Raw genomic sequence first — 57671 nt, forward strand, 5'->3', positions numbered from 1 at the left:
CCCCAGACCTCACGCCCCTCGTAGGAGCGCACCCGGGCGCGACGGGCGTTGCCGGGAAAGCCCCGTCGCGCCCAGGTGCGCTCCTACATCGGTCCGTTCCGCGCCGGACCCGGCGGCAACCGCCCGCCGCTGGCCCTTATCCTTTGGTCGTACACCGGCAGCGCCCGCTGCGCCGGATCCTCGCCCCCGCCGGCATCGATACCTCACCCACGCACGACACCGTCCCATTCCATACGCCCCCGTAGCGAGGAATGGCAACAGGTGCGTGCGGTACACTTGGGGGTTCACGAATTCACGATGTCGACACACCCGCGGGGTGTGTCCCCCCGGGAGCGCTAATGAACTGGTTGAACGAAGTGCTGCACAACGATCCGAACCCGCTTGAGACGCAGGAGTGGCTCGAATCGATCAAGGCCGTCATCGACGTCGAAGGCCCGGAGCGCGCCCATCAGCTGCTGGAAGGCATGGTCGAACAGACCCGCCGCGCCGGCGCTTACCTGCCGTTCTCGCCCACCACCGAGTACGTCAACACCATCGCACCGGCCAACGAGGCCAAGAACCCCGGCGACTCCGCGCTGGAGTGGAAGATCCGCTCGATCATCCGCTGGAACGCCATGGCCACCGTCGTGCGGGCCAACCGCAAGCCGGGCGACCTGGGTGGCCACATTGCCTCGTTCGCCTCCAGCGCCACGCTGTACGACGTGGGCTTCAACCACTTCTGGCGCGCGCCCAGCGACCAGCACCCGGGCGATCTGCTGTTCATCCAGGGCCACAGCGCCCCGGGCATCTACGCCCGCGCCTTCCTGGAAGGCCGCATCAGCGAAGCCCAGCTGGACAACTTCCGCATGGAAGTGGACGGCCAGGGCATCTCCTCCTACCCGCACCCGTGGCTGATGCCCGAGTTCTGGCAGACCCCCACCGTGTCGATGGGCCTGGGCCCGCTGGCCGCCATCTACCAGGCGCAGTTCATGCGCTACCTGGAAAACCGCGGCCTGATCGAGAAGTCCGACCGCAAGGTGTGGTGCTTCATCGGCGACGGTGAGTCTGATGAGCCGGAAACCCTCGGCGCCATCGCGCTGGCCGGACGCGAAGGCCTGGACAACCTGATCTTCGTGGTCAACTGCAACCTGCAGCGCCTGGACGGCCCGGTGCGCGGCAACGGCAAGATCATCCAGGAGCTGGAAGGCGTGTTCCGTGGCGGCGGCTGGAACGTCATCAAGCTGCTCTGGGGCGGCTACTGGGACGCCCTGCTGGCCAAGGACACCGACGGTGTGCTGCGCAAGCTGATGATGGAAACCGTCGACGGCGAATACCAGAACTGCAAGGCCTTCGGCGGCGCCTACACGCGCGCCAACTTCTTCGGCAAGTACCCGGAGACCGCGGCCATGGTCGCCGGCCTGTCCGACGACGACATCTGGCGCCTGAACCGTGGCGGCCACGACCCGCACAAGGTGTACGCCGCCTACCACCAGGCCGTGAACACCACCGGCATGCCCACCGTGATCCTGGCCAAGACGGTCAAGGGCTACGGCATGGGTTCGGCCGGTGAGGCGCTCAACCCCACCCACCAGACCAAGAAGCTGGACGACGCGGCGGTCAAGCACTTCCGCGACCGCTTCAACATCCCGGTGACCGACGCCCAGCTGGAAGACGGCCAGGTGCCGTTCTACCACCCCGGCGAAGATTCCCCGGAAGTGCAGTACCTGAAAGAACGCCGCAACGTGCTGGGCGGCTTCCTGCCGTCGCGCCGTCCCAAGGCCAGCAAGTCCTTCGTCGCGCCCACGCTCGACAAGTTCGAGCGCCTGCTCAAGGACAGCGGCGAGCGCAGCTATTCCACCACCATGTCCTTCGTGCAGAGCCTCAACATCGCCCTGCGCGACAAGGAACTGGGCCCGCGCATCGTGCCGATCGTGGCCGATGAGGCGCGCACCTTCGGTATGGAAGGCATGTTCCGCCAGATCGGCATCTATGCCCCGTTCGGCCAGAAGTACAAGCCGGTCGATGCCGACCAGCTGATGTACTACCGCGAAGACCAGACCGGCCAGGTGCTGCAGCAGGGCATCAGCGAGCCGGGCGCCATCGCCTCGTGGATGGCCGCCGGCACCAGCTACTCGGTGTCCGACGTGCCGATGCTGCCGTTCTACATCTACTACTCCATGTTCGGCTTCCAGCGCGTGGGCGACATCGCCTGGCAGGCAGCGGACATGCGCACGCGTGGCTTCCTGCTCGGCGGCACCGCCGGCCGCACCACGCTCAACGGCGAAGGCCTGCAGCACGAAGACGGCTTCAGCCAGGTCATCGCCGGCTCCATCCCGAACGTGCGTAGCTACGACCCGACCTTCGGCTTCGAAGTCACCGTCATCATGCAGCACGGCATGAAGGCGATGATGGAAGACCAGATCGACGAGTACTACTACATCACCCTGATGAACGAGAACTACGCCCACCCCGGCATGCCGGACGGCGCAGCCGAGGGCATCATCAAGGGCATGTACCTGCTCAAGGACGCTGGCAAGCCCAAGAAGGGCGAGCTGCGCGTGCAGCTGCTGGGCAGCGGCACCATCCTGCGCGAAGCCATTGCCGCGGCCGAGCTGCTGGACAAGGACTTCGGCGTCACCGCCGACATCTGGTCCTGCCCCAGCCTCAACGAAGTGCGCCGCGACGGCTACGCCGTAGAGCGCTGGAACCGCCTGCACCCGGAGGCCGAACAGCGCAAACCCTACGTTACCCAGCTGCTGGAAGGCCGCCAGGGCCCGGCCATCGCCGCAACCGACTACGTACGCGCCTTTGCCGACCAGATCCGCGCCTTCGTCCCGATGACCTACACCGTGCTCGGCACGGATGGGTTCGGTCGTTCTGATACGCGTGCCAACCTGCGCCGGTTCTTCGAGGTCGACCGTTACTACATCGCGCATGCGGCCATTGCCGCGCTGGCGAAGGATGGCAAGATGACCGGCAAGGATGTGGCCCGCGCGATCAAGCAGTACAAGATCGATCCTGAGAAGGCGAATCCTGTAGGGGTTTGATTTTTGAGCTAGCAAAAAGGCGGCCTGAAGGCCGCCTTTCTTTTAAGAGAAGATGGCATGGAAACTATCAGTCAACAGCTCGTACATATTTTTCAATCTCGTCAGTCGGGGCCCTTTCTATTCATTGGGTCTGGCTTCTCACGACGATACCTCGGCCTTGAGGATTGGAAGGGGCTGTTGCAGAGATTTTGCTCGGCTGAGCGTCCTTTCGAATACTTCCTTGCTTCTGCAAATGGAAGCTATCCCCACGCGGCGAAGCTTCTTGCAAGAGACTTCAATGAGCGTTGGTGGGCCCTGCCGGAGTTTGCAGCTAGTCGCGCAAAGCACGGCCAAGTTGTGAATCACGAGTCATCCGCTCTGCGCATTGAGATATGTGAGTACATGCGTACTTTGGATCAGAGCGTCGCACTTCATTCGCAATACGCTCATGAGGTGGAACTCCTTTCTGGCTTGAACGTTGATGGCGTAATCACGACAAACTGGGATATGTTTTTGGAGCAGGTTTTTCCTGACTACAGGGTGTACGTTGGTCAGAATGAACTGCTTTTTGCAAATCCCCAGGAGATTGGGGAAATATACAAGATACACGGCGGATGCAACGACGCTAAGTCATTAGTCCTTACGTCCGAGGATTACGACCTTTTTGCGGAAAGGAATGTCTACCTTGCCGCAAAGCTGATAACAGTATTTGTTGAGCATCCCGTTGTGTTCATTGGGTACTCTTTGTCAGACGAGAATATCAAGGGCCTCCTGAAGTCTATTTCACTTTGTATCGGAAAGGAACAGGTTGAGAAACTTCGCCGAAACTTGATATTTGTTCAGCGCAATTCTGGTGAAGCGGCGGACTCCATATCGGATACTTATTTCACAGTCGATGGTGTTCAGATTCCCATTGTATTGGTAACCACTGATGATTTTACGGAAATATATCGGGCGCTAGACTCAACAAAGAGAAAGATTCCCGCTCGAGTACTGCGTCTCTGCAAAGAGCAGATGTATGAGATTGTGAAGTCCGGAAATCCTGAGAAAAAATTGTGTGTGGTAGGGATGGACGAACTAACCAAATCAAAGGACATAGAGTTTCTGGTGGGGGTTGGTGTTGCATCAAAGGAATTATCAGAAGTTGGCTATTCGACTATTGATGCACAAGACCTAATCACGGATTTGCTCGATAACGGGAAGGTATACGACTCGAAGCAAATTCTTGCTCAAGTTATTCGCGTAGCTGGCAGGAATAGTAAAAACATTCCTGTTTTTAAATATTTAAATGATTCTGGTATTCGTAATCTGGCTGATTACAAAAAGAGCGGGTACGATCTGGATAAATGGGTCATTCGACCTGTGAAGGATTTCAGGTCGTCTAATTACGCCGCCTCATACAGAAGAAATTTCAAGTCTTCATCTATCGATGAGATATTGGACGGGGCAACCCCCGAGAATGCGGCAGCTTACATTCCATTCCTTCCTGCTGATAAAGTTGAGCTTGAGAAGTTAAGGGGCTTCTTAATATCCAACCGAGCAAAAATGGACTACTCGATCTCTAGCTATGCCAGTAGCTTTAGGAAGCTTGCTGCACTTTATGATCGGCTTAAGTGGGGATGGTGAAAGTAAGTAAATAAGTGGGTTGACTTGTTTAGAATGGGGTCAGGTTCAGTTATCAATCGACGGCGCTCGGCTTGCGTGGCCGATGCGCGGGCCTAACGCCCGCAAAGCGGCGGGTCTTGGCTTCGACCACCGCGCGGAAGGCGTCGTGGCCCAGGGCTCGCTGCTGCTGTAAATATGCTGGCGAACAGATCGTCCGACAGGGCTTCATCGAGCAGAGCGCGGTAGGCGTTGGATCGCTCAGTCGGGTCGTTGCCAAGCGCAAGCCAGCAGGGATGTGGCGTCAACGCGGAGTGCCCGCGCTGGCCTAGATTGGCCGGACAGCTAGACCAACGATATGACGCCGGATCGTCGGTCAGGCTAGCGCGCACCGGTTGAGCTCGATGTAGCGGTAGCAGCGAAGCACGTAGTCATCACTGTCCACGAGGCAGGCTTTGTAGCGTCCCTCCCATAGCGTACCGGTGCGCCCGTGGCGGCCATTGAGCAGCGAGACGTAGTTGCGCCCAAGCCGTTGCATCAATTGCCCGATCCGTCCCGCTGCAGGTGGCAAGATTAGCAAGTGCTCATAGTTGTCCATCAATACATAGGCATGCAGCTGGCAGCCCATGGCCTGTAGGGCCTCATGCAGCAGGTGCAGATAGCGCAATCGGTCGTCATCATCCAGAAAGCACGGCAGGCGGGCTGTTAGCCCGCTGCGCGATGTGCTGCGGGACGCCGACGAGGTCGATGCGTGCAAGTCTGGCCATGGCACAAGACTCGCAGCCGGGTGTTTGGTGCTGCTATCGAGGGAGGCCTCACGAGAGCTGATGCCGTAGCCTGCAATTTACTTAGGAAGTAAACCTGACCCCGTTAGCGCCCAATTATTAATAGATTTCACGCTTTATGCGAAGTGGTTGTTTAGTCAATGGCCCTCTGCAGTACATATGGTTTATCCTCTGCCATTCGAACCATATCTATTTGAGCCACAGCACAGGAAGTTGGCAGCGTATGGAGATGCACTTTTGCAAAATCGCCAAAGACTTATACAATCCATCAGGTATGAGGTCGTGCTTTACCCTCAGAGAGGATAACTGGGACGATTATTCATACAAGACAATGTTTCATCTTGTCTACCATGATCAAGAAGGTAAAAAAACCGAGATTGGGGAAGTAAAGATTGGCTTTGCCGGTCAGCAGTCTGGACGGACTGCCGACAGTATTCCTCAGAAATTTACGACTCTTCCTGTCGAATACTTCTCTATCGGTCAGAGTACCGAGTACTACAGTAATCTTATAGCTATCCAAGGGTATGAGAGAGCATGGCTAGAGAGCTTGGGCGACTTGGCGGTCATGCCTGCAAGGCGTTCAGTTGCATATGGTGAGAAGGTTTTCATTGACTCATTGACACGAACGGTCAGCGAATCCGTGATCGAACAACAATTCGCTAGAATTGCCAGGGGTCTTCCTGCGCTGACATCTTTTGACTTCGAGTTTTCCCGGGAATTAAGTGATCAGCTCTCTGAAGTTCGTCTTAGGTTCAAAGTCTCTCCTGAATCAAAGCCTCCATCGAACATTCATGTGCTAATCGGAAGGAATGGTGTCGGCAAGACCAAAATTCTCAATGGAATGATTGGGGCTGCCTTAAGAGGCGCCGAGAACGTACCTGCTACAGGTTGCTTTATTGAGCATCGAGATTATTATCAGCCGCAGATAATTGGTGAGAAATACTTTAGTGGCGTTATCTCTGTATCGTTTAGTGCATTCGACCCTTTCAATCCGCCGCCCAATAGAACCGATCGGGAAGGAGGGGTGCGTTATTCTTATATCGGTCTAAAAGACAACTCTGTGCCCGGGGTTAGCGCGCCGCCTAAAGGAATGCAGGTCCTCGCTAGTGATTTTCACCGAAGCCTCCTCGTTTGTTCAAGTCAGAGTAAAAAGAGGTCTCAATGGTTAGAGTGTATATCAATTTTAGAGTCGGACCCGAACTTTGCCGAGATGGGACTTTCTCGACTGTTTGAAGCAAGAAACCAGACTCCTGAAGCGATTACATCGCTCTTCATGTATTTAATGAGTTCCGGTCACGCCATCGTGTTGCTCACACTGACAAAGCTAATTGAATCAGTGGAAGAAAAGACGCTCGTTCTAATCGACGAGCCAGAGAGCCACCTTCATCCTCCCTTGCTGTCAGCCTTCGTGCGAGCGCTTTCTCATTTACTTACGACGGAGAACGCGGTAGCCATCGTTGCCACCCACTCCCCAGTACTGCTTCAAGAAGTGCCACAAAACTGCGCATGGATATTGTCGCGTTCGAGACTGGTGAGCTCTGCCGATCGACCAGCAATCGAGACGTTTGGTGGAAATTTAGGTGTTCTCACGAGAGAAGTATTCAAGTTCGAGGTATCGAAGTCTGGCTTCCACTCGATGCTCGCAACTTCAGTCGCAAGCGGCAAAGGGTTTGATGAGCTGATGGCTGAGTACGACGGCAAGGTCGCTATAGAAGGTCAGGCCATTTTGATGTCGATGATTAGCTCTAGGGATGGAGGTAATGTGTAATGCGTCAAGTCCAAATGTATAGCGAGTCATTCACAACCGTGTACGCTAGCTGCGTGGGTGGTGTGGGAAATCCTGTGAAACTGGCGGACTATAATTCGGCTATGTCAATGATGCAGGGCGAGGCTATCATTTATGAGCATCTTGCGAGGCGGTCGGCGATCTATCAGATTCAAGGCCAAAAAACGAAATTGGATGATATTGTAAGGGGGGCTTTGACAAGAAGAGATCTTAAGGATCTTTATGAGGTTCAGATGGTAGGCTTGGCAAAGCAGGCCCGCTTTCATTATGACAGAATATTGCTCTCTCCCCCGCACAAGAAGTGCCCGTACTGCAGCCTTGGCCAAGCTACTACCTTAGATCACTATCTTCCAAAATCCAGGTTTCCTCAGTTCTCTGTTGCTGTATGTAACTTGGTTCCTTGTTGCAAGGACTGTCAATCCAGGAAGGGTAAAGAGTATGCTGCGACTAAGTTCAGCCAAACGCTTCACCCGTACTTTGATGATCCCACATATTTTCAGGTTAACTGGGTTTATGGCCATGTTGTTCGGTCAAAAGCAATTACAGTAGAATTCTACGTAAAGCCGCCTTCAAGCTGGCCAATGAATATGCAGCAGCGAGTGGGTGCGCACTTTAGTTCGCACCGACTCGCGGAGCGCTATGGAATTGAGGCCGCAAGTGAACTGGCATCTGTTCGCGAGATATACGCAGATTTGAGAGCATCTGGTGATTTTAACCAGATTAGGATATTGCTGCAGCGGCAGGCGAAAGGATATACGGCTAACTGCCCCAATTCGTGGCAGGCAGCGCTCTATACTGCTCTTGCGGCAGACAACTGGTACTGCAACTCTCCGGTCGTTTAGTTGATTGACGGCTAGTAAATGAATCAGGTTCGAAGGTCTACCGAAGTTTAGATCCGCAAGCACCATCCAAGCAACGGGGGCAGATTCAGTTGTCAATCGACGGCGCTCGGTCGCGTGGCCAATGAGCGGTCCTAACTCTCGTAAAAATCGGCAAGGTTCACTTGCCCTGAATAGCAGTTGGGTTTAGATTCCGGGGGTGGGTGGAGGCCTTTATTACGCTGCAGCTCATTAGTTGTAAGCGATGGAATATGGATAATTAAAAATGAGATATACATCAAATTTTAAACTAATTGTAATTCTTCTTGTTATGTGGGGAGCCATATGCCGTTATGGCATACGATACGCCTGAAGGGAATCAGATGAGAACGGAATTAGCTTACAGCGAAGAATTTAACGACATCATCAACGCGGAACGGGCTTACGAGCTCTATTGGGCGGATATCATCACTGATAAGCGAGCATTTTGCTGCCCAGGCGAGGCCTGTTCAGCACGCTACACCTGCGCGAATTTAGACACGCCTGAGCTGGAACTCAAACAACAGCCGCACTATCGTGTCCAGCGTGGCTACGATACTCACACAGCTGGCTGCCCATTTGAGGGGGATGTCGAAAAAATTGTGGGGTCGGGAGTTGGGAAGGGACGAAAAGCGGACGCGGGTTCGCCGGCACCGGACCGATTTCTCATGAGTCGTCCTGCAGATCACTTTAAAGCCAAAACTGCAATTTCTGGTGGAACCGGCGGACTACGAGGTCATGGTGTTGGGGGCGGAAGTGGTGGACTTCGCAGTAGACGTACAGATTTCTACTCAGTGGCAGCGCTTGTCTCACGATGGAATAAAGCAAGGACCGCCGGAGTAGACGCAGACCAGACGATCCGGGTCGGTGCTAATCAAGCTATCACCTACAAGGAGATGTTCGAGTGTATTTTTTCTAAGCGTCCCCAGCTTAGTGGAAAGGACCGAGTTTATTGGGGGGGCGCTTCTATCGCGGAAGAAGAGAAGGGGTTTAGAATTAAATTTCGTGACGCAATTGAGTCCGTTCTGCCTGGGACTAAATTGCCACGAAAAGTTCGTCCTTCGCTAATGATTTGGAGGAGTGATTTACAGGCTTCAGAGATGAAAAAGTTACACGCAAAGCGTCTGATGCGATTCGCGTCAAGCGGTGAACCTTGTGTAGTCTTTGTGTACGGTGTTCCGTTGGTAACAAAGGGGAAGGATGAGAGTGGTCTCTACGTAGGTTTTAAGGTGAAAAATCTGGATCTTATTGATGTTGAATCAATGGATATATACGAGAGAATTAAGCGCCCGCCTGCCAAGTAGGGTTTTTATAATGTGTGACGGGATTTCTTGTTGGGAGCGTCAGATGACTGTTTAGCGTAAAGTGCTCACGGGCTTCTTCGTGATGGGGGATACAGCTGGATCCTTGATAGGGGTTTTGAGGAAATGGATGCAGTAATCAAGCAATTAATACAGGCTGGTGGTCTATCGTTAGCCGTTCCGATTATAATCATTGTGCTAGGAAGCATCCTAGTGAAGGGTGGGTTCAGTCTGCACCGATCGCGGAGCGCAGACCGAAAAGATTTTCTCGATGCGTTCAAGGATATAGAGGGGCGCAGCGACCTATGGCTATGTGTAAGTGTTCGTCATCTGTTCGGGAAATATCTGCCTACAATTTTGATTCGTAAGCTGATGGTTAGTCAGAATCCTGGTAGAGCACTACTTGACGTCTCGGACGGATGGGGCCTTTTTACGTTCGACGTGGCGACATCGCAGGTACATTGGCGTAATCCAAAGAATATCAGTGCGATCACTCGAAAGCGCAAGGTGCTGATGCTGAATGTGGGGTATTTCTTGCTGGGCTGCCCAGGACTTTTTCTGGCCTACTGGATTGTGACTGGAAAATTGGCTCAGCAGTTCGCAGTCGTAGCTTGGGTCTACGTTGCATTGGCTGCCATCGGCGCAATTACCTGTTTGATCAACGGCGATCAGCTGAAAGATGCTGGTCGAGCTGCAGAGTGGTTGGAAATTGGGGGCTAGAAATTTCGGCCAATATCTATCGATTTCCGCCGACTGCAGGGAATACAGTCCCTCGGAGATCCCTAGACTTTGAAGCGATTTTGCCTGTGCCACTCCAGGTAGGCCTGGTGCGGGCGCAGTTCTGAAACCTTGGGAAGGATGAGGCGACGATCCCTAACGATCAGCCTGTCCAGTTCATCGGGAACTCCGTGTGGCGATACGAGGATGTCGTAGGTTGGAGAGATGGAAATCAAGCCACGGTCGAAGAGCCAGTGGGCAGTTCCTGTGAGCGCGATGCCGTTACGCACCGTGTCCGGGCCATTCGCTTCCACAGGGCGAATATGTGCAGCCTGCACTTCTGGCCTGCCGCCTCCGTTGATTAGCCTCAGGCCGGTGACCGAGCAAGTGTTCTCGTAGGCAATCCTGACATGTCTGCGAAAGGCCACATCTCGGAATGTTCTGTTTGTCAGTCGTTGCACAACGCTTCTCTCTGCATAGATAGGGGCTTCGTGCTCACTGATCCGGTGCCCTATGGAGTCGATAGCAGAGTTCTGACGCTCCCACGATTCGATCGGGGCGGACATGCCTAGCCTGACAATTGCATCGAACTCTTCGGGGCTGATGCCGCGTACGGACCTTCCGAATGCCCCCTTGTTTGTTGACCCATCTTCCTTCTTCAGCATCGCTTCGTAGTAGTGGCCGTTCTGAGAGAATGGAACTGCACGATCAAATTCTATGAACTCCCCCAGCCGCGCATAGAAGTAATCTTGGTGCATCGGGTCTGGATCGACTGAGAGCAACCGTGCGCAAGCAAAATACGCGCTGCGTCCAGTGGCTCTGTGAGGGCCAGAGGTCCGTCTCGGTTCGTAGTAAATAATCAGATCGCCAAGCGCTGCGTTGACCGCGCGAAGGTAGGTTGAAGGGAAGTGATAGCGCTCCTCAATCCTGTCGTCATATGCAGAACTCTCGGACGCAGTGAAAACGGCATGGGTCATGGTCATCCTCGCTGCGCACCAGGTTAGCAAGTTGATGCTCGAAGATGTGGAGCCAGTTCAAAGCTTCTTTCTTGGCCGCTTGTTTTAGTAGTTGACAAGCTTTCTTTGCCAGATGCAAGCTCTCCAACAAGGAGCGTCGAAACTCCTCACACAGCGGTACCCACCTCCGTCAAACCGGTGGGTTTTTTGTGCCTGCATCCTGCAGGTACAAGCCGACGCGATGCCTGCGTCGGGAGGGCGGCTAATACAACACCCGCAAGGGAAATACGCCCGCCGGCTGTGTGCGGTTTCGAACCTCCCGACATCCCGTCGCCGTTGGCGGCGGTTCTTGGGTTGTTCCAGGAGGGCGTTGCCATGTCTACCGCACCATCCACGCCGGCATTTGTGCCGGTTGATCTGTCGCCAGCTTCCGCTCACCGCCTGCGTTGGGATGTAGGCGAGGTACTGCGCCGGCGCGTCGCACTCGCAGGTGTTGAGCAGGCGAGCGCCCATCCCGCGCATCCGCTGAGTCGCCAGCTCGATGTGTTACCGCACACCTCGCGCCGCCGGTTCGCACGCAAGGCCGTGGCGTTGCAGCAGCGCGTCGCCGCATCCACCAACCACCACCCGGAGGCGCCATGACACGCCGCCGTCCACCCACGGCATCTGCCAGCACACGGCCCACCCGCACGCGTGCGCGCCCCACGCCGCCCAAGCGCGTGCAGTGGGTCGTTGTGGAACCCGACCGCACCAAGCTGCCACCGATGCTGCCGCCCGACCCGGACGCCTCCCCGCAAGGACCCGGCACGCTACGCGCACCCCGCCGCGCCCGCCGCCCACGCCAATGCACCGTCAGCTACACCCATTACCCCGGCGCCCATGACCATGCCGGCGACCAGCACGTGCCCCATGTCCGCCTCAGCGGCCTATGGCTGGAACAACTGGGCTTTGCCATCGGCACCAAGCTGCGCATCACCGCCAGCGCGGGGCAGCTGTTGATGGAGGTGTTGCCGCCGGTGGGAACGCCGGCAAAGTGACCTATCGCGTGTCGCTTAGGGCCGCCTGCCGCATTCATGTTCAGTCGGTGCGCGGTTCGTCAATCGTGCGGTCCAAGAACGACTTGCGGTGATTGCTGCCTATGCCTGATCCAAGATCATTGACGTGTTAGATTTCAGCGACACTCTTAGCGCAGGACCAGAGAGATGGCCCTTCACCTTGGGGAATCGCTTGGCAGGCAAGGCAACAACGGACGTAGTGACTCACCCCGGGCAACGTTGTTAGCGAGTGCGCTGCTGGCACTATGCACCCTTCATGCGGGATGTGCCCCGAGCACTCCACGCGATCAGTTAGCCATAGCGGCTGCAAAGCCCTCCGCTGAAACCAGGAGCAAAGACGTGACGGAGCGCCTTAAACAAGACGTCGATCGTTTGATCGCAACAGACTTCCAGGATGTCGCCGCCGTCAGTACTCAGCTCCAAGCTCAATTTGGACCACGGCACTTAGACGGAGAAAGAGAGCTTCGGGTAAGCGAGCAAGGCGTGCTGGCAGGTGAAAAGGTGCAGCATGTTGAGTTCATTAGTGCAACAGATGATCCATCGCGTGGGAAGTTGGTTATCGATTTCTCGCCACCTGGTCCGGGTTTTATGGAGTCTCCCTGGGTAGACGCTATTCCTTACCCACCTCGTCCAGATGCGCGAGATTCCAGGGCCTATTGGGAGATGACAGTTAAAGGCACTAAGGTCATCTTTGGTCTGACGGAAGACCAGTCACACCTAAGTTATATCTCGATCAGCAAACTTTGAGATAAAGTTTGATGAATCAAGCAAGGGAAATGCGTGATGGAAAGTAATGAAGAACAAAAATTTCCACAGCCGAAACAGGTAGGTGCACCATCCAATGGCGCGCTGCCGGCTTCTCCGCTGAAGGATCCAGCATTAGCGCCTCTAATTAGCTCTTCGCCTACACTCCAAGCAGGCCTCTCTCAGTTCAAACGCGATGGCATAGGCGTTGATTGGGGCAGCGCGGGTGGAGGTACTTACCTGGATCCAGGTAAAAAAGTAGTGATTGACCAGGACGCAGCTGGCAAAGGCGAACGGATCGCCAGATCACTATCGCATGAGATTGGACACCATGGTTTCGCTGAGCCTAAAGATTATTCTTCCAAGCAAGCTTATGTGAACAACATGCTGCGCGGCGAAGCAGCTGCAACGCTCAGTAACGCACTAGTCCGACGTGAGATTCTGAATCATCAGGGGCCGGATATCGGTATTTCTGGAAGCGGCACGAGGCCGCAGCAGTACGAGGCAATTGCAGATCAGCAAATGGCAGGTCGCATCACACGCGATGCTGCATTGAACCAGATTGCCCAAGTCTTCAAGACGGAACAACCTTCGGTCGCTCCAAGTAAGACCTACGAACAATATTATGGCGACTACTACGACAAACACATCGTCCCCTGGAAGCTTAAACAGGGGCGGCCGGAGCCCGGAGCCGTTGGCGACATCACTACTTCTGATGTAAAGCAGGGTGGACTTGGACCCGAATCACATCCGGCATCACCGAAGACCGCGTTGTTGCCCTCACAGCCAGGCCATGCGGACCACGCGCTTTACCAGCAGATCAAGGGTGGCGTGACGCAGCTCGACGCCCAGCACGGCAAAGAGTGGGACGGGGCAAGTCAGCGCATGACTGCCAGCCTGCTTGCGCTGGCAAAAGAGGAAGGGTTGTCGCGGGTGGATCATGTAGTGCTCAACAACCCAACAGGTCAGCTGGCCGGCGGCGAGAAGGTCTTTGTCGTCCAGGGCGCCCTCAACGACCCAGCACACCAGCGCGCGCACATGCCGACGGTGGACGCCGTGCAGGCACCAGAGAACCAGTCGTTCGATCGCCTGCAGGCAATCAACCAGACTCAGGCCCAGGCACGCGAACAGCAGCAGGCGCTGGAGCAGTCGCAGCAAGCTGTTACTCAGACAGGACCATCAATAGCGCGCTGAGACATTCCATGTCGTTGGTATTGCTGTCACTGTGTGCGACTGACTTGTTTATTGTGTCGTTGATCCACCTTCACAGAGCTGTAATCAGATGGGCGACTCCTCAAAATCCAATGTAGTTGTCTGATCGAAATCTCCAGGACTTCCTCGGCAGGCGTGGGCCAGAATTCGTTAGATGGGGGCGTCGCTATTCCTGTAAGGATGCGTGCGCTTTGTGCTTCTGGTAAAACATCGCTCTACCGCAGGAAGGAGCCGCGCCGTATGTCATTCGCTATCTTCCGTTCTTACGTTTCGGCATCGGCCGCAGTGGTCGTTGCCACCTTTGCAGGATGCGCCATGACCGAGCCGCCAATCTCAAAAAAACAGTTCTCCGAGCATGTTGTGACGCTGCTGGCCGGCAAGGACTCGGCTGTAATCGAAGCCGGCAAGCTGACCGATTTCCCTTGGAAGACGCTGTGCTTCGAGCGCGATGACAGTCTGTTGCTGAAGTTCGATCGCGACGGAGAGATATCCGTCCTGCCGTTGCCTTATGAAGAGTTCTTCGTGGATGAGGGACATGTTGCCAATTCACTGGAGGACAGCTGCGTCTCGCCATCAGACCACATCCTGATAAAGAAGAAGTATCCGGGCTATCAAGGGCCTATCGAGTTTCAGAAGGCAGCGCAGGGAGGCTAAGCCATGGTCGATATCACCGATCCGAAGGGTGCCAAGCGTGAGATTGAGCAGGAAGCCTATCGGCACTACGAACAGCTGAGCGGCATCACCTTGGCAAAGCGTCCCGATGGCAGTTTCCAATCGCAGGGGCACAACGATGAGCTCGATGCCTTTCGACATGCGTATACCAGCGGCCGTGTCACCCAGCTTGCGTTAGGTCAGCAGTGGATCGCACGCAGGTTCGGAGATGATGCCGAGATTGGGCCAGCCCATCCAAATGATCCCTACGAACATCGCATGGATCTATGGAACAACGAAGCCGGTCGCCGGCTCGGCGATCAGACCTCCGGGCAGGATGAGCTGGCGCGACAGGCCTACACTGCCCTGCGCCAGGGCGATCTGGCGACCGGTTTGAACGATCCGCGGCTCAGGCAGCTGTTTCCCGACGATCCACGCTTGGCGCGGCCCCAGGGAGATCCTCAGCGTGATCTTGTGACCAGCGGCGATGTTGACCGGATCAACAAGGATGTATCGCGTTTGCAGGACCAGGCGCGTGACAAGTTCCCAGACACGCATCCGGATCGTGCGTATTTCCAGACGTTGCGTGGGCAGCTGCCGGCATCCGTTTCCGATACCAAGGTTGCCGAGGTCATGATTGCCGCAAAGCAGGCCGGCATGGAATGGGTCGACCAACTTGCCGGCGCCGTGTTACGTGACGATCACATCTTCGTGGCTGGAAAGACGCCGGGATTTCGTGCGCAGGTGGACGCAACAACTCCGGCACCCGATATGCGCCAGAGCCTCTACACGGCCGACCAGCAGAATGCTGTCCACGCCTATGACCAAGCGCAGTCGCAAGCTGCACCACAAGCCCCTGCACCTGCACGTTAGCCGGCCCACGGGGGCCTAGCGGGCGGTTGGAGATTGTCGCGTGCTACCCGATGTCTTTCGTATCCCAGCCTGTCGGTCACGACTAGCCCTTCTTTTGCCTGGCAAGCCCTTTTTTGCATAACCCAATATTGGTTCTAGCTGCGCGAACGATTGCCAGATAGCGATCGGCAAGGGCCGGCGGCCAGTTGTCTGTCACCGCATCATCTGGTGACGCTGCATCGTCAGCGTAGTCGTGCAGCGTTTCCAGGCATTGCGTGTACTGGGAAGTCTTGTATTGAGTGATTGCCAGGTCGTTGCGCATCTCTCCCTTCTCGTCCATTCCAGTGTCTGCCCGCACTGGGTTAGGATGGGAGACAGTGTAGAGAGCGCTGCTTGATAGTCCTTGCGATCGTAGTGCTGCTGAAACACCGCGCGCGTGCGGGTAATGGCGTTGCGGTTGCAGCCTGTCGTGGCACGAAGGTAGCGCGCCTCAAAACCGCCGTTATAGCCGCACAAGGTTTTGCATTCCATTGGGGTGGGCGTTGTGACGTCGATGCCTTCGGCGACTGGTGAGAACTGAACCTTGCAGCCTGTAGCACCAGTTTCATCCTCTGCGTTGCCTTGCGTGCCGCGGACGGTGCCCTGCAGTGAACACATGGATTGGCCGGTGGTGCTTTCCACGGAGAATCGGAGCGCGCCATTGTCTTTGGTCAGCAGCAACCGGCCCCATCCCGCGTCTGTATTGTATTCACCTGGCTCAAGCGGCCTGGCTTCCACATGCTGCGCAGCGGCAGATGTATGGGGAGCTGCCGTCAATGCGGTTGGCCCACGCTTGCCGATGGTTGACTGCACAGCAATTGGCGCGGCGATGAGGGCGCCGGCAAGCCCTGCGAACATCCAGGCGGTACGCATGAGGTAGTCCATTACGTTGGGTTTCCTTTGCTTTTATGCGTGTGGCGTAAGCTGGTTGCATCGGTCTACGCGGTGTCTGAATCCGGATAGCAGCGTGCCCTGATCCGTCATCAGCACTGCAGACGATAGTCTGCCCGTTTCGCTTTGCCTCTGCCGTATGTATGTGCGTACTGACGGCAATGTGCGGGCTCATTTTCCCTCGGCCACATGCAGTGGCCTAGTGCCCGCTTCGTAGCAAGCGGCGTATCCATTGTTCGCGACTGCTGCAGTATTCCGCCTTACTGTTTGCGTGGGGTGTTTGAGGAAAACGTGGCAACCGTGCGATGCCGCGGGCAGGACTGCGCTTGCAGCGACCAGGCGTGGAGTGCGTGGTGATCTCGACGGAGGCTGACTAACGCGCAAGACGTAGGGGGTTAGCATCGCTTGCCGTCATAGAGGAAGAGGTGGGGCTGCGGTTCGGGGTGCGGTGCCCACCACCCACTCTCCACCTTTTGGCTGCACTGCTCATGTTCAGATCCACTTGCACGGCCCTTGCGCGCGCATGGCGCTGGTGTGTTGTGTCGCAAGATGCGTGGGGGCGTTGGTGGGCAGCGGCACTTGGCCGAAGGCGCGGCGATCACGATGAGCTCGCGTGACGGGCCGCCTGCGGCGCGCGGCCAGCTGTCGCTTGGGGAAAGGGAGCGCCTGCGTGCCGAGTTCGACCAGGCGCTGGCCGCACTGCATCCTGAGCTGTTGGTGTACCTGCGCCGCCGTACGCGCGATGCCGAGACGGCTGCAGACCTGGCGCAGGAGACCTTCTCGCGGATGATGGTGTACCGCGATGCGCCCAACATCGGCGACCGCCGGCTGCTGATGTATCGCATTGCGCACAATCTGGTGATCGAACTGCGGCGCTCGCGTCAGCGGCGGCTGGCGGCGCAGCATGTATCGCTGGATCAGGTGGCGCCGATCAGGGCCGACGAGGCCGGCGTGGACGAGATTGCCGAGGCGCGCCAGACGCTCGATGTGCTGCTCAAGCGCACCTTGCTCGAGCTGCCGCCGAAGTGCCGGCTTGCGTTCAAGCTGAGTCGGTTCGACGGGCTCACCTATCCGCAGATTGCCGCGAAAATGGGCATCTCCATCAAGATGGTGGAGAAGCACATCAGCCGTGCGCTGCTGGCGTGTCGTGCGGCCGTGGGGGAGTTGCCGCAGTAACCGGCCTGCGAGGCGGCTGGCTGGCGCCGCCGGAAGTTGCTGGTAGCATCGTGCACGAGGGCGCAGGGAGACCGCCCGCCAGGAGTCACCAGCCATGCGTGCAGAGTCCGAGCGCATCCATGCGCAGGCGGCCGCCTATCTCGTGCGACACGGGCGCGAGAACGCGGCCGAGCGCGCCGCACGTGAGGCATGGCTGGCTGCCGACCCGCGTCACCATGCGGCCTACCAGCAGCTGCTCGAGGTGGACGCACACGCGTCGGCGGTGCTGGATGATCCCGAGTTGCAGGCCGCCACTGCACGCGATCTGGAGCTGCTGACGCCACCCTCCGGTCGGCGTCGTCGCTGGCCCTGGCTGGTGCTGGCAGCGATGCTGGTTGCTGCGATCGGCTATGCGGTGCATCACCTGCTGAGGCAGTAGCGCGCACTCGGCACTCTGCACTCAGCACGTAGCACACAGCACACAGCACACAGCACACAGCACACAGCACACAGCACACAGCACTCTGCACTGCGTGTCGCATAGACCGTTGAATGTGCGCTCTGCTGCAGCGCTGCCTGCCTCTTGCAGACGTTGCTGGTAGGGCATTGCGCTTGCGCAGCATCACTTGTTGTCGGGGGACGCAATGGCGATGGTGCCGCGCCCAGGACGCGAAGGATGCACATGCACGCACGACGGGCAGTAACGGGGAGCGGTGTCGGTTTTGATCATGCACGCAGCAGGCTGGCAGTGGCGGGGATGGCGCTGCTGTCGCTGCACGGCCACGGGGCGCAGCAACACGCTTCCGCCCAAACGCGTGCAGGTACCTGCGGTGGAAGCCGACACGCAGCGCGTTGATGCGCCTGCCAACGTAGCCGTTGCAAGGCGTGTACTGGCGATGGCGATGCGTGCATAGCGCGTCGAACGCGCAGCAGGTGGTGGGGGAGGGCAATAGCGCACACAGCGATTGACGTGTCGGGGCCCGGATGGGTGCCGAGGCACTGTGCGTGCGCGATGCTTGCTCGCAAGCAAAACAGTTAGCGATTCTGATCACTGTTCGCCGCGTTGCGGGGTCGGTGTTTCAGCAGTCAGGTGCAGGACCGATCTTGCTCAGCTGGCGATGCGCACCGGGCCGACCGGAGTGCGCCGTCGGCGGGCCAACCCAGGCAAGCCAAAGGACGCAGCATGAAGACACGTACGTTACGTAACGCCATTTCCGTCGCCCTGTTCGCCATAGCGAGCGGGGCGGCAGGTGCGGTGGGGGCACAGGCGGCGACGGCGCGGGTGGCGACGGGACCTCAGGCAGCAGCGCAGAAAACGCCGGCAGCCGTGGCAACGAACGCAGGCGAGCCGGCCAGGCCCGGCTCGCCGGGGCCTGCGATTGCGGCGGCACCGCCGGCGCAAACCGCCGCGACCGAGTTGGAGTCCATCGAAGTCACCGGCACGCGCATCAAGGGCGGTGCAGTTCCGTCGCCGGTGATTTCGATCAGCGCGGCGCGGATCCAGGAAGAGGATTTCAGCGATCTGGGCGAGGTGATCCGCAGCGTGCCGCAGAACTTCTCCGGTGGGCAGAACCCCGGCGTGCTGAGCGGCAACCTGGCCGGGGCCGGCAATGCGAACCAGAACATGACCGGTGGCGCGAGCCTCAACCTGCGCGGCCTGGGCGCCGATGCCACGCTCACCCTGCTCAATGGGCGCCGGCTTGCCTATGGCGGATTCACCCAGGCGGTGGACCTCAGCGCGATCCCGGTGGAGGCAGTGGAGCGGCTGGAGATCGTGGCCGACGGTGCGTCGGCAATCTATGGGTCGGACGCGGTGGGTGGCGTGGGCAACGTGATCCTCAAGCGCGACTACGACGGCGTGAACGTCGGTACGCGCTTCGGGCGGGCGACGCAGGGCGGGCTCACCTCGCGGCAATACAGCGTCACCGCCGGCACCACCTGGCGCAGCGGTGGCGTGATCGCAACCTACCAGGACGTCTCGGCAGACCCGATCTACAGCCGTCAGCGCAGTTACACCACACAGCTGGTGGACCCGTCCACGCTGTATCCGGGCAGCGACCTGCGCAGCGGGCTGCTGAGTGCCTACCAGGCGCTGGGCGACAACGCCGAGCTGCGCCTGGATGCGTTACGCACTGAACGCGACCAGCTGCACTTTTATGCTGTCAGTGGCCGCAACAGCCGGGTCACGCCGACCACCACCAGCCTGCTGCTGTCGCCGAGCCTTGCGGTGTGGTTGCCCAACGATTGGACGCTGACGCTGGGCGCCACCGACGGCAACAGCAAGCACGATCAATACCGCCAGGAAACGGCGCTGGCCAGCGGGGCGGTGAGCGTGACCGACCTGTGCTACTGCAACGACAGCCGCAGCTACGAGCTGGGTGCCGAGGGGCCGCTGTTCGCATTGCCGGCAGGCGATGCGCGCCTTGCCGCCGGGGTGGGGTATCGCAGCAACACGTTCCGCAACGTCAACCACGTCAATGGCGTGGAGACGATCGAGGGCAGCGAAAGCGCGCGCTTTGCCTATGCGGAGGTGAGCCTGCCAGTGGTGGACCCGGCGCAGGGCGTGCCCGGTGTGCAGCGACTGACGCTGACCGCGGCGGTGCGCGGGGAGGACTACAGCAGCTTTGGCGGGGTAACAACGCCCAAGTTCGGTGTGCTGTATGCGCCTGGCAGCGATGTGACGCTCAAGGCCTCGTGGGGCAAGTCGTTCAAGGCGCCGACGCTGTTCGAGCGCAACTACGCGCAGGAGGCGTGGCTGTTCCAGCCGGGTGCGTTCGGCGGGGTGGGCTCTCCCGCCGGGACGACGGTGCTGGTGGCCGATGGCGGCAACCAGGATCTGCAGCCGGAGCGCGCCATCACCCGCTCGGTCTCGCTGGCCTGGCACCCCGAGGCGCTGGATGGCCTGGAGGCGGAGCTGACCTGGTTCGGGGTGGACTACAGCAACCGCGTGCTGCAGCCGATCGCCAATGCCAGCCAGGCCTTGCGCAATCCGATCTACGCGCCCTTCGTGGACCGTATGCCGACGCCGCAGGCGCAGGCCGATGTGATTGCGCTCGCCAGCCGGTTCTCCAACTTCGCCGGCGTCGCCTACGACCCGAGCCGGGTGGCGGCAATCATCTACACGCAATACGCCAACGTGGCGCAGCAGGATATCGAGGGTCTGGACCTGAGCGGTAGCTACCAGGTGGCGTTGGCGCGCGGCACGCTGACCTTGCGCGGGGCGGCGAGCTGGCTGGACAGCACGCAGCAGACGTTGCCCGCGCAACCTGCGTTCGATCTGGCCGGCACGCTGTTCAACCCGCCCAGGCTGAGTAGCCGCGTGGGCGCGGTATGGAAGCAGGGCGGGCTCACTGCCTCGCTGTTCGGCAACTACCGCGGCGGGGTGCGCAACCGCGCCGATGGAGTGGAGTCGGCATCGTTCACCACATTCGACATGGCGTTGCGCTACGCCACCGGCGCACGCCGCGATGCATGGGCGGGGCTGGAGTTCGGGGTATCGGTGGACAACGCCTTCGATCGCGATCCGCCGTTGTACCGGGTGACCTCGCCGCTGTACGTGGCCCCGTACGACTCCACCAACTATTCGGCGATCGGCCGCTTCGTGAGCGTGTCGGTGTCCAAGCGCTGGTGATGCGTCGGCTGCCTGCTGCAGCCGAGGTACAGGCATGGCTCTTGAGTGTTGCTGAGAGGAGTGTGTGCGTGAGGAATCAAGAAACCTGGCGCCTGCTGCTTGCAGGCGTGCTGATGACGGCAGGTGCGTGCGTGTGCCACGCGCAAGCGGTGTCGCCCCAGCGCTTGCTGGAGGTGGTGGATATCGGTAGCCCCACGCTGTCGCCGGACGGCCGCAGTGTGGCCTTTCGCACCGAGCAGGCAGCGGTGCAGCGCAATACCTATGACAGCGTCTGGTATGTGCAGGGCCTGCAGGATGCCGCGCCCAGACGAATTGCCGATGGCGGCGTGCCGTTGCGCGATTCGGCTGGCGGGTCCTTGCCTGCAAAGGTGCTGTGGTCGCCGGATGGCCGTTGGCTGTACTACCGCGCGTTGATCGATGGCGTGATCGCGGTCTGGCGGGCGGCGGCGGACGGTTCCGGGGCGGAGCCGGTGACGCACGATGCGGCGGATGTGCAGGAGTTCGCGCTGCCTGCGGACGGGCGCATTCTGCGTTACCGCATCGGTGCGACGCGCGAGCAGGTGCTGTCGGCAGAGCAGGACGAGTATGCGCAGGGCATCCGGATCGACGAGACGGTGCCGCTCGGGCAGGGCCTGTTCCGTTCGGGCAATGTCGACGGGCGCCTGGCCACGCAGCGCTTTGGCTCGGTGTGGTTCGATCGTACCGGGCTGTCGGCCGGGGTGCCGGCGCGGTGGATGGCACTGGACCTGGCGACTGGGGCCACACAGGTGCTCGCCGATGCACAGCGACCTGACGCAGAGCCCGACGTCAGCGCGCTGCGCGGCCTGGTCGGCGATGTGTGGAAATCTGCGCGCGCGCCACAAGGCGGTGCGGTAGCGGTGTTGTCGCGCGTGGGTGACGGCAGTGGGCAGCTGTCCCGGCCGGACGTGGCGCTGTCAGTATTGCCCGGTGCACATGCGCGCAAGGCCGTGCGCTGTACGGCAGCGGCCTGCGTGGGAAAGGCAATCACTGCAGTGCAGTGGCGCCCGGGGAGTGCGGAGGTGTTGTTCACCATCACCGATCCCGCCTTGGGGCTTGCGCAATCCATCCACCGCTGGGACCCGGCCAGCGGCCAGGTGCAGCTGGTAGTGCAGGGCGGCGGGTTGATCAATGGCGGGCGCGATCCATCGGCACACTGTGGCGCATCGGCCACGGCACTGGTCTGCGTGACGGCCGATGCCGACCGCCCGCCACGTCTGGAACGCATCGCGCTGGACGGCGGCACGCGCGGCGTCCTGTTCGACCCCAATGCGGCGTTGGCGGTGGACATGGCAAACGCGACGCCCGCGCGCCTGTTGCAGTGGACCGATACCCGCGGGCGGCACTACAGCGGCCAGTTCTTCGCGGCACACGGCCACGGCGACGGCCAGGTGCCGATGTTTGTCACCTACTACAGCTGCCCGGGCTTCGTGCGCGGTGGCGTGGGCGATGAGTGGCCGCTGGCCACGTTGGCGCAGGTGGGCATCGCAGCGCTGTGCATCAATCAATTGCCCGGCTACACCATGGATGCGGTGGAACGCCACGGCGAAGGACTGGCGGCGGTGGAAAGCGCGGTGGCCTTGCTGTCGTCGCAGGCGGGCATCGATCGCAGGCGGGTGGGCATGGGCGGGCTGAGCTTCGGCGGTGCGGTGACTCTGTGGACGGCGACCGAGTCGAACCTGCTGGCTGCCGCTTCGGTGGCCAACCCGGTGGTGTCGCCGTCGTACTACCTGTTCGGCAGCATGAAGGGCGAGCCCTTCCTCAAGGGGCTGCGCGAGATGTGGGGCCTGGGTGCACCGGAGCAGACGCCCGAGCGGTGGAAGGCACTGTCGCCGGTGTTCAAGCTGGAGCGGATTCGCGCTCCCATCCTGTTCCAGCATTCCGAGCAGGAGTATCTGTACGCGCTGGATTACCTGATTCCATTGCTGCGTACGCAACGCGCCGAGTTGTACGTGTTTGCGAACGAGCCGCATCAGAAGTTCCAGCCGCAGCACAAGTTGGCCGTGTATGCGCGCAACGTCGACTGGTTCCGCTTCTGGTTGCAGGATTACCAGGACGCTGCACCGGAAAAGGCCGCGCAGTACGCCCGCTGGCGTGCAATCAAGGCGGCACTGCCGGCGCGTGACGACTAGTGTGGGTGGTGCGGCTGACGCGTGGCACGTTGGCATGCGGGCGGCACGCACCTACGCAGCGCAGGCAATGTCAGCGCTGATGACGGACCCAGTTCTCGACCTCACACAGGTCGAAGATGCGCATGACGCTGTGGTCGCCGTCGGCCAATGTGTGGTCGAAATGGTGGCGCAGGGCATCGGCATCCAGCAGGCCCTGGCCTGCAAGCCGACCCTGCAGCAGATAATCGCGGATCTGCTGCCTGCCCCGACGATAGACCGCGCCGGAGTAGTTCATGAAGGTGCCTTTGCTGCGGCGGTGCAGGATCTGTGCAGGCAGCACATCCGCAAACGCATCGCGTGCCACGGCGCGATTGCGGCCACTAGCGATCCACATCCAGCTCGGCACTGTCAGGCAGGCTTCCACCACCGGTTGCGACAGCAGCGGCATGCGCAGGTGCCACGACGCACTGCGCGCCAGTCCATCGCGGAACACCTGGGTGCCGGCCAGATCAAAGATACGCTCGCGGTCGCCGGGCAGGCTGTCGGGTGGGGCATCGAACCAGGGATGTGATTGCAATGGAACCGCAGCCTGCGTGCCTGGCAGGAACGATCGCTCCGGCGTGCGCGGCGGTCCGGCCTTGGCGCGGAGTTTCTTGATCGTCAGCCTACCTGCTTTCCAGAGCGTGCACTGGTGCAGCTCGGCAAGCGCATGGACTGCGCTGACACCGGCGCGCAGGCCGCCTGCACGGAAGGCATCTGCGGCGGGTGCGGCGGTTCTGGTGTTGCAGAACACGGTGTCGCCACCGCCGCCGGAAAAGAAACTGGTGATGGCCAGCTGCGTGCCGATCGCTTCTTTCAGCGCATTGGAGGCATGCTGCAGAAACCAGGTGCTGGGCGCGACCGCGTGTGCCGGCGGTGCGAAATCGACCGGTGCAGCGTCAAATCCCAGGGTGCGCACGATCAGCTCGGTGCCCAACAGATCGCTCATCTGCCGGGCATAGTGCCGCTCGTCGGCGCCAGGCACCGGCGTGACCAGATTGCAGCATGCCACGCGCGCGGCGGTGTCTTTCAGGCATGCGGCGAGGATGGACGAGTCCAGGCCGCCAGAGAGTTCCAGCAGCACGGACGCATCGGTCTGCGCCCAACAGGTGACGCTGGAGGCCACCGCCTGACGCACCTGCGCCTGTGCGTCGAGTGGGTCGTGCCGGCGCCGAGAGGCAGCGACGAAATCCCAGGGGTTCCAGACGTGTTCGACACTGCTGCGGTTGGGCTGCAGACATAGCTGGCTGCCCGGCAGCAATTCGCGTACGCCGACAAGCCCTGTGCGCTCGGTCTTGAGGTGTGGGTAGTGCAGATGATGGGCGATGGCGTCCCAGTCGATCTCACGCGTGTACACACCCGCATGCGTGGCGATCGAGATATCTGAAGTGATGAAGCCATGCTGTAGCGCGTAAACGCATGCCACGCCGCCGGAAGGCTCGCGCATGACGGTGATGGCGCTCGGGTCCGCGTGCGGTGCATGCAACAGCAGGTACTCGCCCCAGTGCGTCTCGATCAGGTGCCGCGTCCGCTGTGCTGCGGACAACGCATGCAGCGATGCGCCGTCCAGCAAGGGGGCATTGTTGCGCTGCGAAAAGACATGGCCGATCAGTGCGCCACCACCAGGCAGGTCGAGCACGGGCGTGTCGTGTGATGCATACAGGTCGATATGCCCAGCGCGTTGCCGTAGCTGTAACCCGATCTGTCGCAACGACGCATCGACAGCGGCGCGGTCGCCATCGCGGTGTGCCTGCGCATGGTTGAACAAGGCGATGTAGCGGTACATCACACCACCCGGATGGGGGTATGCGCGTGGACGTTGCCGACCGTGTCGTTCAGGACGAGATCGCCTGTCTGGACCCAGCAATGGGCCGAAAACGGATCGAGTGCGACGCCGAAGACAACCTGGGCGTCGAGCTGGCGCCGACGCAGGAATCTTGCCAGTGCGACTGAATCGAGCAGGCAGCGCATCTCGACCGGCACCCACACGCGTGCGCGCCGGAAGACGGATGCCGCGTCGGTGAGCCGTTGCTCGAGTTCGGCGAGCGGGCGTTGCTGCATCCCCCGACCCTGTGCTGCAGCGGAGAGGCTGCCAAGGACCCTGCCAAGCGGGTTGCGCTTCAATGCCAGGCGCGTGGACAGCACAAGTGCCAGTACCTCGAGTTTTTCAAGCAGCTGTGGTCGTCGCGCCGGCACGGGCATTTCCATCGCGCTACGCGCAACAGGTATGACGGAAGGCTGCGGGCCTACGGTCGCTTGCGACTGTTCCACCAGCAGTCCCCGTTCGATAAGGTCGTTGATCTCCAGGTCCGACACCGGGTCTTGCGCCAGATAGGTGAGCAGGGAGTGCTCCAGTGCCTCGGGCAGGCGGAAGTAGCGGTCGTTGCCGATATCCAGGAACACCAGGCGCTCGCCAATGCGGCAGAACGCTAGGTCGTCGCGCAATGTGTAGCGTTGCATGGCGCTGTCCTTGAGAGAGAGAAGGGGCGCACCGTTGCAGTGCGCCCCGTGGCCTGGGAAGTTGCCCACCGGCATGTACGGCCGAGTGGCGACTGCCGCGCGTTGGCAGTGCCTAGTCCTGGCTGATGCCCAGCGTGGTGATGCCACCCATTTCTTCGCCTGCGAGTGGCCCGCCCTGCGTGTCTAGGCTTGCGATGCCAAGCACGATGAGATCCTGGCCAGACGTCGTGGTATGCGCGTCGTTGTTGCTGGTATCCATGGTCTCTACTCCTGGTGGGAGGGGCGTGCGCTCAGGCACGCCTCGGGTTCACTCTTCGGAAATGCCCGGCACATTGAAGCCGCCGATTTCTTCGCCGGCGAGCGGGCCGCCCTTGGTGTCGGTGCTGGCAACGCCAAGCACCGTGATCTCGCTGGATGCATCGCTGCGGGTGGTGTCATTGATGTTCATCGCTGTCTCCTGGTTGTGCCATGGGGATCCATGACACAGACACGTTAGGAAACGGGTGTATTGATTTTCAAATGATTAAGTCGTAACACCGTCATGATTAAATGCACTGTGTGACCGCCATCGAAGATGACCGTGCAAGCCTGGCCGGTGGCGTCGCATCGCGCCATTCATGCCACATCAGGCGCACGCTGCCGGCGGTGCGCCTGCACAGAATGTGGATCTTGCGAGGCGTAGCGCTGGCGACAGTCAGTGGCCGAGCTTTCAAACCCGACGGCCGCGCTCACGCATGACCGCCACGATGCGCGGCACGGCCTGGATGCGACGCGCACGGTAGGCATGCAGCGCAACACTTAGCGCCGCAGGGTCACGCTGCACTGGCAGCAGCGTGGCCGACCTGTCAAACCTGACGGCTGCGCTCATGCATGACCGCCACGATGCGCGGCACGGCCTGGATGCGGCGTACGTGATAGGCATGCAACGCTGTTTGCAGCGCCGCAAGGTCGCGCTGCTGCCAGTGCAGCGTGAGCTCTGCCAGTTCTTCATCGAGCCCGTCGAGCAGGCCGTGTTTGGCACGTCGCACCGGGGCCAACCTGTCATTGGTCTGCCTGACTGCGTGGTGCAGCGACCAGTGCGCGGTGGCACGGGCGATGGCGTCGAAGAGCTTCCAGGTCTGCTTGACCACGTCTGTCGCTGCACTGGTGGATTCCAGCTCGGCAGGGGCATGCGGCACCAATGCAACGCCGATATCGCAGGCCATCCGCAACAGGCGCTCCATCCAGTCGTACAGGTCCCGCAACGCGACCTCGGTGAGCAGCGGTACCTGAAAGCCATAGCGTGCGTGATCGATGAGCAGGCCTTCGCCGACCAGGCGATACAGCGCAAAGCGAACTGGCGTGGAGCTGATCTTCAACTCGGTGGCCAGCTTTGCCGGGTCGATGCGCTGACCGGGCGGATACCGCCCGGACTGCAGTGCGCGCCTGACCTGCGCATAGGCAACTGCACGTTTGGAGTGGATTTCACTCATGACGAACTCCTTGTCTGACCGCGACGCCTCCCCTGGCTGGATCGTACATGCAATGGCTGCGGCAGGAGTTGCTGCGGTAGTCCTTTTGGTCCCGGGCTTGTCACATCGTGCCGCGTACGAGTCAGGCTGCGAGCCAATACGCTGCCCCGACAGTAAGAGTCTTTATAACGCCCAAACTGAGGCCACTAAAAGAGGGCCGCCTGGTTTGCCAGGGCGGCCCTCGTTTGAACATTATCTGTTCCTGCTGTCGCGTGGCACGACCAGCGTGCCAAACACCGTGGCTTGCTTAGCGAAACGACTCACGCAGCCGCTTGCCCGCATATTCTTGCGCAGCCTTTGCCTTGGCAACGACTGCGGCACACCCGAAGAACTCGTGTGTCACGCCGGTGTAGACCTCGCGCTCGACCGGTACATTGGCCTCCTTGAGGGCGTCTTCCAGCTTGGCGCCGTCGCTGCGCAGCGGGTCGATGGTGGCGTTGATGATCGTTACCGGTGCCAGGCCGCGCAGGTTGGCGTTGACCAGGTCCAGGCGCGTGTCTGCCTTGTCCGCATCGCTACGGATCAGGTGCCCCACGAACCATTCGATCATGGCCTTGTTCAAGGGCTTGGCGATGGCGTTTTCGATGTAGGACTCGGTGTGCAGGCTGCCGGTCTGGCCGACCGGGTACACCGCCAGGATATGCGTAGGTGCCTGCAGCCCCTTGTCGCGTGCGGCCACGGCCGTGGCGATGGCCAGGTTGCCGCCGGCGCTTTCGCCTGCAAGGGCTACACGCTGCGGGTTGCCGCCGATGCTGGCCGCGTTTGCCAGCACCCATTCGTAGGCGGCGAGTGCGTCGTCCCAGGCAGCGGGGAACTTGTGTTCGGGCGCCTGGCGATAGTCGACCGAGACCACGATGGCGCCGGTTTCCTTGGCCAGCCCGCGCGCGCCGCCGTCATAGACCTCGGCATTGGCGATCACCCAGCCACCACCGTGGAAATAGACGATGACCGGCAGTGCGGTGCCGCCCTGCGGGGTGTAGACGAAGGCAGGAAGATTGCCGGCAGGCGTTTCCAGGGTGTGGGAGGTGCGCTTGACGCCGGGTACCAGCACCTCGGGATCGGCGGTCTTGCCCTGGTCCTGCAGCAGCTTCTTGACCGCATCGGCGATGGTTGGCTGCTGCCGGGCTTCGGCCGGCGTGAGCTTTTCGATGGCCTTGGGTTCGAGCGCATCGTGGGCCTGGGCCAGGTCGTGCATGTCGTCGTCGGCACGGATGGCGCCGATGACGTTGGAAAGGGTGTCGATGATCGGGTTGGGCTTGCCGTGCTCTGTCATGTGTGCGTCTCGGTTGGTTGACCCTGACGCTAGCGGTGGCACAGTCAATGGGGTGAAAAGGGAGCTCGGCCGTTATGCACATGGCCGCAACATCTGCGGCGGACGCCGCTTGCAATCGCTGTTGCATGATCGCAGCGGCGCGCGCTTCGTGCCGCTGGCGGCATCACGCGAAGCCCCGGCTGCAGGCAGCGCTCACCAATCGGTGGGCGCATAGTCCTTGAGGAACTGTCCCCACACATGCTCGCCGGTGTTGGCGCCGTGGATGATGGGGTCGACGATGCGCGCGGCGCCGTCGACGATGTCCAGCGGCGGGTGAAAGCGTTCCTGCTGGACCTTGAGCGCGGCGATGTCGGCCGGATCCTCGTCGGTGACCCAGCCGGTGTCGACGCTGTTCATGTGGATGCCGTCGTTCTGGTAATCGGCCGCCGAGGTGCGCGTCATCATGTTCAACGCGGCCTTGGCCATGTTGGTATGCGGATGCCGGGTGGTCTTGAAGTTGCGGTAGAACTGCCCTTCCATCGCCGAGACGTTGACGATGTGCTTGTCGCGCTCGGGCGTGCGCAGCATCAGCGGCTTCAGCCGCGCATTGATGATGAAGGGCGCGATGGCGTTGACCAGCTGGGTCTCCAGCAGCTCCACCGAGGGCACTTCGTCCATCAGCAGGCGCCAGGAGTTGCGCCCGCGCAGGTCCACCTGCTGCAGGTCCTGGTCCAGCCGTCCTTCCGGGAACAGGTGCTGCTGGCCAACCAGTTCGTCGTCCAGCAACGCCACCTGCGACAGCTCGGCGGCGCGGGTGAGGCCGTCGGCGCCGTCCAGGCCGCGGCCATGCACCGCCGGCAGCGCCATCGCCGAGGCATCGCGCAGTGGTTCGGGCGTGCGCAGGCCTTCGTAATGGCCGACCAGGTTGCGCACGGTGTCCGGCAACTCATGCAGCGCGGCGGTTTCGCCGGCCATCATGTGCGCGTAGAACTGCGGCGGGCGGCGCACGGTCTGGCAGGCATTGTTGATGATGAAGTCCAGGCGGTCGCGGGTGGCCAGCAGCTGGCTGCAGAACGCTTCCACGCTGGGGGTGTGGCGCAGATCCAGGCCGAACACCTGCAGGCGATGGCCCCACTCGTTGAAGTCCGGCTCCTGCGCATAGCGGGCGGCCGAATCGCGCGGGAAACGCGTGGTCACGATCAGTTCCGCACCGGCGCGCAGCAGTTTCAGGCCGGCCTGGTATCCGATCTTGACCCGGCCGCCGGTCAGCAGCGCCACGCGTCCGCGCAGGTCGGCGGTTTCGGTGCGCTTGAAGTAGTTCAGCTCGGCGCAGGCCGGGCACATCTGGTCGTAGAAGTGATGCAGCTGGGTGAACTTCTGCTTGCACACGTAGCAGTGGCGCAGCTCCGGCGAATGCGTGGGCTCCGGTGCGGCAGTGGCGTTTTCGCCGTTGTGCGCATCGTGCAGGCCGGCGGCATGCGGCGGGAAGAAGTTCGGCGTGCTGAATACCGGTTTGCGCCGCAGTGCGCGGATGCCGCGCTGCTCCAGCAGCGCCTCGGCCTTGCGCACCTTCTCCTGGTGCCGCTCGCGCTCGCGCTGCTTGAGCAGCTGCCGCCGCGCCTTGGGCTCGGGGTGATAGACCCTGGCCACCACCTGGTGCAGGCGCACGCGGTCGGCCTCGGGCAGGGTATCGAGCACGCTGCGGTCGGCCTCGATGGCCTCCAGCAGGTCCAGCGCCGCGCGCAGGCGGTCGGTCAGGGGCAGGTCGTCGGCGGGCGGGAGTGGGGCGTTGGTGTTCAAGATGGATCCGGGAGTGAGCGGCAGCAAGCCGTGACGAGTGCGGCGGGCAGCCGACAGGAGAGCGCAATGGACGGTGAGCCTTTGTACAGCGGACGAGGACGGCACGCCGCTGGCCGGTGGTGCGGCCGTCCGCTATTTTCGCCGATTGTGATGGGTTGGCGCCAATGGAGAGGGGTGGAGGGGAGGGCGGCCAAGGGACGTTTTGATCGGGACTTGGGTGCGCTGTTGTGTCGCAGCTGGATCGGCCGCTCGCGGCAGGTGGCGAGGGAACCGTCGCAGTCATGGCAGGCAGTTGGCGTTCTGCCAGTGGTTGAAGCCTCGAGCGAGGGCGGCCCCGGTGCCAATGCGCGGGAGTTTAGGTAACCTTCGCAACACACCGGAACGGCAGTGACGCCCGACCGCTCAAGGGGGAAATCGATGAAGACGTCCGTGCTGGCCGCTGCGCTGGCCAGCTTGCTCTGTGCCTGTACCGTTGTCTCGCCCGATCCTGGCCAGAAGGCCGTGTTGGTGGATAAACCGATGTTCTTCGGCAAGGGTGGCGTTCGCCTGGACGATGTGCGTGAGCCAGGTCGGACGTATGCGTGGTTGACCACGTCGGTCACCTATGTGGATGTGACGCCGCAGACGGTGCAGGTGGCTTTCGACGATTTCTCGTCCAGCGACAATATCCTGTTGGACTTCTCGACCCAGATCCAGTACCGGATCACCGCCCCGGCCTTGCTGCTGTCCGGGTTTGGGCAGGACTGGTTCAAGAACAATGTCGCCAGCCAGTACGCCTCGATCGTGCGCGATCAGGTCAAGCGCTACGACATGACCAAGATGATGAGCGACCCGGATACCGCCAGGAAAATCGACGGTTCGGTCACCCAGAACGTCAGCGCGCTGGTCAAGCAACAAGGCTTGCCGATCCAGATCCAGAACATCACGCTCGGACGCGCGCGCCCTAATCCGGACGTGTTGCAGCAGATGAACCTCACCGCTGCGCAGCAACAGCGTGTCAAGACGCTGGTCGAGGCGACGACCGCAGAGCGGCAACGCGAGCAGGAACAGGTCGCCAAGGCCGATGCCGACAATGCATACCGCAACCGCATGGGCCTGACGCCCGAGCAGTACCTGGCCAGCCAGATCGCCGAGCTCAATGCCGATGCCTGCAAGAAGGCGCAGGCCTGCTACATGGTGCCTTCCGGCACGTCGGTGATTGCCAGGTAGCGTGCGCTGCTGGCCGACGGCAACGCGGCGCTCCTGTTGCCTTGCAGCGGTGGGTCTTCGGTCTGCAGGCGCTGCTGGCTACTCGCGTCTGCTCACGCCGCCACGGCCGCTCACGCACTCGCCAGACCGGCTGGGCTAGGGTTGCGGCCTATTGTGGTAGCGGAGAAGGCAGCATGGGCCTGTTGGTCGATGGCAAGTGGCAGGACAGTTGGTACGACACCGACAGGAGCGGCGGGCGTTTCGAGCGCTCGCAATCGCAGTTCCGCAATTGGGTGACGCGCGATGGCAGCCCTGGTCCGCACGGGAAGGGCGGTTTTCAGGCTGCTCCCGGCCGCTATCACCTGTACGTGTCGCTGGCCTGCCCGTGGGCGCATCGCACGCTGATCTTCCGGCGCCTGAAAGGGCTGGAGTCGCTGATCGACGTGTCGGTGGTGAACTGGTTGATGCGCGACCAGGGTTGGACCTTCGATCCTGGCCCGGGCGTGATCGCCGATCCGGTTCACCATGCCAAGCGCCTGTATGAGGTGTATCTCAACGCCGATCCGCGCTACTCCGGGCGCGTGACCGTGCCGGTGTTGTGGGACCGCGAGCGCAACACGGTGGTGAGCAACGAATCGGCCGACATCATCCGCATGTTCAACAGCGCCTTCGATGCCGTTGGTGCGGCCGACGGGGACTTTTATCCCGCTCCGCTGCGTGAGCAGATCGATGCGCTCAATACGCGGATCTACGACACCGTCAATAACGGCGTCTACAAGGCGGGCTTTGCTACCACGCAGGCGGCTTACGAAGAAGCGGTGGTGCCGCTGTTCGAGACGCTGGATTGGCTGGAGGCGCGCCTGGACGAGCATCGCTATCTCTGCGGCGAGGTGCTTACCGAGGCGGACTGGCGGCTGTTTACGACGCTGGTGCGGTTCGATGCAGTGTATGTGGGGCACTTCAAGTGCAACCTGCGACGGATTGCCGACTATCGACACTTGTCCGGATTCCTGCGCGAGCTCTACCAGATGCCCGGTATTGCAGACACGGTGAATTTCCAGCACATCAAAGGCCATTACTACCAGAGTCACGGCACCATCAACCCCACCGGCATCGTGCCGCTGGGGCCGGTGCTGGATCTGCAGGTGCCGCATGGGCGTGGCGGCTGATGCACCCGGCGGCTGCACGGCGCAGCGCTCGGGCGCACTGCCGCATGGCGTGCACTAAGCTGTGCGCCTTGGTGACCAACAGGAGCGGTCAGTGCTGAATCATGTGATGGTGGGATCGAACGATATTGCGCGATCCAGGCAGTTCTACGATGCGGTGCTCGGCGGCGTCTTCGGCGCTCCCGCGCCGCTGGTCAACACTGCCGGCTCCGGCCATGTGCGCCTGTTCTATCGCCATGCCGGCAGCACCTTCGCCGTCAGCGAGCCGATCAACGATGCACCGGCGACCAGCGGCAACGGCGCCACCGTCGGTTTCACCTGCAGTTCGCCAGAGCAGGTCCAGGCCTTCCACGCCGCCGCCGTGGCTGCAGGCGGGGTGTCCATCGAGGATCCGCCGGGCGAGCGTGAGAGCCGCATGGGAGCGGTCTGGCTGGCCTACGTGCGCGACCCGGATGGCAACAAGCTCTGTGCGATCTATCGACCTGACTAAACCGCGATGCCGCACTGCTGCGACATAACGCAGCGCGCCCCGCACCCGTGTTGTTGCTACGCCACGGCGACGGTCGAGTGGCGGTCGCCGCGGCGCGGCACGCGGCTGCGTCAGGTGATGGATCCGGCCACCGGATTGTCGCGCTAGTGCTTTGCCGCGTCGCGCATGATCAGCGTCGCCGCGCCCACCGTGATCGCGTCCTCGACCACACCGGTGCTGGTCTGGCCATAGCGTTCGATCGCACGCATGCGCACGTTGAAGGTGAGATAGGCGGCCACCACTGCGGTGGTCGCGCCCAGCACGGCAGCCACGCCGCGCTGATGGCGCGGTGCCAGCGCGGTGCCGACGATGACGCCGGTGGCGATGCGGGCAATCATGCCGGGCAACACGATGCGGTCGGGAGCGGTTTTCATCTTGTCGCCGGCCAGCTCACCACCGGCCAGCGCCAGCATGCCGGCCGATGCGAGGGGATTGGCGAGCAGTGCCGGTGCGCCGTTGTCGGCAGGCAGCTTGCCGGTGCGCGCAGCGTTGGCCACTGCGGCCAGCGGGGTCATCGAGCGCATGCCGGCGACGGCGCTCATCAGGAGGGAGTGGATCAAAGCCATGTGCACCTCTGCAGGAGCATGCTGCCAGGCGCCAATGTGGAGCCGGCAGGCATGCGTCGGGTTGTCGATGCCCAGAGCCTAGGAGGCCGGATGTCTGCGCGATGGCAAGGCGGTGCCAGTGCGATGCGCCTGCCTGGCGGGAGGGCGGTGTTGCCTGACGCGTGGGGGAAGGTGCAGGTCGATCCATGCCGGGGTAGTGGTGCGGGCGTGCGGCAGCAGCCGGCAAGGCCATGCCCGTGTCGCCGCGCTGCCTGGCCATGCGGGCGCGGCAGCGCGTTGCCATCGCCAGGACCGGTCAGGGCTGCTTTGCAAAGCTGCCCGCGCGCCACGCCAGCCACAATACCGACAGACCCACCGCCAGGCAGATGAGCACGCCGGGCAGCGAGGCTTCCGGGCCGAAGGCCCCGCCGGTGAGCCATTGCGGAAATCCGGGCGTTGCCGTGCTGCGGGCAATGGCCGGGCCCATGTCGGTCCCGGAGACCGCCGCACCGAACAGATAGCCCTGGGTGAAGTTCCAGGCGATATGCACGCCGATCGACATCCAGATGCGGCCGGTCAAGGCATAGAACGCGCCCAGCAGGATGCCTGCTTCCAGTGCGATGCAAATCGCCGCAAACGCCGTTGCATGCGGGTTGGCGATATGGCCGAAACCGAACAGCGCGGCAGAGGCGATAAACGCCACCCACGGGCCGAACGCGCGCCATACCAGGCGCAGAAAGATGGCGCGGAACAACAGCTCTTCGATCACCCCGGCCTGCAAGGCCTTGCGCACCGCCGTCCAGGCCGGCGCCGGGCCAAGCGCCTGGATGTCGTACAGCCCGAACAGCGCCATGATGCCCATGACCGCGGCGAACATGGCCGCGCCGATCAACAGTCCAATGCTCAGCTGCGGCAACATCGGGCGTAGTGCGAGCTCGCTGGCGCGCCGTCCTTCGGCCAGGCGCACCGCCACCACGTAGACCGTCAAGCCCACCGCGATACCGACCAGGCTGGCAATCAGTTGCAGCGGCCCGGAGTCCTTGGGCAGCAGGCTGCCGACGGCCCTGCCGGCCATGGGCGCCAGCGTGGCGACCGCCACCAGCAGCAGGACCGCCCAGCCGATCGCCCGCAGCCAGCGTAGGCGGCCGGGCTGCAGGAAGTTGCGCTCGCCCAGCGCAATGCGGTGGGACGCGTGGCCGTGTGTGGTCAGTGCGCTATTGGAAACCGCCGGCGTTGGTGCGTGCATGGGTTGGGGGCCTGTGGGTGGTTGCTAGCGGGTGGTTGAACGGGACGAGGCGTCTGCCACGACTGCGATACGGCTGGCGAATGAGCGCTGTTGCACTGCCGGGTCGATCAGCGCGTGTCACCCGGTGAGGAGCTGCTGCGCAACAAGGACTTGAGCCCGTGCGTGATGCCGCGCGGTGCGACGCTCAAGTGGTCTTCGTCATCGAGAACCTCCAGCGCGAGATGCAACGATGGATAGTGTCGCGCGCGCAGCGCCTGCGCCATCTTCTGTGCGTCGATGACCATGTCGTAATTCTGGTGGTGGCGCACCTGCTCGTATTCGCCGACGTACATGTACACCTGCGCCGGCAGGTCGGTATGCGACGCGGCAAAGCTGTTTTCCTGCGCCACCATCGCGTGCTCGCCATACCAGTACGAGGGGCTGCCCAGGATGTAGCCGGCGAACATCTCCGGTGTGCTCAACAGGATCTGCGTGCCCAGCAGGCCGCCGTACGAGTGCCCCAGATACAGGCGCCGCTGTTCGTCGGTCCGGTAGCGGTTGGCGACGAACGGCAGCACGCGATCGCGCAGGTAGCGGATGTAGTCGGCGCTCTTGCCGTGGGTGGCAACCGGCGCTGCGGTCGGGCCATCTTCCGGGGTGGGCGTGTAATCACGTCTGCGGCTCGGCATGGGCTCGTCGCCGACTGCGTAGGACAGCCCGACCAGAATGAAATCGGCGATGGCTGGCCCTTCGCCGTTCAAGCGCCGCGCGATCTGCTTGACCAGCGGGAACGCATAGTCGCCATCGGTGGCATACAACACCGGGTAACGACGCTGCGGATTGTCCGCATAGCCGCGTGGCAGCGCGACGAAGACCTGGTAGGTGCGGCCTGTCGCCGGATCGGGCACGTCCCAGACCTGCGTATCGGCCAGTTCATACGGTTGCCCACCGCCACGCTGGCTAGCAGGCGCGTGAGCGGGCGTATCCGCTGTGGCTGCTGGTGTCGCTTTGGCAATGGGTGTGGGTGCTGGCGGTGGTGCCTTGCCGCAGCCAGTCAGTAGCAACACTGCCAATCCAGCCCATAACAGCTTGTTCAATACAGCCTCCTGCATGTGGTGAAGCGTGGTGCCGTTGCAGCGGTGCAGACGAGAGCTGGCTGTCGATACGTGGCGGACCGCGCGTGCCGATTCTGTCGCGTTGGGTGCGTACCGACATCGACGATGCCAGCAATGCCGGAAGACGCGACTGGCATGGCAACGTATAACACGGGCCGCTGCCAGGTTCTCGATGCTCGAAGAACCCAAGCGCCCGCGGAATCATCGAGAACCCGGGAGCACCCGTGCTCAGTGCAGACGACCAACCACGCGCAATGCCGCCGACTTGGCCATATCGTTCGGATTGGTGCCGGGCAGGCCCTGCGGCACGGCCATGCCCTTGCTGCGATAGAAGTCGGTCCAGTACGGCGACACCTGACCGGTCTGCGGGTTCCTGAAGTTCATCGGTTGCAGCGCAAACACGTGATGTGCGCGGAAGGCGCGCTCGATGAAGTCCGAGCAGTAATAACTGTTGTCGTCCTGCACGTAGGTCTGGTTGTAAGGCTTGCCGAGCATGCGCCGTGCCTGCGCGATGGCATCGGAGATGGCAGCGCGATGCTTGGGGGTGAGCCGGTACACGACGATCTGCCGGTGCCTGGCGCTGGCGTCGTCGATGAACGCCTGCAACGCCTGCTCGCGCGAGCCGTGTTCGTCTGCATGCAGCACCACCTGCGTATCGCCGGCATGCGCTACCAGCGCGACGTGATCGAAGCTGGGTGCGTCCTGTTTGGCGGTGGCATCGTCGATGGCGCCGCTCAGGCCGGTGCGGGCGGCGGTGACGAACAACAGGTCGCCGTCCTGGAGCTGGACTGCGATGGACGTTGCGGGCAGCAGTGCCAGTGCGAGCACGGCGAGCAGGAGGAGGACGCGCATGGGAGGCCGGCAGGTGATGCAAAGGGCGCCCATTATCGCCAGGAACGACGGCGGGCGGCTGGTGCGCGATGCGCTCTGTAGAATGCGGTGGCCAGCGGGCGTCGCCGCCGCCATCGCGTCGCGGCAATCCCTGTCCGTCTGGAGTGTTGCATGCGTGCTTCTTCTGCGTTGTCGCCGATCGGCCGGCTGTTTGCCGCCGCCGCCTTTTTCGAAGGGCTGACCTGGGCCGGGCTGTTGGTCGGCATGGTGCTCAAGTACGGCACCCACACCACCGAGCTGGTGGTGTGGGTGTTCGGGCGCCTGCATGGCGCGGCCTTCCTGTTCTATGTGGCGGTCAGCGTGCTTGCCGCGCTGCGGCTGCGCTGGCCGTGGTGGGCGTGGGCGCTGAGCCTGCTGGCCGCGTTGCCGCCGCTGGTGACGGTGCCGCTGGAGATGTGGTTCCGGCGCATCGGCTTGCTGGGTGTGCGCACACGGAGCGGTGTCTGAGCACATCAGGGCAGGCCAGGCATTGCCAGGCGGCCGTGCGCGGTACGCGGCATCTCGCTGGGAACGCATCCAACGTCACGCCAGAGGATGGACGCCGCCAACCGCCTTTGCCACCATAGGTGGACCAAGGAAGAGGCGGAGTGTCGCAATGCATTACTGGATGAGGAAGGCGACTGGGGCACTTGCGGTGGCGATGGCGATGGCAATCACCGGATCGGTTTGCGCGCAGACGCCGCCGCAACCGGTGGATCTGACGCCCTATCTCAAAAGCGACCAGTTCGAGCGGATCAAGATCTCGCCGACGGGCGACTATTTCGCGCTCACCATGCCGCTGGAAGATCGCACCGTGCTGGGCATCGTGCGGCGCCAGGACAAGGTGGCCACCGCGAAAGTCACCGGTGGCGCCAACAGCGTGGTGGACGATTTCTGGTGGGCCAGCGACGACCGCATCGTGGTGTCGATGGCGCAGCGGCTGGGCTCGCGCGACGAGCCGATGGCGATCGGGCAACTGCATGCCATCGACGCCGATGGCAAGAATGGCCGCCTGTTGGCCAGCCCCTATGGCACCAATCCGGAGATCAACGGCGTGCAGTTGAAGATGGACCTGGAGCCTGGCACGTTCATGCTCGATACCTTGCCCGGTGATCCGCGCAACATCCTGGTGTCCACGATCCCGTTCGTCGGCGACCCGAGCATCCGTATCGACAAGCTGGATATCCTGACCGGCCGGCGCAGTACCGTGGCGACATCGCCGGTGCGTCGTGCGAACTTCGTGACCGACCAGCAGGGGCGCATCCGCTTTGCCAACGGCGCCGATGTCACCAACGTCAGCAAGCTGTATTACCGCGACGACGATGCTGCGCCGTGGCGGTTGGTTAACGATGCCGCCAGCAGCGGGCATCGTGCGTTTCCGCTCGGCTTTGCGGCCGATGGCAGCCAGGCCTACCTGCAAGTGGAGCAGGCGACCGGCACCGATGTGCTGGTGGGATGGGACCCGGCCAGCGGAAAGTCCACGCCGTTGTTGCACGACGACACCGTCGACCCCTACCGGATCCTGCGCGACCTGGATGGCACCACGCCGATCGGTGCGTCCTACATGAGCGACCGGGTGCGCAACCGCTTCTTCGACGAGAAGTCGCCGGCGGCTAGGCTCTATCGCAGCCTGGAGAAAGCCTTCGACGGCAATGCGGTCTACATCACCTCGGCCACCCGCGACCGTCGCCTGGTGCTGGTGTATGTGTGGAGCGATCGCAACAACGGCGATTATTATTTGTTCGACACGGTCAGCAAGAAGGCCGACCGGGTGTTCAGTCGCCGCGAATGGTTTCCGCCCGATGGCGTGCCGGCGACCAGGCAGGTGAGCTTCAAGGCGCGCGATGGCCTGGAGTTGCACGGCTATCTGACCCAGCCGCTGCACGCCGAGGCAGGCAAGCCGCTGCCGTTGATCGTGATGCCGCATGGTGGCCCGTTCGGGATCTTCGACAAATGGGAGTTCGACGACGACACCCAGCTGCTGGCCGCAGCCGGTTACGCGGTGCTGCGCGTCAATTACCGCGGCTCGGCCAATTACGGGCGTGCCTTCACCCAGGCCGGTGCCAGGGAGTGGGGTGGGCGCATGCAGGACGATCTCACCGATGCAACCCGCTGGGCTATCGCGCAGGGAGTGGCCGATGCCTCGCGCATCTGTCTCTACGGTGCCAGCTACGGTGGTTACGCTGCGCTGATGGGGGTTGCCAAGGAGCCGGCGGTGTACCGCTGCGCCGCTGGCTATGTTGGCGTCTACGATCTGGACATGATGGCCCGCGACACCGCGCGCTCCGCGCGTTGGGCAAAGAACTGGACCGGCGACTGGCTGGGTGCACGTGACACCCTGGCCACGCGCTCGCCGGTGGTGCTGGCCAAGCAGATCAAGGTGCCGGTGTTTCTGGCGGCCGGCGGCAAGGACGAGCGCGCGCCGATCGAACATACCAAGGCCATGGAGCGCGCGTTGAAGGGTGCGGGGGTGCCGGTGGAGTCGCTGTACTTCCCCAACGAGGGCCACGGCTTCTACACCGAGGCGCACCGACGCGAGTACTACACGCGCTTGCTGGCGTTCTTGGGCAAGCAGTTGGGTGGTGGGACCGCGAAGTAACGGGGTGGCGTTCCACCAGGTGTTGCCTGATGGGGCGCGTGATCTCGCGTGCCGGTGGTGGTGCATGCGGTTTGATGTGGCAGCTGTACCGTGTGCGCCTGCATTCCTTTGCGGTGCTGTGTTGCGACGTTTGCGTGTGCGGGTAGGGCGTCGCGGCCGGGTCCGCTCCTACGGTTCTTGGGGGGCATGGTGTTGCGCCCAGGACCGATGCTGCACGACGGCGCAGGCTGGCTGCGGCGCCGCTTTCTCTGCACTCCCGGTTCAACTGCGCGATAGCGCGGCACCGTCGATGGCCGACGATGCCGCTTGCAGCGTCGCCTATTTTTCCGGCATCGGCTTCATCTGATACTGCGCCGGCGGGGTGGCGCCGAGCAGGTGCTGCACGAAGTAGTCCCAGCGGCGGCGGGCGACGTAGGGGGTGAGCTCGCCGTAGCCGTGTTTGGCGTTGGGCAGCATCAGCATGTCGAAGTCCTTGTTGGCCTTGATCAGCGCATCGGCGACCAGCAAGGTCAGATACGGCGGCACGTTGTCGTCCAGCGTGCCGTGCACCAGCATCAGCTTGCCCTTGAGCTTGCTGGCGCGGGTGGCGTTGGCCTGGTCATCGTAGTTGGAGGTCCCGTCCTTGTTGACGATGTGCTCGCCGTGATACTTCTCGGCCCAGTCGTCCTCGTAGCCGCGGTTGTCGTGGTTGCCGCTTTCCGACCACGCCACCTTGAACAGCTCCGGGTAGCGCAGCATCGCGGCGGTGGACGCATTGCCGCCACCCGAATGCCCCCAGATGCCGACGCGGCTGGTATCGAACCACCGGTAGCGCTGGCCGAGCTCCTTCACCGCGGCCACCTGGTCGGGCAGGGTGTTGTCGCCCATGTTGGCGTACCAGGTGTCGTGGAAGGTCTTGGAGCGCCACGGCGTGCCCATGCCATCGATGGCGATCACGATGAAGCCCAGTTCGGCCAGCGACTGGTTGTCGCCATGGCCGGCCAGGAAGCTGCGGCCGCGCACCGAGCCGGTCTGCGGGCCGGGGTAGACGTAGTCGATTACCGGGTACTTGCGTGCGGGATCGAAATTCGTCGGCTTGAACATCAGGCCATACAGCGTGGTCTTGCCATCGCGTGCCTTGACCGTGATCGGCTCCGGCGGCACCCAGCCGGCGGCCTTCAGGCGGCTGATGTCGGCGGTGGCGATGGTGCTGAGCGTGCGACCGTCGGCGGCATCGCGCAGCACGCTTACCGGCGGCGTGACCGAGGTGGAATAGGTGTCGACGAAGCGCTTGCCATCGGGCGACAGCGCGATGCTGTGGTCGGCGACCTCGGGCGTGAGCAGTACCGGCTCGCCGCCGTCCAGGCTCACCTTCCACAGCTGCTGGTAATACGGATCCACGCCCGGCGTGCGGCCTACGCCGACAAACCATGCAGTGCGCGTCACCGGGTCCACGCGCAGCAATTCGGTGACGTTGCCTTCGCCGCTGGTGATCGCGCGCTTGGGTTTGCCGGTGGCCAGGTCGTAGAGATACAGCTGGCCCCAGTCGCTGCGCTCGGAGAACCACACCGCCTCGTTGCTGCCGGGCAGGTAGGCCCAGTTGGCGGCGACCTGGCCACTTTCGTAATAGGTCTTGGCGGTTTCGTCGAAGGCAGTGCGCACGGCGCCGGTGCCGGCATCGGCGATGCGCAGCCAGACCTGCTTGTGGAAGCGCGAGGTCGAGGCGAACGCCAGGGTCTTGCTGTCCGGCGCCCATTTCACATCGTCCCACAGGCCCGGCGAGCAGCTGACGTCGTCGCACAGCGTGGAGCGGTGCTGGTCCGCTGGCATCTTCAGCCGCACCACGCTGGCACTGGGCACGTCGATGATCACGCGCTCGATCGTGGTCACGTCCTTGTCGCCGGCCAGCGGGTACTTCCACGACTGCAGTTCCGGATGCCCAAGCTTGGTGCTGACCAGGTACATGTCGCCGGTCTTGCGCTGATCCTGCTGGAAGGTGGCGATCTTGCGCGAGTCCGGCGACCACGCAACGATGGCGTTGTCGCTGTGCTGCCAGCCGGCGTTGTCGGTGGCGTAGCCGAAGTTTTCCACGCCATCGCGGGTGAGCTGGGTTTCCTGGCCGCTGGCCAGATCACGCACCCACAGGTTCCAGTTGCGGATGAACGCTTCGCTGCGCTTGTCCGGCGACAGCACGCCCGGTTCGGGCTTGTCCTTCGCATACAGCTTGCTGCAGCGCGCACGGGCGTCGCAGACCACCGCGGTGTCGCGCACGTTGAGGCGGTAGCGGCCATCGGCGCCGAGGCTGACCTTGGGCGCCAGGGTGGCGGCCTTGAGCGGCTTGTCACCGGTCTTGAGCAGGGTGTTGAGCGCGGTGGCCAGCGCCGCGGGCTTGAACAGCGGCGCGGTCTTGCCGGTGGCGGTGTCCAGCTGCAGCAGGCGGTCGCCCTTGGCATCGTGGTCGACGTAGACCACATGGGTGGCATCCAGCCAGGTCACGCGCGTGGGCGCATGGTCGACCAGGGGCTGCGCGGCGTAGTAGATCAGGCGCTCGGCACGGGCGTAGTCGGCCTCGGTCACGCCCGGTGCCTGCGCGCTGGCCACCGCGGGCAGCAGGGCGGTCATCAGGGCAGCGAGCAGGTGGCGCAACGGCAACGGTGTGGGCATGTGGACCTCATCAAAAGGGTGCGCGCCGACAACGGCGGTGCAACCTCGCATGCTACGTGTGCGGGCGGGGCATGCGACCCTGCCAAACGTCGTGCCTTGCCGTGGAACGAAGATGCCAGGCGTGGCGCCCCAGGTGCCGCTCGCCCTGCGGCACCGGCGACTACTTGCCCATACACCGCTTCCAGCGCGCGTTGACCCGCTGCGCGAACCAGGCGGTGGTGAGGGTGCGGGTGATCTTGGGGCTGTCCAGGGTGATGCCGGGCAGTACCGCCCGTGGCAGCGGTTTGCCGGCGCTACGCTCGGCCAGCGCGAACACCTGGCGATACAGCTCGGTGTCCTGGAAATCGATGGAGTTACCGGCCTCCAGGGCACGGCGGAGCTGACGGTCACTCATCGCCAGCTGGCTGCCCAGGGCGCGTGCGGCGCGTTCGGTGGCGCCGGGCGCATCCAGGCTGGCGCCGGGCGTCAGCAGGTCGCCGTCCAGGGTCAATGCGATCCCGCTGGCCTTGCTCAGCGCTGCCTGGAACGCGGCATTGCGGCTGGCGTACCAGCCGGCGTTGAAGTCGGCAAAGCGGTACAGCAGCGCGTCGTAACTGGCGGGGTAGCCGAGCAGGTGCCGGGTGCCGAACCACAGCCCGCCGCGACGGCTGAAGACCTCGTGGCGGATCGAGTCGCCAGGCGGATACGGATAGCGCTCGGCGTGCTGCTCGGCAAACGCGATGCTGACCTGCATCGGCCCGGCGGTATGCACCGGATTGAGCCCGTCGAACAGGCGCGCGCCCAGCGGCACGCTGCCGGTGAAGTCTTCGAAGATGCGGCTCAGCTCCTGTTCGGTGCGCGCGCTGGCAATGCGCGTGGCATAGCTGCGGCCATCGGGCGAGGCGATGCGCAAGGCGGCATCGACCATGAAGCCGGGGATGTGATGCGCGCTGGCGCGGCGGTCGATCTCCGCGCGCGAAATCCTGCCGAGATTGGGCACGACCGGGTTGGCCTGGTAGGTCGATTCCTGCTCGGTCACCGCCAGCACCGCGCAGATGTCCTCGGCGCTGGTGTCCAGCCCCTGCGAGGACAGCGCCACGTACACATCGTCGGCCCAGCCGGCGCGATCGGTCAGCGTGGTCGGCAGGCGCCGGGCGATGTCGGCCTTGACCGCGTCCGGCGAGCGCTGTGGCGCGCGCGGCGCCTGGGTGGCGCAGGCCGACAGCAAGGCGACGGCAAGCAGCGTGAGCAGGCGGGGCAGGCGGGATGTCACGGCGTCTCCAGGATCGATGGGGGCGGTGCGGCAGTTTACGTGGCTGTCGCCGGGCCGCATCCGGCGATGTGCAGCAGGGCGGCTGCGGCAAGCCTGCCGGGTCGCAGGCGTTTCGCAACGCGCCCGGCCGCCGGTCGCCACCGGCACGAGCTGCAGGCCGATTCAAGCCCGCAGCCCGCAGGCCGCTAACGATCCTGGCGCAATGCGTGGCGATCACATGACCTGCCGCGCTCGCCAGTCATCATGACCGTGTGTTTGCATCGCGGCGTCAGGCAGACGCCGACGTCGCTCCGATTCCACCGCCAGCCAGCCAGCCACGGGAGAGCTTCAGTGCTGCAGCAACCAGCAAACCCGATACGGGGCGGGCGGCATGTCCCGTCCACGGCAGCCATGCGGTGTGGCTTGTCGTCGCCGTGAGGGCCCGATGAGCGGCGCGACGCCGCGCTGGCGGCGCATGGTCGTTGCGATGGCCGCGATGCTGTGCAGTGCGACGCTGTGGGCGCAGCCGCAGCCATGGAAGCGCATCGAAACCGCCACGATCGACGACCCCAGGGCCGCCCTGCAGGTCGCCCAGGCCGCGTTGCAGCGTGCCCGCAGCGATGGCGATGCCGACGCGCAGTTCTGGGCCTTGCTGGCGCAGGCGCGTGTGCTGATTTCCCTGGAAGAGAGCGAGCGCCGTCAGGCGGCCCTGGCCCAGGCGCGTGCGATGTTGACGAACGTGCGTGGCAACACGGCGCAGGCGCAGCTGTGGCTGGCGATCGTGCAGGCGCTCAGCGATGTGCGCGAGAGTCCCAACCGCGGCATGCTGGCGCGGCTGGAAGCGCTGCGTCAGCAGGCGCGTGCGCTGGGGCGCAACGATCTTCTGTGCGAGGTCGAGGCGGTCGACATGTGGAGCATGCTCGCCTCCGGCAGCAGCGACGAGGCCTGGAACGCCGCACAGGCCAGCTACCAGTGCGCAGTGCGCGAACACAGCCTGGGCCTGGAGCTGGATGCCTTGACCCAGCTCGGCTCGCTGGCCAGCCGCGTGGGTGGCCGCTCGACCGAGGACAACGACGCCGAAGACTACCTGCAGCGCGCCCTGGAGCGCCTGCGCGGCCAGCCGGCACGCTTTCAGCGCAGCCTGATCGAATACGAGTACGGCACGTCGCTGGCAGCGCAGCAGCCGGACGCGGCGTTGCTGCATTTCAAGCGCGCGCTGGCGCTCAGTCGCGAGCTGGGCGATCAGGCCGGCGTGGCCGCGGCATTGACCAGCGGCAGCGAGGTCCTGATCGAAGCCGGCGATGCCAGCGCGGCATTGGCAATGGCGCGCGAGGCACTGCCGTTGATGCAACGCCAGGGCAATGTCGGCCGGGTGGCCGCCTGCCATGCGGTGTTGCTGCAGGCATTGACCGCGCTCAAGTCCGGCAGCCTCGGCGTGGAGATCGTCGCGGCCAAGGCGGCGGACGACCCCCACCTGTCGCTGGGACGGCGCGCGAAGCTGCTCGATGCCATTGCCCAGGCACTGGCGGCGGAGGGGCGCCATGCCGAGGCATACCAGGAACTGCAACGCGCCAACACGCTGCGTGCGCAGAGCCTGGATCGCCAGCGCGACACCGTGATGCTGCGCCTGCAGGCGCGTTACGAAGACGCGCGCCGTGGCGCCGAAACTGCCGAGCTGCGCCGGCGCAGCGAGACCGCGCAACTGGCCTTGCAGGCCCGCGAAGCCGGTCAACGCGCCCTGTGGATCGCCCTATGTGCGGCCTGCCTGTTGTTGCTGGGTGCGTTGGTGGTGCTGGCCTTCGGTGCGTGCCATCGGCGGCAACTCTCGCGGCTGGCGATGCGCGACGAGCTCACCGGCCTGCCCAACCGCCGCGCCATTCGCGCCGAGGCGCAGCAGCAGGTCGAGCAATCGGTGCGCTCGCAGGTGCCGTGCATGCTGGCATTGATCGACCTGGACCACTTCAAGCTGATCAACGACGTGCACGGGCATGCTGCCGGCGATGCCGTGCTCAAGGCGCTTGCCTGCGCCTCCGGGCTGGCGCTGCGGACGCAGGACCGCCTGGGGCGGCTAGGCGGGGAGGAATTCCTGCTGGTGCTGCCGGGCTGCAGCGCAGAAGAGATTCCTGCCGTGTTTACGCGGCTGCGTAATGCCGTGGCCGCGATCGAGATCGCCGGCCTGCCCACCGACCAGCCGGTGCGCTTCTGCATGGGCGCGGTGAGCGTGACTGCAGGAACCGGCCTGGATGTGCTGCTGGGGCAGGCCGATCTTGCCCTGTACGCCGCCAAGACCGCCGGGCGCGATCAGTGGGCGGTATGTTGACGCGTGGATGAGGGCGCCTGCGGCCTGGCTGCCGCAGCGCTCGCTGATGCACCGAGTGCAGTGCGCGCGGTGGTGCGTGGCAGCGGTCACCAGGCTCTGCCCGCGACCGCCCGACACCCATGGGCGTACACTGCGCCGCCTCCAGCGAAGCGATGCCTGCGTGAAGAAAAAGCGGCCCAAATCACCGCCACCTGCGCCAGCGCCCGCAGCGTCCCGGATCCATGAATGGATCATCGGCGGGGGGGCCGTTGTCGTGGCGATCGCCTGCTGCATGCGGCTGTGGCTGTTGCTGGAGGCGATCGTCACGGGGCGCTATATCAGCGTCATCCGCGGCCGGCCGACCAGGATCTTCCATGCGGATGCAGACCCGCAGCGGTTCTGGATCGCCATCGGCTGGGATGCGTTACTGACCAGTGTGCCGTTGGCGGTCATCGCCTGGTTCGCCTACGTTGTCTGGACCGCGCACAGACGCGGCCGGCGATGACCTGCGCGGTGCTCCACGGCATGCGCAACTGCGGTGCCACACTGTCGACGACGACGCGGCTGCGCAGGCGTGCGGCGAGCCGCTGGTCAGTACACGGTGTTGATCAGCAAACGGGTCATAAGGCGGTGGCAACCGCCTGCGCCGATCGACACCTGCGCGTCATGCGGCAATCAGGGCTGCGTTTGCTTTTGCTTGCGCGATGGCGTCTGCGTCTCGCGCTTGGGCCAGGTGTCGTAGCTGTAGACGAACTGCTTCTGATCGGCGCCCACGGTGGGGTCGCAGGGCCAGGAGTTGGCGACGCTGCCGGGTTCCAGCACGCCATCCACCTCGCGCACGGCCTGCGCTTCGAATGCGCAGATCGGCCCGTACAGCTTGATGTCCCAGTCCGGCTCCGCGCGGGGGTGGGCGTGTTGCACGAGCACGATATCGCTGCCGTTGAAGTGATGCACCTGGGCGCCATGCTCGCGATTGATGCTGAAGTAGCACGGCGCGCCGATGTCCAGCGGGAGCACTTCATCATCGCGCAGCAGCGCGCACTTGCCGGCGTGTTCGCCCAGGCGAATCGTGCGCCCGGCCAGGATGGCGGTGGTGACCGGATGGCGGGCGGTGACGTCGGACATGGGTTGCGACGGTGACGGTGTTTGCGGCGCGGTCTGCGCGTGTGCCGGCGCGCCGGTCATCACCACCAGCGCGGTCAACAACCAGGTCGTAAAGTGGAGGTGCATGCAACGTCCTTGTCGTGGGCAGTGCAGTATCGCAGATCCATTTGCAGGCCTGATGCCGGTGGCAGACGCGATGCGCTCCGCGCATGACTAGCCGATACTCGACGCGGCCTGTGTCTGCTGTAACGCAGCTTGGCGCACAGCATCGCCGGATGGCTGGCTGCTGTTGACCGCGCGTTTCAGTTGCCGCAAGACGCGTGCGATCAGCGCCGCGCCGGCAGCGTCGCCAGCACGCCATCCAGCGCCAGCTGCGTGCTGAAACCGGCCTTGCTCAAGCGTTTGCTTACCTCGTTGGGCACATCGCGCCCGCTGGTGAGCCGGTTGGGCGCGCCGGTGTAATGGAACAGGCGCCCGCCACGCCGCAACACCCGCGCCAGCTGGTTGTAGAACAGCTGCGAGTACAGCTCGCCGGCGATGCCGAAACGCGGCGGGTCATGCAGGATGGCGTCGAACGCACCGTCAGCCAGCGTGGCGATGTGCTGCGAGATATCCGCCTGGGTCAGCTGCAGACGCCCGCCGTGGGCGGCATCGTCCGGATCCGGCGACCACGGATTGAGCGTGCGCAGCCACAGCACGTCGGCATTCTTCTCGAACGACTGCAGCTGCGCCACCCCGGCCTCCAGGCAGCAGGCGGCGAAGTAGCCCAGCCCGCCACAGGTATCCAGCACGACCTTGCCGCGCGGATCGACCAGCGCCACCTTGCGCCGCGCATCCTCGAACGGCGACAGCTGCGCCGAGGGCAGCATCTTGATGCCATCGATCTCGAAGGTCGGCGCGCCCCATTCGGTGGGGACCAGCTTGATCAACGCGCCGCCGAAGCGCGAGATCGGGGCGAAGTCATCCCCGTCCCAGAAGTACAGCGTGCGCTCCTTGAGCTTGCCCGGATACGGGTAACCCCGGCCACGCCACTGCCAGGTCTGCGCGTCCAGCTGCGCGATGCCGGTACTGCGGCCCAGGTCCAGCGAGCCGGTCCATTGGGTCAGGCCACTGCCGCGCGCGGCAAGCAGTGCCTGGGCATCGGAGCAGGTGAGGAGTGGGCCGGAGTAGTGGGGCACGGGTCGCTGGTCTGGGGTCGGCGCGCGTGACGCGCGTCGCCATTACAAGGGATGGACCGGCATCGTAACCGACCCACCGCGCGTGGGCATCCAATGCATGACCCGCACGCCGACGGGGCGGCGCAGCGGCCATTCCTGCAACGCGGTGGCCAGCCCGGCCGTGTGCGGCAGTGCCGGTGGCAGTGCATGAGCGCCCGTGCCCGGAGACCTGCGCCGATTCCTCTGGCGCACGCCGCACCGCATACTGCGCACTGCCCCGTCGACATGGTGTCCGATTGGCGCCAACCGTGGAGGATCGGCAATGGAGGATCGGCAATGCTGAAGGGTGTGTTGTTGGGGTTTGCCTGCTATGCGGCCTATTCGATCAGCGATGCGTTCGTGAAGCTGCTGGAAGGCACGCTGCCGGTCTACGAAGTGCTGTTTCTCGGCGCCTTGCTGATGCTGGTGGCCGTGCCATTCCTGAAGAAGCCGGACGACCGGTTGCGCGAACTGGTGATGGCCAAGCAACCCAGCCTGTGGTTGTTGCGTGCGCTTACCGGCGCCATCGGCAATCTGACCTCGGTGATTGCGTTCACCACCTTGCCGATGGCCGAGGCATTCGCGCTGATCTTCCTGATGCCGATCTTCGTCACCGTGCTGTCGGTGGTGTTCCTCAAGGAAGAGGTGCACTGGCGGCGCTGGTCGGCGGTGATCGTGGGCTTCATCGGCGTGTTGATCGTGCTGCGCCCGGGCTTTCGCCATCTCACCCATGGGCATGTGGCCGCGATCGTGTGCGGCCTGGTCGGCGCCATCTCGGTCATCACCCTGCGCATGGCCGGCCACAGCGAAAAACGCCTGACCCTGTACGGCGCCGGGGTGATCGGCCCGTTGGTGATGGGCGGGATCATGATGTTGCCGACCTTTGTCTGGCCCACGCTGTCTCAGTGGGGCCTGTTGGCGGGCTATGGCCTGCTTGCCGGCCTGGCGGCGATCTGCCTGATGTATGCCACGCGCATGGCGCCGGTGAGTGTGGTTGCGCCAACGCAATACAGCCAGATGCTGTGGGCGATCGCCTTCGGCTACCTGCTGTTCCACGACCACCTGGACTGGCCGATGGCGGTCGGCATCGCGCTGATTCTGGGCGCCGGGCTGTTCACGCTGATCCGCGAAGAGCAGGTCTCGCGGTGGTGGCGGCGGACCAAGATTGTTTGAGGGCGGCACTGTGCGCCGCGGGAATCGGGAATGGGGAATGGGGAATCGGAGGGGCGCTATATCGAAATGTCGCGATGCGCTTGATGCTGTTGCGATTCCCGATTCCCGATTCCCGATTCCCGATTCCCGTTACGGCGCCGTCGTGGATTCCTTGCGCGGTGCACGCCAGGTTTCGACGATGCGCGCGTACTCGCCGCTGGCCTTGCTCAGGTGCAGCCACTGATCGACATAGGCTTTCCAGGCGTGATCGTTGCGCGGTAGCAGGAAGGCCTTTTCGCCGTATTGCAGTGGCTGCTCCGGTGCGACCGCGCACAGGCCGGGCAGGCGTGCCTGCTGGTGGAGCGCTTCGGAGGCGTCGGTGATCATCACGTCCGCGCGCTGCGCCAGCAGCTCCTGGAAGATGGTGGTGTTGTCGGCGAACAGGCGCAGGCTTGCGCGCGGCAACTGGTGGCGTGCGAAGGCCTCGTTGGTGCCGCCCGGTGGTTCGATCACGCGCACCTCGGGTCGATTGAGTTGCGCGATGCTGCGGTAGCGCGCCTGGTCGGCGCAGCGCACCAGCGGAATCTTGCCGTCCACGTCCAGCATCGTGCTGAAACTGGCCTGGCGCTGCCGTTGCAAAGTGACCGAAATGCCGCCGACGGCGATGTCGCAGCGATTGGCGAGCAGGTCGGGCATCAGTTGCGGCCAGCTGGTGCGGACGAACTCCACGCGCGCGTCCAGGCTGCCGGCCAGCGATTGCGCCAGGGTGATATCGCTGCCTTCGAACTGCCCGTCGGCGCGCAGCAGCGAGTAAGGACGATAGTCGCCGGTGGTGCAGACCCGCAGCACGCCCGACTGCAGCACCGCATCCAGGCGCGAGGCAGGCTCGGGCTCGGCCGCGTGGGCGATGCCGCAGCTCAGCAGCACTACAAGGCAGATGCGATGGCGCATGGCGTGGCCTCGAGGGAGTGCGGCCATGATAGTCGCGGTCGGCACGACGTGGTCGAGTACGGCTCAGGCGGACAGGCCGATCTCAGGCGGATGCGCAAACGCTTGCTGTTCAGGACGGCGAGGACGCAGCGGCGCTGGCACGCAGACTGCCTTGGCGATAGACATCGCCCTTTGTCTTTTGGTCGCAAAGTGCCAGGTGCCAGGTGCGGGCGCCAGGTGCCAAGTGGGTGAGCCGTGTCGACACGCGTCAGCCTGCCGGCGTCAACGGTATGTCAGTACGATCCCTCTCGGGATCACGGTGCGGTAGCGCTGCGATGCGCACTGTCGGGGCTCCATTCGAACCCGCCGGAGCCACCCCATGCAGCTCAATCCACGCACTGCGCGTCCGATGACCATCGCCAATGCCGGTCTGTCGGCACACGGCACCCCCGACCCGGATACCAATGAAGACGAGATCCCGCTGGAAGAGCAGACGCCGCAGCAAGGCGGTTTGCGCGAGGAGGTGGGCGACCTGGAAGAAGATGACGATCAGGCCTTGCCAGGCCGAGTTGGCGGTGGGCTTGCGGGTGGGTAATACGGGTGGGTAATCGCGGCTAAGCTCGATCAGTCACCTGGTAAGCGCGGCCGCCACCGGGATTCTTTCAGCGTCGGTCGTTGCAATGCGCAGGTGCCAGGCAAATGGCGATGACGCTCGGGGCGTGGGGTGCGCGCATCGACGGGGCTGCGATTCCTCGATGAGAGCAGTGCCGGACGTGCGGATATCTGGCGCACCAGGATGGGGCAAGCCGGCCACCTGCGCCGGCGCCCGCAGTGGCCTACCCGGCGCGGCGACGCAAACCGCTGGTGTGCGCTGCCGCGATCTCGTATTTTTGACGGCTTGTTCACTTGCCGGTGCCGTGCCCCATGTCTGATCCGTCCGCGCCCGATCATCTGCAACGTAGTCTCTCCAATCGCCACCTGCAGCTGATCGCCATCGGTGGCGCGATCGGCACCGGGCTGTTCATGGGCTCGGGCAAGACGATCAGCCTGGCCGGCCCGTCGATCCTGTTCGTGTATCTGATCATCGGCGCGACGCTGTTCTTCGTGATGCGCGCGATGGGCGAACTGCTGCTGTCCAACCTGGAGTACAAGTCGTTCATCGACTTCTCCACCGACCTGCTCGGGCCGTGGGCGGGGTTCTTCTGCGGGTGGACGTACTGGTTCTGCTGGATCATCACCGCCATCGCCGATGTCATTGCGATCGCCGCCTATGCGCAGTTCTGGTTTCCGGGGCTGGCGCCGTGGATCCCCGCCATTCTCTGCGTGCTGTTGCTGCTGAGCCTGAACCTGGTGACGGTCAAGTTGTTCGGCGAGATGGAGTTCTGGTTCGCGCTGATCAAGATCATCGCCATCTGCGCGCTGATCATCACCGGCGCCGGGCTGGTGGCCTGGGGCTTCCGTTCGCCGTCGGGCAACGTGGCCTCGCTGTCGAACCTGTGGAACGACGGCGGCATGTTCCCGATGGGCATTGGCGGGTTCTTTGCCGGGTTCCAGATCGCGGTATTCGCCTTCGTCGGCATCGAGTTGGTCGGCACCACCGCTGCGGAAACCGCAGACCCGCGCCGCAACCTGCCCAAGGCGATCAACTCGATCCCGGTGCGCATTTTGATCTTCTACGTGCTGGCGCTGGTCGCGATCATGGCGGTGACGCCGTGGCGGCAGGTGGTGGCCGACAAGAGCCCGTTCGTGGAGCTGTTCGTGCTGGCCGGGGTGCCGGCGGCCGCGAGCCTGATCAACTTCGTGGTGCTGACCTCGGCCACCTCCTCGGCCAACAGCGGCATCTTCTCCACCAGCCGCATGCTCTACGGCCTGGCCGAGGAGCAGCACGCGCCCAAGGGCTTTGCCAAGCTCTCGCGTGCGGCGGTGCCGGCACGTGGCCTGCTGTTCTCCTGCCTGTGCCTGTTGCTGGGCGCGATGCTGGTGTATCTGATCCCCAACCTGGTCACCGCGTTCACGCTGGTCACCACCTTGTCGGCGGTGCTCTTCATGTTCGTGTGGTCGTTGATCCTGTGCGCCTACATCGCGTACCGGCGCAAGCGGCCCGAGCAGCACGCGGCCTCGGCGTTCAAGATGCCCGGTGGCGTGTTGATGTGCTACGTGTGCCTGGCGTTCTTCGCCTTCGTCATCGTGCTGCTGACCTTGCAGGCCGATACGCGCCAGGCGCTGCTGGCCAGCCCGGTGTGGTTCCTGATCCTGGCGATCGGCTATGCGGTGAAGCGGCAGCAGGCGCGCAGCGGCTGAGCGCTCGCACGGGCCGAACACATCCACCGAGACATCCTCAAGGCCCCGCATTGCGGGGCCTTGGCGTGTGTGGCTGCACGGCGCCGAGATAAAGGCCACTGGCAGCTAAGCGCGTTGTGCGCGTGACGTTGACGTGGATCGGATGGAACGGGATGCTCGCCGCCATCCATCGCCACGGCCCATCGCATGATCACCACGCACCCGATCGCCACAACGCAGCACACGCAAGGGTGCTGGGTCGACCTGTGCCAGGCCAGCGCGCAGGAGCTGGCGCAGGCCGCAGACACGGTGGGGTTTGCGCTGCTGGATCGCGCGGCGATCGGCGAGATCGAATTCTCCAGCCGGGTGCGGCGCCAGGGCGAGGTGCTGTTTCTCAACGTGCCGCGCTTCCAGGACGACGATGGCCCGACCGCGCCGCTGGGCTTTGCGCTGTCGCCGACCATGCTGGTGACCCTGCGCGAGCAGCACATGGGTTCGCTGGATGCAGTAGCGGCGCAGCTGCAACATGACCCCTGCCATAGCGCCGACGATCTGCTGCTGCGCATCTTCGACCAGCTGGTGGGGCGGCTGGCAGACCGGCTGGAATCGCTGGAAGCCGAGGTCACCGACACCACCCGCCAGGTGTTCGACAACCCGCACAAGACCAAGGACCTGGAGCGCATGCTGCATCAGGTCGGTGGCATGGGGCGGCGTCTGGGCGGCCTGCACAATGCCGGGCAGGGACTGCTGCGCCTGGTCACCTATCTGGACGGCACTGCGCCGGACTGGTTCGGCGCCGATGCGGCCAAGCGCATCGGCTTGCTGCACAAGGACCTGACCACCCTGAGCGAGTTCCAGCAGCACATGGACGACCGCATCGAGTTCCTGCTCGACAGCGTGCTGGGCATGATCAACATGGACCAGAACAACGTGATGAAGGTGATGGCGGTGGCGTCGGTGGTCGGCATTCCGCCAACGGTGCTGGTCGGCATCTGGGGCATGAACTTCGCCTACATGCCCGAGCTCAAATGGCACGATGCCTACTACTGGGCGCTGGGCGTGATCGTGCTGAGCATGGTGGTTCCGCTGGCGTGGTTTCGCAAACGTGGCTGGGTGTAACGCATCAGAGCCATAAACCCGTAGGAGCGCACCCGGGCGCGACATGGCGTTACCGGTAAGTCCCTCGCGCCCGGGTGCGCTCCTACGACGTGCCGCCAACGCATCATCTGGTGTGCACGACTCGCGACCACGCACTGCCAAGCCAGTGCAATTCGGTAGCTGTGCAGCGCGCGCCAAACTACCGGAAACCCGTAGGAGCGCACCCGGGCGCGACATGGCGTTACCGGTAAGTCCCTCGCGCCTGGGTGCGCTCCTACGACGTGCCGCCAGCGCATCATCTGGTGTGCACGACTCGCGACCACGTACTGCCAAGCCAGTGCAATTCGGTAGCTGCGCAGCGCGCGCCAAACTACTGGAAACCCGTAGGAGCGCACCTGGGCGCGACGTGCTGTTACCGGTAAGGCCCTCGCGCCCGGGTGCGCTCCTACGACGTGCCGCCAGCGCATCATCTGGTGTGCACGACTCGCGACCACGCACTGCCAAGCCAGCGCAATTCGGTAGCGGTGCAGCGCGCGCCAAACTGCCGGAAACCCGTAGGAGCGCACCCGGGCGCGACGCGGCGTTACCGGTAAGGCCCTCGCGCCCAGGTGCGCTCCTACAGGGGCTGGGGTGCGCAGCTGTCACTGCGCACCGTGTCGTGACTGGAAAACTGCCTAGCTGGGTAGCGTGCGCCCAGGCGATGCGCCTTGCTGATTGCTACGGGGCGGGCTGGATCAGCCCTTGGCCTGGAAGCTGGCCTCTTCGTACGGCTGCACCACCACCCAGCCTTCGCCGGCAAAGCGCATCTGCAGGCTCTCGCCCGAGCCGCGGCCGAACAGCGTGCCGATCGACACGTCGGTCACCAGCTCCGGGCTCAGCGTGCCCGACCAGGCCACGGTGGCATTGGGGTCGGTAAACACCGGGCCGCTGGCGGCGGTGACCGGCAGGGTCAGCGGCTCGTAGTGCGAGGTGATCGCCACGATGCCGTGGCCGCTCAGGCGCACGTTGAACAGGCCGCCGGACAGCATGCCGGCCACCTTGCGCATCATCGTGATCTTGTGTTCGACGCCGGATTCGAAGGCCAGCACGTCGTTGCCGTTGACGAAGATCGCCTCGCCATTCAAGCGCAGCAAGGTCACCAGCTTGCCGAGGTCGGCCAGATACACCCGGCCCTGGCCTTCGGCCTTCATCAGCTGCATGCCTTCGCCGCTGACGGCCTTCTTCAGCAGGTTGCCCAGGCCCTGTTCCAGCAGTCCCTCGCGGGTGAACTTGACGTTGCCGGTACGCGCGACCATGGCGCCGGCCTTGGACCACACCATGCCGTTGAGGCGCACTTCCAGCAGGTGCGGGTTTTCCAGTTCGAACGGATCGGGGCTGACGTCCTTTTCCTTGGAATGGGCGAGAAATTCGTTGAGCGTGCGTACGGCCATGGGTCCATCCCGATGCGTGAAAGAGTGCGCATGATACGCGGCAGGCTGGTGTCTTCGAAGCGTACTGGTGTGCGAGTCGCTTTGCGTCTGCACAGATGGCGCGCTGATGTTGCGGCGCACATGGTGCGCAGTCAGCGCGTCGCGCGCGATGACAGCCACAAGCTGGCGACCATCCATTAGGGTCTGTGCGTCATGGCGAAGTGGTGCTGTAGCTTTTTGCAGCGTCATGGATGCAGGTTGTCATCGACGCACTGCACGACGATGAAGAGATAACGCCGATACGCCACTGGTGCAGTGACACTGTGCGCGCCACGCTCCGGCGTATGCAATCTCGGCTGCGTTACACAGTTCGGCACGAAGGCACGTCGCAAATAAAACAACCGCCCGGCCTGCGCCGTGCTTCTGAGATCGGCGTCGGATTCGTGGCATTGCTGCCGGGCTAGATTGCTCCTGCAGAAAACGTCTTTACGTTGTTCAAGGAGCGGGGCGATGCGCGTTGTTGGTGGTAGTCGAGTAGAAGGGGGCTGGTCTGGAATGTCGCTGCGTGGTGACGCGATCGCGTCGTGGTTGGCCCTGGCCGCTGCTGCCACTGGCTTGCACAGCGCACCCGCGCACGCGGCCGTGGGGCCGGGCGTGGTGAGCGGCGACACCATCGTGCACGATCCGTCGATGCTCAAGCTGAGCGACGGGCGTTACTACATCTATGCCACCACCGGCGTGGTCACCAGTACCGACCGGACCAAGTTCAGCAATGCGGGTGCGATCTTCAGCAGCATGCCGAGCTGGGTACGCAGCTACAACCCGGACAACCAGCTGTGGGCGCCGGATGTGTCCTTCCATGGCGGGAAGTATCTGATGTATTACACCGCCTCCAGATTCGCCACCAATACCTCGGCGATTGCGCTTGCCAGCAGCAGCACCGGCAAGCCTGGCTCGTGGAAGGATCAAGGCATCGTCTATACCTCCAGGAGCAGCGACGACTACAACGCCATCGACGGCAATCTGGTGGTGGATGGCAATGGCAAGTGGTGGCTGGCGTTTGGCTCGTTCTGGTCGGGCATCAAGCTGATCCAGCTCGATCCCGGCACCGGCAAGCAGCTGTCCGGCAACACGACGCGCTACAGCCTGGCAAGCCGGCCGTCCCCGGGCGCGGTGGAGGCGCCTTTCATCCAGCAGGCCAATGGCTGGTACTACCTGTTCGTGTCGTTCGATGCGTGCTGCAAGGGCGCCAGCAGCACCTACAAGATTGCGGTGGGGCGTGCGCGCTCGGTGACCGGGCCGTATCTGGATCGCGCCGGGGTGGACATGCGCAACGGCGGCGTCACGGTGATCCAGTCCGGGTTGGGCAGCATGCATGGGCCGGGCGGGCAATCGGTGTTCCGCGATGGCGACGGCGACATCCTGGTCTACCACTACTACGACGACCGCGGCGACGCGCGCCTGGGTATCAACCGGCTGGGTTATGACGGCAGCGCATGGCCGGTATTGCAGTAGCAGCAGTCAATGGAGCACGCTGCGGCGCCTTGCAATGACGCAACGATCCGGCGATGCGTGTCGGAGTGATCGGCCGGCGCTGCCGACTGATCGACATGCGATGCCGCCAGCGGATGCCGGGCAGTGCCCGGCAGCGCTGGTGCACCCTCAGCGCGTGGCCGACTCGGGCTTGCGCACGCGTTTGACAGGCGCCGGCTTGGTCGCGGTGTCCGGATACAGGTTCAACAGCATCAAGGTGACGCCGTTGGTCCAGCCGAAGCCGTCCTGCAGCGCGTATTCGCCACCGCCGCCGCCGGCCGCATCGGCTTCCAGCCCGTATTTTTCGACCAGCTTGTGCTCGCGCGCGAACAGCGCCTGCACCTGGGTGAGGAAGCGCTCGCCGATGGTGCGCGCCAGCGCGTCTTCGCCATAACGGCGCAGGCCGTCCACCGCCACCCATTGCAGCGGCGCCCAGCCATTGGGCTCGTCCCATTGCTGGCCGGTCTTCACTGCGGTGGTGGCCAGGCCACCGGGGCGCAGCAGGCGCGCACGCACGGTGCTGGCGGTGCGTTTGGCATGCGCGTCAGTCGCCAGGCCGGTGAACAGCGGATACAGCGCCGCAGCGGTGACCTGGTCGCTGAGCTTGCGCGCCTGCCAGTCGTAGTCGGCGTAGTAGCCGGCCGCGTTCCACAGATGCGCATCGATGGCCTGCTTGCGTTGCAGTGCCAGCGCCGCGTAGTCCTGCGTGCATTCTGCGCCGGGCTGCGCGCAGGCCTGGGCCAGCGTGCGCTCCAGGTGGTACAGCAGGCTGTTCAGATCGATCGGCACGATCGCGGTGGTGCGGATGGTGCGCAGGTTCTGCCCATCGGCCAGCCAGCGGCTGGTGTAGTCCCAGCCACTCTCGGCACCGGCGCGCAGGTCGCGGTAGACCTCGGCGGCCGGGCGGTCGCCGGCCTCGGCGGCGGTGCGGGTGTCGTGCAGCCAGGCTTCCGGGCGTGGGGTGTCGCGCTCGTCCCAGTAGCGGTTGAGCAGGCTGCCGTCGGCCAGGCGCACCACATGGCGCGCGGCCTGGCCGGGCTGCAGGCCGTCGCTGCCCTGCATCCAGTAGGCGTATTCCTTCTGCAGCTGCGGCAGGTAGCGCTGGTAGACCGCTTCGCCTTCCACGCCG

48 protein-coding genes (1 of these 48 running past the window's edge) are annotated in these 57671 nt (G+C 63.4%); 27 read left to right on the top strand and 21 right to left on the bottom strand.

The genetic code is table 11. The annotated features are described in order from the left end of the window. The first annotated feature begins 338 nt into the window (after positions 1 to 338). A complete protein-coding gene (aceE, locus tag EO139_RS07575) occupies positions 339 to 3026 on the top strand; it encodes a pyruvate dehydrogenase (acetyl-transferring), homodimeric type (RefSeq protein ID WP_104585704.1) in 2688 nt (895 codons plus the stop codon). A 57-nt stretch (positions 3027 to 3083) separates the two neighbouring features. Continuing rightward, the gene (locus EO139_RS07580; protein WP_126970046.1) at positions 3084 to 4631 is read left to right on the top strand and encodes an SIR2 family protein; all 1548 of its coding nucleotides are present in this window, start codon (positions 3084 to 3086) and stop codon (positions 4629 to 4631) included. Positions 4632 to 4983: 352 nt separating this feature from the next. Here the strand turns inward: EO139_RS07580 and EO139_RS21655 are convergent, their stop codons facing one another. Continuing rightward, positions 4984 to 5274, bottom strand: a complete 291-nt coding sequence (locus EO139_RS21655; protein WP_241235928.1) for a transposase — start codon at positions 5272 to 5274, stop codon at positions 4984 to 4986. A gap of 311 nt (positions 5275 to 5585) precedes the next feature. Between EO139_RS21655 and EO139_RS07595 the strand changes: the two genes are divergently transcribed. The 4 genes from EO139_RS07595 to EO139_RS07610 all read left to right on the top strand — a co-directional run bounded on the left by EO139_RS07595 (position 5586) and on the right by EO139_RS07610 (position 10056). Beyond that, positions 5586 to 7160 carry an AAA family ATPase gene (locus EO139_RS07595; RefSeq protein WP_164739773.1) on the top strand — a complete coding sequence of 525 codons (1575 nt, stop codon included), beginning with the start codon at positions 5586 to 5588 and terminating at the stop codon, positions 7158 to 7160. Between the two features lie 74 nt (positions 7161 to 7234). After that, positions 7235 to 8020, top strand: coding sequence for an HNH endonuclease signature motif containing protein (locus EO139_RS07600; RefSeq protein WP_126970050.1), 786 nt, complete (start codon positions 7235 to 7237; stop codon positions 8018 to 8020). A 329-nt stretch (positions 8021 to 8349) separates the two neighbouring features. Next, positions 8350 to 9339, top strand: coding sequence for a hypothetical protein (locus EO139_RS07605; protein WP_126970052.1), 990 nt, complete (start codon positions 8350 to 8352; stop codon positions 9337 to 9339). 123 nt (positions 9340 to 9462) lie between these two features. Beyond that, on the top strand, positions 9463 to 10056 hold the full coding sequence (locus EO139_RS07610) for a hypothetical protein (RefSeq protein WP_126970054.1): 594 nt from the start codon (positions 9463 to 9465) through the stop codon (positions 10054 to 10056). A gap of 62 nt (positions 10057 to 10118) precedes the next feature. Here the strand turns inward: EO139_RS07610 and EO139_RS07615 are convergent, their stop codons facing one another. Then, on the bottom strand, positions 10119 to 11030 hold the full coding sequence (locus EO139_RS07615) for an HNH endonuclease (RefSeq protein WP_126970056.1): 912 nt from the start codon (positions 11028 to 11030) through the stop codon (positions 10119 to 10121). A 617-nt stretch (positions 11031 to 11647) separates the two neighbouring features. On the opposite strand from EO139_RS07615, the gene EO139_RS07630 reads away from it, so the two are divergent. From EO139_RS07630 to EO139_RS07650, 5 genes are all read left to right on the top strand, one after another. Next, the gene (locus EO139_RS07630; RefSeq protein ID WP_126970060.1) at positions 11648 to 12046 is read left to right on the top strand and encodes a SymE family type I addiction module toxin; all 399 of its coding nucleotides are present in this window, start codon (positions 11648 to 11650) and stop codon (positions 12044 to 12046) included. 357 nt (positions 12047 to 12403) lie between these two features. Next, positions 12404 to 12811 carry a hypothetical protein gene (locus tag EO139_RS07635; RefSeq protein ID WP_126970062.1) on the top strand — a complete coding sequence of 136 codons (408 nt, stop codon included), beginning with the start codon at positions 12404 to 12406 and terminating at the stop codon, positions 12809 to 12811. Between the two features lie 36 nt (positions 12812 to 12847). Next, a complete protein-coding gene (locus EO139_RS07640; RefSeq protein ID WP_241235929.1) occupies positions 12848 to 14002 on the top strand; it encodes an XVIPCD domain-containing protein in 1155 nt (384 codons plus the stop codon). 258 nt (positions 14003 to 14260) lie between these two features. Beyond that, the gene (locus tag EO139_RS07645; RefSeq protein ID WP_047128030.1) at positions 14261 to 14674 is read left to right on the top strand and encodes a hypothetical protein; all 414 of its coding nucleotides are present in this window, start codon (positions 14261 to 14263) and stop codon (positions 14672 to 14674) included. Between the two features lie 3 nt (positions 14675 to 14677). Next, a complete protein-coding gene (locus EO139_RS07650; protein ID WP_126970064.1) occupies positions 14678 to 15544 on the top strand; it encodes a hypothetical protein in 867 nt (288 codons plus the stop codon). A 192-nt stretch (positions 15545 to 15736) separates the two neighbouring features. On the opposite strand, the gene EO139_RS07660 is transcribed toward EO139_RS07650, so the two are convergent. After that, the gene (locus tag EO139_RS07660) at positions 15737 to 16447 is read right to left on the bottom strand and encodes a hypothetical protein (protein WP_126970068.1); all 711 of its coding nucleotides are present in this window, start codon (positions 16445 to 16447) and stop codon (positions 15737 to 15739) included. 609 nt (positions 16448 to 17056) lie between these two features. Between EO139_RS07660 and EO139_RS07665 the strand changes: the two genes are divergently transcribed. From EO139_RS07665 to EO139_RS07680, 4 genes are all read left to right on the top strand, one after another. Further along, positions 17057 to 17629: an RNA polymerase sigma factor gene (locus EO139_RS07665; protein WP_232087916.1), complete on the top strand. Its 573-nt coding sequence runs from the start codon at positions 17057 to 17059 to the stop codon at positions 17627 to 17629. Between the two features lie 94 nt (positions 17630 to 17723). Then, positions 17724 to 18047, top strand: a complete 324-nt coding sequence (locus EO139_RS07670; protein ID WP_126970072.1) for a DUF4880 domain-containing protein — start codon at positions 17724 to 17726, stop codon at positions 18045 to 18047. Between the two features lie 744 nt (positions 18048 to 18791). Next, complete coding sequence (locus EO139_RS07675; RefSeq protein ID WP_126970074.1) at positions 18792 to 21239, top strand: TonB-dependent receptor; 2448 nt, start codon at positions 18792 to 18794, stop codon at positions 21237 to 21239. Positions 21240 to 21307: 68 nt separating this feature from the next. After that, positions 21308 to 23389, top strand: a complete 2082-nt coding sequence (locus EO139_RS07680; RefSeq protein ID WP_241235930.1) for an Atxe2 family lasso peptide isopeptidase — start codon at positions 21308 to 21310, stop codon at positions 23387 to 23389. Positions 23390 to 23459: 70 nt separating this feature from the next. On the opposite strand, the gene EO139_RS07685 is transcribed toward EO139_RS07680, so the two are convergent. From EO139_RS07685 to EO139_RS07720, 7 genes are all read right to left on the bottom strand, one after another. Beyond that, on the bottom strand, positions 23460 to 25193 hold the full coding sequence (locus EO139_RS07685) for a lasso peptide isopeptide bond-forming cyclase (RefSeq protein ID WP_126970078.1): 1734 nt from the start codon (positions 25191 to 25193) through the stop codon (positions 23460 to 23462). Next, positions 25193 to 25867: a lasso peptide biosynthesis B2 protein gene (locus tag EO139_RS07690; protein WP_126970080.1), complete on the bottom strand. Its 675-nt coding sequence runs from the start codon at positions 25865 to 25867 to the stop codon at positions 25193 to 25195. The genes EO139_RS07685 and EO139_RS07690 overlap by 1 nt, the downstream gene beginning before the upstream one ends. Before the next feature lie 112 nt (positions 25868 to 25979). Continuing rightward, positions 25980 to 26126, bottom strand: a complete 147-nt coding sequence (locus EO139_RS07695) for a benenodin family lasso peptide (protein WP_104573314.1) — start codon at positions 26124 to 26126, stop codon at positions 25980 to 25982. A gap of 48 nt (positions 26127 to 26174) precedes the next feature. Beyond that, positions 26175 to 26315, bottom strand: a complete 141-nt coding sequence (locus tag EO139_RS07700; protein WP_126970082.1) for a lasso peptide xanthomonin 1 — start codon at positions 26313 to 26315, stop codon at positions 26175 to 26177. A gap of 397 nt (positions 26316 to 26712) precedes the next feature. After that, positions 26713 to 27339 (bottom strand): GntR family transcriptional regulator, encoded by a 627-nt coding sequence (locus EO139_RS07710; protein WP_206515128.1) that lies wholly within the window; start codon positions 27337 to 27339, stop codon positions 26713 to 26715. 286 nt (positions 27340 to 27625) lie between these two features. Then, positions 27626 to 28651 (bottom strand): alpha/beta hydrolase, encoded by a 1026-nt coding sequence (locus EO139_RS07715; protein WP_115675932.1) that lies wholly within the window; start codon positions 28649 to 28651, stop codon positions 27626 to 27628. Between the two features lie 192 nt (positions 28652 to 28843). Then, entirely contained in the window at positions 28844 to 30430 is a 1587-nt protein-coding gene (locus tag EO139_RS07720) for an SDR family oxidoreductase (RefSeq protein ID WP_102583354.1), read from the bottom strand. A 429-nt stretch (positions 30431 to 30859) separates the two neighbouring features. Here EO139_RS07720 and EO139_RS07725 point away from each other — a divergent pair, with 429 nt between their 5' ends. The 3 genes from EO139_RS07725 to EO139_RS07735 all read left to right on the top strand — a co-directional run bounded on the left by EO139_RS07725 (position 30860) and on the right by EO139_RS07735 (position 33274). Beyond that, positions 30860 to 31639: an SPFH domain-containing protein gene (locus EO139_RS07725; RefSeq protein WP_102583403.1), complete on the top strand. Its 780-nt coding sequence runs from the start codon at positions 30860 to 30862 to the stop codon at positions 31637 to 31639. Positions 31640 to 31812: 173 nt separating this feature from the next. Further along, positions 31813 to 32787 carry a glutathione S-transferase family protein gene (locus tag EO139_RS07730; protein WP_126970084.1) on the top strand — a complete coding sequence of 325 codons (975 nt, stop codon included), beginning with the start codon at positions 31813 to 31815 and terminating at the stop codon, positions 32785 to 32787. Between the two features lie 91 nt (positions 32788 to 32878). Beyond that, positions 32879 to 33274 carry a VOC family protein gene (locus EO139_RS07735; protein WP_126970086.1) on the top strand — a complete coding sequence of 132 codons (396 nt, stop codon included), beginning with the start codon at positions 32879 to 32881 and terminating at the stop codon, positions 33272 to 33274. Between the two features lie 143 nt (positions 33275 to 33417). On the opposite strand, the gene EO139_RS07740 is transcribed toward EO139_RS07735, so the two are convergent. The 4 genes from EO139_RS07740 to EO139_RS07755 form a co-directional block, all read right to left on the bottom strand. Beyond that, positions 33418 to 33879, bottom strand: coding sequence for a DUF4126 family protein (locus EO139_RS07740; protein ID WP_164739774.1), 462 nt, complete (start codon positions 33877 to 33879; stop codon positions 33418 to 33420). A gap of 295 nt (positions 33880 to 34174) precedes the next feature. Then, a complete protein-coding gene (locus EO139_RS07745) occupies positions 34175 to 35104 on the bottom strand; it encodes a CPBP family intramembrane glutamic endopeptidase (protein WP_126970090.1) in 930 nt (309 codons plus the stop codon). A gap of 107 nt (positions 35105 to 35211) precedes the next feature. Then, entirely contained in the window at positions 35212 to 36195 is a 984-nt protein-coding gene (locus EO139_RS07750; protein ID WP_127168327.1) for an alpha/beta hydrolase-fold protein, read from the bottom strand. Positions 36196 to 36426: 231 nt separating this feature from the next. Then, on the bottom strand, positions 36427 to 37050 hold the full coding sequence (locus EO139_RS07755; protein ID WP_126970092.1) for a YiiX/YebB-like N1pC/P60 family cysteine hydrolase: 624 nt from the start codon (positions 37048 to 37050) through the stop codon (positions 36427 to 36429). 150 nt (positions 37051 to 37200) lie between these two features. Here EO139_RS07755 and EO139_RS07760 point away from each other — a divergent pair, with 150 nt between their 5' ends. Together EO139_RS07760 and EO139_RS07765 are read left to right on the top strand one after the other, a co-directional pair. Next, positions 37201 to 37536, top strand: coding sequence for a DUF3817 domain-containing protein (locus EO139_RS07760; RefSeq protein WP_164739775.1), 336 nt, complete (start codon positions 37201 to 37203; stop codon positions 37534 to 37536). 199 nt (positions 37537 to 37735) lie between these two features. Beyond that, complete coding sequence (locus EO139_RS07765; RefSeq protein WP_241235931.1) at positions 37736 to 39667, top strand: S9 family peptidase; 1932 nt, start codon at positions 37736 to 37738, stop codon at positions 39665 to 39667. A gap of 318 nt (positions 39668 to 39985) precedes the next feature. Here EO139_RS07765 and EO139_RS07770 read toward each other — a convergent pair whose 3' ends face one another. Together EO139_RS07770 and EO139_RS07775 are read right to left on the bottom strand one after the other, a co-directional pair. After that, a complete protein-coding gene (locus EO139_RS07770; RefSeq protein ID WP_164739776.1) occupies positions 39986 to 42310 on the bottom strand; it encodes a S9 family peptidase in 2325 nt (774 codons plus the stop codon). A gap of 160 nt (positions 42311 to 42470) precedes the next feature. After that, the gene (locus tag EO139_RS07775; protein ID WP_104583720.1) at positions 42471 to 43562 is read right to left on the bottom strand and encodes a DUF1615 domain-containing protein; all 1092 of its coding nucleotides are present in this window, start codon (positions 43560 to 43562) and stop codon (positions 42471 to 42473) included. 424 nt (positions 43563 to 43986) lie between these two features. On the opposite strand from EO139_RS07775, the gene EO139_RS07780 reads away from it, so the two are divergent. Together EO139_RS07780 and EO139_RS07785 are read left to right on the top strand one after the other, a co-directional pair. Further along, positions 43987 to 45861, top strand: coding sequence for a diguanylate cyclase (locus EO139_RS07780; RefSeq protein ID WP_126970094.1), 1875 nt, complete (start codon positions 43987 to 43989; stop codon positions 45859 to 45861). Positions 45862 to 46132: 271 nt separating this feature from the next. Beyond that, positions 46133 to 46345 carry a hypothetical protein gene (locus tag EO139_RS07785; RefSeq protein ID WP_115676504.1) on the top strand — a complete coding sequence of 71 codons (213 nt, stop codon included), beginning with the start codon at positions 46133 to 46135 and terminating at the stop codon, positions 46343 to 46345. Between the two features lie 170 nt (positions 46346 to 46515). On the opposite strand, the gene EO139_RS07790 is transcribed toward EO139_RS07785, so the two are convergent. Both EO139_RS07790 and EO139_RS07795 read right to left on the bottom strand, forming a co-directional pair. Beyond that, complete coding sequence (locus EO139_RS07790) at positions 46516 to 47070, bottom strand: hypothetical protein (protein ID WP_241235932.1); 555 nt, start codon at positions 47068 to 47070, stop codon at positions 46516 to 46518. 200 nt (positions 47071 to 47270) lie between these two features. Further along, complete coding sequence (locus EO139_RS07795; protein ID WP_126970096.1) at positions 47271 to 48122, bottom strand: SAM-dependent methyltransferase; 852 nt, start codon at positions 48120 to 48122, stop codon at positions 47271 to 47273. Positions 48123 to 48437: 315 nt separating this feature from the next. On the opposite strand from EO139_RS07795, the gene EO139_RS07800 reads away from it, so the two are divergent. Then, entirely contained in the window at positions 48438 to 49313 is an 876-nt protein-coding gene (locus tag EO139_RS07800) for a DMT family transporter (RefSeq protein WP_046345616.1), read from the top strand. 129 nt (positions 49314 to 49442) lie between these two features. On the opposite strand, the gene EO139_RS07805 is transcribed toward EO139_RS07800, so the two are convergent. After that, on the bottom strand, positions 49443 to 50243 hold the full coding sequence (locus EO139_RS07805; protein ID WP_126970098.1) for a transporter substrate-binding domain-containing protein: 801 nt from the start codon (positions 50241 to 50243) through the stop codon (positions 49443 to 49445). Positions 50244 to 50601: 358 nt separating this feature from the next. On the opposite strand from EO139_RS07805, the gene EO139_RS07810 reads away from it, so the two are divergent. From EO139_RS07810 to EO139_RS07820, 3 genes are all read left to right on the top strand, one after another. Beyond that, positions 50602 to 50817, top strand: coding sequence for a hypothetical protein (locus tag EO139_RS07810; RefSeq protein ID WP_104583725.1), 216 nt, complete (start codon positions 50602 to 50604; stop codon positions 50815 to 50817). A 329-nt stretch (positions 50818 to 51146) separates the two neighbouring features. Next, entirely contained in the window at positions 51147 to 52523 is a 1377-nt protein-coding gene (cycA, locus tag EO139_RS07815) for a D-serine/D-alanine/glycine transporter (protein ID WP_126970100.1), read from the top strand. A 186-nt stretch (positions 52524 to 52709) separates the two neighbouring features. Then, on the top strand, positions 52710 to 53621 hold the full coding sequence (locus EO139_RS07820; protein ID WP_126970102.1) for a CorA family divalent cation transporter: 912 nt from the start codon (positions 52710 to 52712) through the stop codon (positions 53619 to 53621). A gap of 713 nt (positions 53622 to 54334) precedes the next feature. Here the strand turns inward: EO139_RS07820 and EO139_RS07825 are convergent. Beyond that, the gene (locus tag EO139_RS07825; protein WP_104583728.1) at positions 54335 to 55030 is read right to left on the bottom strand and encodes an AIM24 family protein; all 696 of its coding nucleotides are present in this window, start codon (positions 55028 to 55030) and stop codon (positions 54335 to 54337) included. A gap of 534 nt (positions 55031 to 55564) precedes the next feature. Here EO139_RS07825 and EO139_RS07830 point away from each other — a divergent pair. Beyond that, the gene (locus tag EO139_RS07830) at positions 55565 to 56524 is read left to right on the top strand and encodes an arabinan endo-1,5-alpha-L-arabinosidase (RefSeq protein WP_126970104.1); all 960 of its coding nucleotides are present in this window, start codon (positions 55565 to 55567) and stop codon (positions 56522 to 56524) included. 147 nt (positions 56525 to 56671) lie between these two features. Here the strand turns inward: EO139_RS07830 and treA are convergent, their stop codons facing one another. Beyond that, positions 56672 to 57671 carry the 3' portion of an alpha,alpha-trehalase TreA gene (gene treA, locus EO139_RS07835; protein ID WP_126970106.1) on the bottom strand. The gene runs 674 nt beyond the window's last position, so only the last 1000 of its 1674 coding nucleotides appear in the window; its start codon lies beyond the right edge, outside the window — the gene reads right to left on this strand; the stop codon is at positions 56672 to 56674.

This window comes from Xanthomonas sp. BRIP62411 (assembly GCF_003993525.1).
GTDB classification, from domain to species: domain Bacteria; phylum Pseudomonadota; class Gammaproteobacteria; order Xanthomonadales; family Xanthomonadaceae; genus Xanthomonas; species Xanthomonas euroxanthea.

What these genes read in the sequence shown, in the direction of transcription:
- aceE (WP_104585704.1), top strand. Translation starts at nt 339, where the DNA reads ATGAACTGGTTGAACGAAGTGCTGCACAACGATCCGAACCCGCTTGAG.
- EO139_RS07580 (WP_126970046.1), top strand. Translation starts at nt 3,084, where the DNA reads ATGGAAACTATCAGTCAACAGCTCGTACATATTTTTCAATCTCGTCAG.
- EO139_RS07605 (WP_126970052.1), top strand. Translation starts at nt 8,350, where the DNA reads ATGGCATACGATACGCCTGAAGGGAATCAGATGAGAACGGAATTAGCT.
- EO139_RS07610 (WP_126970054.1), top strand. Translation starts at nt 9,463, where the DNA reads ATGGATGCAGTAATCAAGCAATTAATACAGGCTGGTGGTCTATCGTTA.
- EO139_RS07615 (WP_126970056.1), bottom strand. Translation starts at nt 11,030, where the DNA reads ATGACCCATGCCGTTTTCACTGCGTCCGAGAGTTCTGCATATGACGAC.
- EO139_RS07630 (WP_126970060.1), top strand. Translation starts at nt 11,648, where the DNA reads ATGACACGCCGCCGTCCACCCACGGCATCTGCCAGCACACGGCCCACC.
- EO139_RS07640 (WP_241235929.1), top strand. Translation starts at nt 12,848, where the DNA reads ATGGAAAGTAATGAAGAACAAAAATTTCCACAGCCGAAACAGGTAGGT.
- EO139_RS07645 (WP_047128030.1), top strand. Translation starts at nt 14,261, where the DNA reads ATGTCATTCGCTATCTTCCGTTCTTACGTTTCGGCATCGGCCGCAGTG.
- EO139_RS07650 (WP_126970064.1), top strand. Translation starts at nt 14,678, where the DNA reads ATGGTCGATATCACCGATCCGAAGGGTGCCAAGCGTGAGATTGAGCAG.
- EO139_RS07660 (WP_126970068.1), bottom strand. Translation starts at nt 16,447, where the DNA reads ATGGACTACCTCATGCGTACCGCCTGGATGTTCGCAGGGCTTGCCGGC.
- EO139_RS07665 (WP_232087916.1), top strand. Translation starts at nt 17,057, where the DNA reads ATGAGCTCGCGTGACGGGCCGCCTGCGGCGCGCGGCCAGCTGTCGCTT.
- EO139_RS07670 (WP_126970072.1), top strand. Translation starts at nt 17,724, where the DNA reads ATGCGTGCAGAGTCCGAGCGCATCCATGCGCAGGCGGCCGCCTATCTC.
- EO139_RS07675 (WP_126970074.1), top strand. Translation starts at nt 18,792, where the DNA reads ATGAAGACACGTACGTTACGTAACGCCATTTCCGTCGCCCTGTTCGCC.
- EO139_RS07685 (WP_126970078.1), bottom strand. Translation starts at nt 25,193, where the DNA reads ATGTACCGCTACATCGCCTTGTTCAACCATGCGCAGGCACACCGCGAT.
- EO139_RS07690 (WP_126970080.1), bottom strand. Translation starts at nt 25,867, where the DNA reads ATGCAACGCTACACATTGCGCGACGACCTAGCGTTCTGCCGCATTGGC.
- EO139_RS07695 (WP_104573314.1), bottom strand. Translation starts at nt 26,126, where the DNA reads ATGGATACCAGCAACAACGACGCGCATACCACGACGTCTGGCCAGGAT.
- EO139_RS07700 (WP_126970082.1), bottom strand. Translation starts at nt 26,315, where the DNA reads ATGAACATCAATGACACCACCCGCAGCGATGCATCCAGCGAGATCACG.
- EO139_RS07710 (WP_206515128.1), bottom strand. Translation starts at nt 27,339, where the DNA reads ATGAGTGAAATCCACTCCAAACGTGCAGTTGCCTATGCGCAGGTCAGG.
- EO139_RS07715 (WP_115675932.1), bottom strand. Translation starts at nt 28,651, where the DNA reads ATGACAGAGCACGGCAAGCCCAACCCGATCATCGACACCCTTTCCAAC.
- EO139_RS07730 (WP_126970084.1), top strand. Translation starts at nt 31,813, where the DNA reads ATGGGCCTGTTGGTCGATGGCAAGTGGCAGGACAGTTGGTACGACACC.
- EO139_RS07740 (WP_164739774.1), bottom strand. Translation starts at nt 33,879, where the DNA reads ATGGCTTTGATCCACTCCCTCCTGATGAGCGCCGTCGCCGGCATGCGC.
- EO139_RS07745 (WP_126970090.1), bottom strand. Translation starts at nt 35,104, where the DNA reads ATGCACGCACCAACGCCGGCGGTTTCCAATAGCGCACTGACCACACAC.
- EO139_RS07750 (WP_127168327.1), bottom strand. Translation starts at nt 36,195, where the DNA reads ATGCAGGAGGCTGTATTGAACAAGCTGTTATGGGCTGGATTGGCAGTG.
- EO139_RS07755 (WP_126970092.1), bottom strand. Translation starts at nt 37,050, where the DNA reads ATGCGCGTCCTCCTCCTGCTCGCCGTGCTCGCACTGGCACTGCTGCCC.
- EO139_RS07760 (WP_164739775.1), top strand. Translation starts at nt 37,201, where the DNA reads ATGCGTGCTTCTTCTGCGTTGTCGCCGATCGGCCGGCTGTTTGCCGCC.
- EO139_RS07765 (WP_241235931.1), top strand. Translation starts at nt 37,736, where the DNA reads ATGGCAATCACCGGATCGGTTTGCGCGCAGACGCCGCCGCAACCGGTG.
- EO139_RS07770 (WP_164739776.1), bottom strand. Translation starts at nt 42,310, where the DNA reads ATGCCCACACCGTTGCCGTTGCGCCACCTGCTCGCTGCCCTGATGACC.
- EO139_RS07780 (WP_126970094.1), top strand. Translation starts at nt 43,987, where the DNA reads ATGAGCGGCGCGACGCCGCGCTGGCGGCGCATGGTCGTTGCGATGGCC.
- EO139_RS07785 (WP_115676504.1), top strand. Translation starts at nt 46,133, where the DNA reads ATGCGGCTGTGGCTGTTGCTGGAGGCGATCGTCACGGGGCGCTATATC.
- EO139_RS07790 (WP_241235932.1), bottom strand. Translation starts at nt 47,070, where the DNA reads ATGCACCTCCACTTTACGACCTGGTTGTTGACCGCGCTGGTGGTGATG.
- EO139_RS07800 (WP_046345616.1), top strand. Translation starts at nt 48,438, where the DNA reads ATGCTGAAGGGTGTGTTGTTGGGGTTTGCCTGCTATGCGGCCTATTCG.
- EO139_RS07805 (WP_126970098.1), bottom strand. Translation starts at nt 50,243, where the DNA reads ATGCGCCATCGCATCTGCCTTGTAGTGCTGCTGAGCTGCGGCATCGCC.
- EO139_RS07810 (WP_104583725.1), top strand. Translation starts at nt 50,602, where the DNA reads ATGCAGCTCAATCCACGCACTGCGCGTCCGATGACCATCGCCAATGCC.
- cycA (WP_126970100.1), top strand. Translation starts at nt 51,147, where the DNA reads ATGTCTGATCCGTCCGCGCCCGATCATCTGCAACGTAGTCTCTCCAAT.
- EO139_RS07820 (WP_126970102.1), top strand. Translation starts at nt 52,710, where the DNA reads ATGATCACCACGCACCCGATCGCCACAACGCAGCACACGCAAGGGTGC.
- EO139_RS07825 (WP_104583728.1), bottom strand. Translation starts at nt 55,030, where the DNA reads ATGGCCGTACGCACGCTCAACGAATTTCTCGCCCATTCCAAGGAAAAG.
- EO139_RS07830 (WP_126970104.1), top strand. Translation starts at nt 55,565, where the DNA reads ATGTCGCTGCGTGGTGACGCGATCGCGTCGTGGTTGGCCCTGGCCGCT.